The sequence below is a fragment of the Pedobacter paludis genome, assembly GCF_003173575.1.
In the GTDB taxonomy this organism is placed as follows: Bacteria; Bacteroidota; Bacteroidia; order Sphingobacteriales; family Sphingobacteriaceae; genus Pedobacter; species Pedobacter paludis.
Map to the genome: position 1 here is coordinate 288,357 of NZ_QGNY01000006.1, position 57,671 is coordinate 346,027.

Here is a 57,671-nt window from a genome sequence, read left to right on the forward strand (position 1 = left end):
ATTCCCAGATTATATTACGATATTATCGCAAGGCGAAATTGTAGCCAAAAGTTTAGTCGACTATTTGATCCGGCATCCAGAAATGGAGACACAGCTGGGTAAGGGTGGGAAAAAGGCATTTTATACCAGTGGAGATGCACATGCTTTTGATGAACATGCTTCCAACTTTTTTGGGGCTGAGCTGAAAAGTGATCAGATGTAATCCTATGTTTGCATAACATATGCCTTAAAATGCAATCAACATGCCCTAGACTACGGCTTAGCTACGGATAGGAACCGAGTATAACCTAAAGAACATGATATGCAGAAATCTTTGATTTTATATGACAAAGAAAATCAATCAGACAAGATTCAAGTTTTAAAAGATTGGGGTTTAGATTATCATTTTGAATTTAAGGGCTATGGAATAAAACCTTTAGCAGGCGGGCCGATTTTAACGGATTATGATCTCTACATTATTCTTATCGGAGAAAGTACCCGATATCTGGATTATGAGTTTTATGCGGATGTTGAGCATATTATCGCCACTTCCAAGCCTATACTTTGCCTAAATTTAAATGGTTTTGTAGCGCTTGAAGAAGATATCTGCCCTAGACTATTGTATGATGCCGGAGCCATCCATATGCCTTTTACTAGGGATGACTTGCTTTTTTCATTACAATCTATCCAGCCAGATTCAAGATTGGTTAATCCTCACGGTTCCTATCATTTTAAGAGATTTCAGTCGCCTTACGACAAAAATAATGACTAACAAAGATTAATTATGGTTTTATTGCGGAAGCTTTTCAACTCTTATCAAAACGGTAGGGGAAGACAGTGCATCGAGAAAGGAAACCACTGCATCTTTTTCGGCTTTGCTTAGCATCAATCCTTTTAGTAGCTTATCATTTTTAGGTAGGAGCGGATCATTTTCCTGCTCGGGCTTAACCCGCTGAACGGGCATGCCTACATTATACATATTCATTACACCGTCCATATCTGGAAATAATCCATTATGAAACCACGGAGCGGTTTTCATAACATTTCTTAAGCTGGGTGTTTTAAATTTTCCTACATCCTCTGGTTTCTTGGTTACATTGTATAAACCCAGGTCTTCATATTTACGGCCAAAATACGTTAGGCCATCATTGTGGAATTCATTATCGGTAAACAAGGGACCGTTGTGGCAATTTATGCAACGGGCTTTTGTACGAAACAAGTGAAGGCCCATAATCTGTTGATCGGTTAAGGCCTTTTTATCTTTTGCCAAAAAGCGATCGAATGGTGTCCTTCTGCTTACGATGCTTCGCTGAAAAGTAGCTAAGCTCTCGAAAATTCTTTTGTTGTTAATTTCTTTTGAGCCAAATGCATCAACAAAATATGGTTGATATCCTTTTATTTTGCTTAGTTTTTTAGGCAATGCTTTCATATCCTGGTGCATTTCATTATGCGCTGCAACAGGACTGCTGGCTTGTTCTTCCAAACTATTTGCCCGGCCATCCCAAAATAGGCGTTTATAAAACCAAACATTTTCTAAAGATGGTGCATTGCGGATGTTATTTAAATGATCGTGCCCAACAGAAACCTGTCTGCCATCGGTCCAGTGTAAATCTGGCGCATGGCAACTGGAGCACGAAATTTGATTGGAACCCGAAAGGCGTGGATCAAAAAACAAGATTTTACCAAGCTCTACAACTTTTTTTACAGAGTCGTTTTTAATGTCAACCGGTGAGGGCGGAAGCTCTCCAAGTTCCTGAAAGACAGCGCCCTTATCAACCGTTGGTTTTGGCCATTGTTCGGTAGGTTTTGAATAAACTTTGCGCAGGCTGTCTATGCTCAAATCATCATCCTGATTAAAATCGGCCGATTGAAATGAAAATAAAACCAATCCAATTAAGGTTAGGGCAAGCAGGGCAAAAACTTTATTCATGCATCAAAAATACAGATTTAAGCTGATATTGGAAGAAAAACGATCTTTGCCCGGGGTATTTGTTAATAATCTTCCAAAGTCTTTTAAGTCATCTCTTCTCAAATAGGTAGCTCCTAATTTTATACCAGCCTGAATTTGCTTGAACATCGGAATACTATAATTAGCAGTAACATTGCCTCCATATTTCGATGTTGTATTATAAGCGTAATCGTAGTAAATCACATTTCTTGTAAATGTTCCTTCGTTGGCTAAGAGTACGCTAAAATCAGAATCAAGATATTGATTGTAAAGGCCAGTAACACTAACACCCCAATTATGGTGATTATTGTTCTGATGGTTTATACCGTAACTTAATGAATAGTTGAGTTGATTGAACCGAACATCATTACCTGCGATACCATCTTGTCTACGCTCTTCATATTGTTTTAAGCTCAAACTTATGTTATGGGTGAATTGATTCTTGCTTATACTATAATGCACCTGTGCACCCAATGATTTGTTTTTAAATAGATAGCTATTTGCCAGATAGCGGTTAATGTAATTGTCACCTGTGTTCGATTTATAACTAATATTTACGCTTAATGAGTTTGAAGATATTTTCTTTAACCAAAAAAACTGGTAGTTTTCGCTTACTAAATTGAAATTGATATATTCTGTAATTGCCAGCGAAGTACGGTAATCAAACTTTTGTTTTTCTTTTGATGTTTGATAATTGAAGTTAAAACTTCCAAATACTGGATTTTCAAATGTTAAATATGCATCTAAACCGTCTCTAGTTTGGTTGCTTTGAACCGTTCTATCTGAATTATATTGTTCAGGTTCTCCATACCCATTAATTAAGTAGTTGTTATATTCTGGAATTACATATCCTTGAGAAAGACTACTGTTTTTATAGGCGACATTTGCTTTTTCCAATCCATATCCATAACGATAAGCAGCACCGATCATTAACTCCTTAGTAATATTATAGCCAATTGTTCCAATCAAATTCAATTGAAAATCATTTACCTGACCTCGAGGATCATTTGTTGAATAGTGATTGCCAATTCTATAATCACCTCCCAAACCGATTGGCAAATTGTTTTTTATAATATTCTTACTTGCTAAAGCTTTAAGATTATATAATGTTCTCTGATAACTTAAATTTTTTGGCGAACCAAAATAATATGGATTGGCTAAATTATTTCGTGTTTGATGAGAAAATGATGTACTATCTTCAATAATCCTATTGTACGAAAATTGTCCCCAAATACTAATTGAACTTAGTTGTGAAATTCCTTCTGTGCTTAAAACTGTATTATTGAGAGTACTTGCGTCCTGAGCTTTCATTAAATTTCCTTTTTCAAAATTTTGGCCTATTTTTAAACCATTGTAGTTTGTAGGCATTAGTTTCTTGATATAAAAAGGACTTAATTTAGCAAATTCATATGCACTAAAATTTGCCGAATCTGTTGAAAATAACTTGCTTGTCATGCTTTGGTTTAGCATGTCTTTTTGCTGGGCAAATGCCGACAGCGAGCTACTAATTAAAAATATATATAAGATAATATTCTTCATTTTATTGGTGTTTTGGCTTAATATAAATTATTTAAAGCCTCTAGGAATTGCAAGGGGTAAAAAGTCAAAATCTTCTGCAGAGTTATTCGTGTCCTTTAAAACTTTACGCCCATTTATAGTTGTTTCAGTTTTTCTGATTACAGATTGAGAAGAATACGCTCCATTTGGAGCATATGTGTACAAAGCATCTAAAGATGCTCCCAGTTTTTTAGGAACTCGTGCACTTGCAGTATTTGGTTGAGTTTCGACACCATCAATAATAAAACTAATTGGAATTTGATAGTACTTTTCAGAACTTGCTGATGGAGGTGCAGTAGTGGGAAATGCATATTGAGGCAATTTTTTCACATCGACAGTTCCTTTATTTTTAAATATTACATATCCCATTCGTCCTGGGTTATCTAAAATCAAATCTGTTCCATTATAAGCTAGTACCTCGACATTTGGCACACTAGGGTTATCTATATCAGAAGCTAACGGTTTTGGTAAAAAAGGAGCGTAATAGGCTTCAAAATCTGCTCCACTTAGGTCTACTGTTAATGATGGATCTCTAACGGTAATTGTTTTGCCATCAGTACCAGTAAATGGTGATTTGTGATTTATTGCTGTTTGAGCTAATACGATACTTTCGCCTGCTTTAACAGGATATTGTTTGCCTGTTCCCGGAATCATTAGTAGCGCCCTTGTGTAAACGTAACCATTATTTGCATCAATATCTGACGGCATACCTTGAGACTTGCTCCAATCGTATTGACTGTTACTTTGTCTATAAACATTAGTTGCCGTGAAATTTTGAAGACCGATCGCTTCTGCTATGTACAAACTATCTGCATATAAAATAGAATCAGTGTTGTTGTATATTTCGATGAACTGATCTCTAAAAGATGCGCCTGTTGTTGTATTTGATCCTGCATAATAAATTTGCTTAATTACCCAAGGGCCAGTTGTACCAGATATAAGTTTAAGCGCAGTAATTTGATTATCCTGAATGGTAATAGTCTTTGCTTTCTCTGAAGCATTAAAAACAACCTCTTTCGTAACTGTTTCACCTGTTAAAGCAGTGTAATCTGTAGCCGAAATTTTAATACTTGCAGATATATCATAAACTCCAGGAGAAATTGAATCAAGGCTGAATGTTCCATCACTTTTCGTTAAGTATTTTTGACTTAAATTAGTTTTGGTATTTGTAATTGTAATTTCTATTCGAGCTTTAGGCAAAACTTTACCTAAATTATCTGACGCATACGAAGTAACTATTTGATATCTTACAGGGTGAATTTCAGGAATATCTCCTTGAAATTTTTTACATGCTGTTAAAGCACTCGTAACGAATAATAAGGTATATAATAATTTTCTCATATCTTAAAGTTTTATAGATAATTCTGCACCGAATGTTGGGCTACTATTTGGAAATGTGTATGATCCTGTTGATGTAATATAATATGGACTATGGTTAAACACATTGTAAACATTAAAGGCAAACTTAAAACGTTTTTTGATTTCTTTGGCAATGCTCAAATGATAGTTTGAAATAATCCGTGGCAAATCTTTTTCAGATAGTTCTTCAGGTGTTTTATAAAGGTGACCATAAGAAGTATTGGCTTTATCGAAATTCGTAATTGGAATATATTGATTAAGTCTATTGTAATAACCAATTGGAATTTGCGAACTAGCTGGAGTGATATTCTTATTTAAAATATCGAATTCTGCTATAAACGAAACAACTAAACTTAATTTTGGAATATGCGTAACACTAGTGATTCTTCCATTACTGAAATATGCTTTGGTATTCTCGGGTTCGTAAACTCCAATAAATGCATAATTTGGATCTGTAGGAATGGTATTTGGAACTTTACTAGTTAAAGTATTTGATGTGGATTTGTAAGCAGTTCTAAAAAGACCACCACTTGCATTAAATGATGTTTTAATCTCTTTTATTTCTGGAGTATTTAATATCACTTCAAATCCCTGATTATCGGAAAAAAGATCATTCGCAAAGTTATAGTAGTTTATAGCGTATGGTCGAATTCCTGTTTGTGTAACTGTAGGTTTTGCTCCGGGATTAATTGTTGCAGAATAAGTTGGTAATTCTATACTTTGTAAGTTTTGAGTAGTCGAAATCCCATTTCTTGATTTTTTGTTAAACGCAGTTACCGAGAGATTAAATTTATCAATTTTAATTTGGGCTGATAATTCAATGCTTTCACTTTTGGAAGGTTTTAAGCCCACACTGCTCGGCTCATATCTTTCCACATAAACTAAATAAGTACTTTCATTTACTTTGCCATTGTAGGCATTAAGTAAAGGGATTTCGTAAAATGTTGGTCCTGGATAGCGTTGTGCCAGTCCTGGCGATTTATAAGATAAACCATATGCAACCCCAAATCTTAAGTTTTTACTAACCTCATAATTTATGTTTGTTCTTGGAGAGAAAGACGCGTAGCCATTTTGTATATCTGATCGCATACCTGCTCTAACACTCAGTGGTTTGCCTAATACGGTTGCTGTAAAAAGATCTTCAATATAAAGGCCTAAATCTTTTTGGGCTAGAGCTAAGCGAAAATCATAGTAACGCTCCGAACTTTTTGCGCCTAAAGAAGTACCAACTACCCTAACTGTGCCTCGTGGCTCATTCGGATCAATTGTTTGCCCTAGACCTTTGTTTGCACTATAGCTAAAGCTGGTACCAAAAGATAAGTTATGTACTAAACTTCCTGTAGCAAATCCCCCAGTAAAATCCAAATTGGCTGAAGCAGTAATCGGACGGCCATCTATTAATGATTTTGCAGTATAAACGCCAGAATCATAATATCCTTCAGTTATTCCGGTAGTTGTTGCTGTACTATATAATACATATGCATCATTTACTAATTCTTCTTTATAGCTAACCTGATGTCCTTCAGAATATCTTAAATTTAAACCGACATTTTTTAAGAAACCACTATTAAAACGATAGTTACTTCTGTTTGCAACACTAAAATTCCAGCTGTCAAATTTTGTTCTTGTACTTTTTTCATCATCAGGATCATATTTGATACCATCTAGGTTTCTGCCATAATCTACACTGAATGTGTTTTTTAACCGATTGTCTTTTCCAAAAGAGTTAGTCCACATAGCATTGGTATTAATTCTTCGGTAAGCCTTTAATTTGTCGCGATTATCCTGAAAGGAATTGACATAGTTAATACCAACATTTACTGAGCCGAATTTAGGACTGATTTCAAAACCTTTAGAGAAACCATACGAAGTTGCGTTATCGCGTAACTGCATTCTCACATAGGCTGGAGATTTACCCGCTTGGCGTTCAATAATAATTGCACCATCAGTTAAATCGCCATATTTTGCAGGTGCTACACCAGCTATAACTTCAATACTTTCTATATTGTCGGCAGGGATTTGCCTTAGATCTGTGCCACCAAATGTATAGTCGCCTGTATAATTGCCTCTGTTATCTCCTGTTCCTCTAATTCCATAAGTTGACCCGCTTGTAATAAATGAAGTCCCCATGCCACCAATTCTCCCAGGATTAAAACTTTGCATATTGGCATTATTACTCAATGTATTCCCATCCATAATAATTGCAATACCAAAAGCATTGTTTAACTCAAAGCTTCCTTTTCCATCAGTTGTTGGAGCATAGGCAGCTCTCAGGTTTATGTTTTGAACATTTTGTAAAGATGGTGGTTGGATTTTTCTATTTGGAATCTGATTTAATAAATCATTTACACTCAACGCAGGTGTTTGCTCAATTAAATCACGATTAATAACCAACGAAGAGTTAGTTTGCCCAGTGTAATTCCGTTTGGCATTAATCTCGATATTCTCTAAACTTAGATCGAGCACTTTCAAAGCAATGTTTCCTAAATTGGTTTCACCTGCTTTAACTGTAACTGGGATTCTTAATCTCTGGAAACCGATATACGTAAATTCTAAGGTTAAAATGTTGTTAACCTCAGAGCCATTAACTCTGAATACGCCCTCTTTGTTTGTAATGGCGTACTGATTGGTTTCAACAATCTTAATGTTAACAAGCTCAAGTGGCTTGTTTTGTGGGTCGATCACTTTTCCGGTGACCACGTTTTGTGTTTGCGCCATCCCGGCCATACAAACAAAAACTAATAATAAGGAAATGTAAAGTTTTTTCAATTTAGCTTATTCTGATTAAAGGCGCAAATATGAGAATTTAACATTTCTTAACAAAACTATTTAGACTAAATCTAGATAAATTTAACATTTGTAAATCTAACTTTACATGGTGTATATCTAAGCTCAAATTAACCTCATTGTGACAAAAGAAAACACTTTTGTTTAGGTTGTAACTGTTTAAAAGGATAACTTTGCGGCTTCATAACCCACACAATGAGTGATCAGATAAAACACGAATGCGGAATCGCTTTTATTCGCCTGTTAAAACCACTTTCTTACTACCAGCAAAAGTACGGTACAGCACTTTACGGCCTTAACAAATTATACCTTTTAATGGAAAAACAGCACAACCGGGGCCAAGATGGCGCTGGTATTGCAACTATTAAATTGGATATGAAACCCGGCAGTAGGTACATTAGTCGATACCGAAGCATGGCTTCGAATGCGGTAGCAGATATCTTTGAATACGTCCAGAACAAGTTCGTAGATATTCAAGAAAATACACCTGAACTGATGCAGGATACAGAGTGGCTCAAAAACAACGTAAGCTTTATTGGCGAGGTGTTAATGGGCCATTTGCGTTATGGTACGCATGGTAAAAATAGCATCGAAAACTGCCATCCTTTTTTAAGACAAAACAACTGGATGACGCGTAACCTCGTTATTGCGGGTAACTTTAACATGACTAATGTTGATGAGTTATTAGAGCAATTGTACGAGTTGGGTCAACATCCAAAAGAGAAAGCCGATACGGTTACCGTTCTTGAAAAAATCGGACACTTTTTAGATGATGAAAATCAAGAGCTTTTTGATGCTTATAAAAAAGATGGACACGATAATGTTTCCATCACCCATAAAATATCTGACAACTTAAACATCGCCAATATTCTACGCCGTTCGGCAAAAACTTGGGATGGTGGTTATTCGATCTGTGGCATGGTTGGAAATGGGGATTCGTTTATTATGCGAGATCCAGCAGGAATTCGTCCGGCATATTATTATTATGATGATGAAATTGTTGTAGCCGCTTCAGAAAGACCGGCACTTCAAACCGCATTTAATATTCAGTTTAAGGATGTTAAGGAAATTGATCCGGGACATGCCTTAATTATCAAGAAAAATGGTGAGGTAAGCATGGAGCAGTTCCGTGAACCTACCGAAAGGTTATCATGCTCGTTTGAACGCATTTATTTCTCTAAAGGAAGTGATGTAGAGATATATCAGGAACGTAAACAATTGGGCCGCTTACTTTGTGATCAGGTTTTAAAGGCCGTTGGTCATGATTTAAAAAACACGGTATTTTCGTTTATTCCGAACACCGCAGAAGTTGCCTTCTTTGGTATGGTTGATGGTGTAAACCAATACGTTCGAAACCATCAGAAAGATGTTCTATTAAATAAAAAGGAACAACTGAGCGATGTTGAACTTGATGAGCTTTTATCGATGACGCCTAGGGTAGAAAAACTTGCCGTTAAGGATGTTAAGCTTCGTACGTTCATCACTCAAGATGCCGATCGAGGCGAAATGGTGGCGCATGTTTATGATACGACTTACGGAATTATCAAAAATCACCAGGATACTTTGGTTGCTTTGGATGATTCAATTGTTCGTGGTACTACGTTAAAGCAAAGTATCATTAAAATTGTAGATCGTTTGCACCCAAAGAAAATTATTATTGTTTCTTCTGCGCCTCAAATCCGTTATCCAGATTGTTACGGAATCGATATGAGCAGAATGGGCCAGTTTGTGGCTTTCGATGCTGCGATTCAATTGTTAACAGAACGTGGCATGTGGCAGGTAATAGAAGATGTTTATACAAAATGTAAAGCTTCGTTATTGCTTCCGAAGGAAGACATTATAAATCACGTTAAGGAGATTTATAAGCCATTTAGTCCGGAAGAAATTTCGGCTAAAATTGCACAGATTATCACGCCAAAGGGAACTGTAGCTGAGGTGGAAGTTATTTATCAAAGTTTAGAGAACCTGCACAGCGCTTGTCCGAAAAACAAAGGCGATTGGTATTTCTCTGGAAACTATCCAACTCCAGGTGGCAATAAGGTTGTAAATAAGGCTTTCGTTAACTGGAAAGAAGGAAATAATCAAAGGGCTTATTAAACAATAAATCTCTTAAATATATCTTATTATTATCTAGTCGTAGCATCTCGCTACGACTTTTTTTTTGCTTCATTATTTACTAGGAAAAAGAAGGTTTTGTAGATTTAATAACCACCCCCGGCCCCTCCTTGAAAATAAGGAGGGGAGTGCCCCTCATAGTTTTTAATTTTTCTTTGCTTTATCCAGTCGTAGCATCTCGCTACGACTTTTTTTTTGCTTCATTATTTACTAGGAAAAAGAAGGTTTTGTAGATTTAATAACCACCCCCGGCCCCTCCTTGAAAATAAGGAGGGGAGTGCCCCTCATAGTTTTTAATTTTTCTTTGCTTTATCCAGTCGTAGCGTCTCGTTACGACTTTTTTTCATTAATTGTTTCCCACAGATAAAGAAGATTTCCGCGGATTAAACAGTATAATTTAACCCTCATCTAGTCTTAGCGACTCGTTACAGCTTGTTTTTCTGCCTCAATATTTCCGCAGATAAAGAAGATTTCCGCGGATTTTTTTATCATTGGGCTCTTTATATAAGGAGAATTATTGATAACCATCCCCAACCCCTCCTTGAAAATAAGGAGGGGAGTGCCCCTCATAGTTTTTAATTTTTCTTTGCTTTATCTAGTCGTAGCGTCTCGCTACGGCTTTTTTTTCATTAATTATTTCCCGCTGATAAAGAAGATTTCCGCGGATTAAACAGTATAATTTAACCTTTATATTTCAAAACCTCAGGTTGTGAATCGCCTCAATTTGAATTGAGCTGTTGAGGAGATTAAGCGTAAAATTTGAGATAAGTTTTAGCAATTAGCCAAAATGCAAAGAAAATAATGATTACGCCTGCGATTTTGTTGAGTTTTCGTAGTGCATCTTCTTTAATCTTGTACCGAAGTTTACTAGAATAATAACTTTTTGCGCCATCGATACTAAGCTGGGTGGCCATTGCAATAAAGAAGCAAACGAGTTTTTCGTTCAGCATATTATTGAGTTTAACGGAGATGATTCCGCTTACAATAATCCAGAACATTAAGGTTGATGGGGTAAGGATGCACATTAAAAAACCTTTGATTAGATAACCCCTTTTACTTACTTTTTGAAGCGTGTTGCTTTTGTAGTGGATGGAGATTTTAGAAACCAGATAATAAATCCCTACCGCTAGTAAAAAGACCCCTCCAATAATACCAACGTACTTATCGAAGCTGGCTTTGTAATCAAAAAACTGACTACCGAACAGGACTAAGGCAATTAGGATTACATCGCTAATAATTACACCAATAGCTAAAGAAAAACCAGCTTTAAAGCCTTTTTCTATACTGGTTTTTATCATTGCAAAAAATACCGGACCTGTTAAAAACGACGAAATAATTCCTGCCCCAATACCTAATAATATGGCTTCAAACATTCATTGTATTGTTTATAATATGCGAATATGCAATTTTAAAGCTAAACATCTAACATTTTTTTTTGTTGCATTAGTTGCATAAAAGTTACCCTTTTTTAATTTTTTTTTAATTATGTTTAGCCCCACTAAAACTAAATTTAAAAATGAGTTCAGAACAAGCACAGACCAAGTGGGGGCAATTTATTCCCTTAGTTACCGTATTCTTTTTTTGGGGCTTTGTAGCCGCCAGTAATGATATTTTAATTCCTGTATTTAGAAAGGCATTTGATTTATCTCAAGCAGAGAGCCAGTTGGTTTCCTTAGCCTTTTACATTGCTTATACCGTTGGTGCATTAATTTATAATGGAATATCTGTTGTAATTAAACAAGATATCGTTAACAAACTTGGGTATAAAAACTCTTTGGCGCTTGGTTTAGTAATTTCTGCCTTAGGTACATTGCTTTTTTACCCGGCAGCTAATTTGCACTCGTTTCCATTAATGCTTTCAGGCTTATTTATTGTAGCCTTAGGTTTTTCTTTACAACAAACGGTAGCAAATCCCTTAGCTATTGCTTTAGGGCCAATTAGAACCGGTTCGCAACGTTTAACTTTAGCCGGTGGGATTAACAATTTTGGTACAACAATAGGGCCATTGGTTGTAAGTTTTGCCATTTTCGGTTCTGCAGCCAATGCAACAACAGATATCAGTATTGAAAGTGTAAAAATTCCTTATTTAATTTTAGGTGTTGCATTTATTGCCGTAGCTGTTTTCTTAAAATTATCTTCTCTTCCAGATAGACCAGCCTTGGTTGAAGCAAAAATTGATGACATTAGCCAAAAAGGTTCTGCATTGAAATACCCACAATTGGTATTGGGGATGATTGCTATTTTTGTTTACGTTGGTGTTGAGGTTTCTACCGCAAGTAATTTACCTGCTTACATGGAAAAAGATCTGGGTTTTGCCATTAAAGATATTGCGCCTTACATTTCCTTGTATTGGGCAAGTATGATGATTGGTCGTTGGACGGGTGCGGTTGAGGCTTTTACCGATAATGTTAGTACACAAAAAATATTAAGATTCATTGCGCCATATTTGGCTTTTGGAATTTTCTTAGCTGTAAACGCAATTGCCAAACATGATCTTGCTCCATTTTATGTTTATGGACTAATTATATTGGTTTTAATCGTAGCAGATATGGCCAGTAAAGGTAACCCTGCAAGAATGCTTTTGATTTTTTCTGCAATAGGTATTACCGCGTTGTTAATCGGAATGTTTACTACAGGTATGGTGAGTGTTTATGCCATTACAAGTGTGGGTTTATTCTGTAGTACATTATGGCCTTGTATATTTACCCTAGCAGTAAGCGGATTGGGTAAACACACCAGTCAAGGTAGTAGTTTCCTAATTATGATGATTATGGGTGGTGGTATCATCAGCTGGTTGCAGGGCGCTGTTTCTGAATTTACAGGAATACAATATAGTTATGTAGTGGGCATTATCTGTTTTGCTTATTTGGCATTTTATGCTTGGAAAGTAAGCGGAATATTAAAATCGCAAGGAATTAACTTCGACCAAAAAATTGCTGGCGGACATTAATTTTTATAAACTAATTTTACGGCCACAGATTGATTCATCTTTCTGTGGCTTTTTTGATTTTTTACATGACAGATAAACCAAGTTTCGACACAATTTTTATGAATCTTGCCACCGATTTAGCTGCTCGTTCACACTGTGTCCGTGCGCATGTAGGTGCCGTTTTAACCAAGGATACCAGAATTATTTCTATCGGATATAATGGCCCGCCTGCAGGAACACATAATTGTGATGAAGAATGGCCAGAGCATGGTTGTGCGAGAGATAGTAAAGGAAGTTGCTCATTGGCACTTCATGCAGAAGAAAATGCAATTTTATACGCATCAAAAAATGGTTCAAAGATAGAAGGCTGTACCCTTTACACTACTTTATCGCCTTGTATAGCCTGTGCAAGACTAATTTTATCATCTGGAATTAAACTGGTTTATTATTCAAAATCTTATGCAGCTTATAAAGGTTTGCCTAGCGATGAAGGCGTGGATTTTTTAAGAAAGTTTGGTGTAGAGGTTAAATTGATTGAATCGTAGTTGAATTGGTTAACTGTTAAATTGGTTAATTGTTTGAATAGATTAAGTGTTGATTGTTGAATGACATAATGAAAATTTAACGCTGAAAATTTAGTGCTTAAAGGATAACAAATAGGCAATAAAACAATTTAACAATTCCTTTTTTTCTCTATCTTTGCGGATGCAAGAAAAAATCATTATCGTCGATTTTGGTTCGCAATTTACACAACTCATTGCCCGTAGAGTACGCGAATTAAATATTTACTGTGAAATATATCCATTCAACAATCTTCCTGAGATTACTTCAGATGTAAAAGGAATTATCTTTTCTGGTAGTCCATATTCTGTTCGCCAGGATGATGCTCCTCAGATTGATTTAACTCAATATCATTTAAAATACCCATTATTAGCCGTTTGCTACGGTGCACAGTATATTGCACAGCAATCTGGCGGTCAGGTTCAAGCCTCTTCAACACGCGAATACGGTCGTGCTAACTTAAATTTTGTAAATCAAGAGAACAAACTTTTTAAAGGAATCAATATCGATTCTCAGGTTTGGATGAGTCATGGTGATACCATTACCGATATGCCCGAAAATGCAGAATTAATTGCAAGTACAGAAAGTGTAAAAGTTGCAGCTTATCACATAAAGGATTCTGATACTTATGCGATTCAGTTTCACCCAGAGGTTACGCACAGTATCGATGGAAAAGTTCTATTAGAAAATTTCCTGGTTGATATTTGTGGATGTAGCCAAGACTGGACTTCAGCATCGTTTATCGAAACTACAATTGCCGAATTAAAAGCAAAATTAGGTGATGATAAAGTTGTTTTGGGATTATCTGGCGGTGTTGACAGTAGTGTGGCTGCGGTTCTTTTGCATAAAGCAATCGGTACAAATCTTCATTGTATTTTTGTTGATAATGGCCTATTGCGCAAAGATGAATACAACCAAGTGCTTGAGCAATACAAACACATGGGTTTAAATATTAAAGGTATTGATGCTAAAGATCGCTTTTTAAGTCAGCTGGCTGGATTAAAAGATCCAGAATTAAAACGAAAAGCCATCGGCCGTGTTTTTATAGAGGTTTTTGATGATGCCGCACATGAGGTTACTGGTGTAAACTGGTTGGGTCAGGGCACAATTTATCCTGATGTAATTGAGTCTATTTCGGTTAACGGACCATCGGCTACCATTAAATCGCATCATAATGTTGGCGGTTTGCCAGATTTTATGAAGCTAAAAGTGGTTGAACCGTTAAATACTTTGTTTAAAGATGAAGTGAGAAGAGTGGGTAAAGCCTTAGGCATTGACGATGTGATTTTAGGTCGCCATCCTTTCCCAGGGCCAGGTTTAGCGATCAGAATTTTAGGTGATGTAACGGCGGAGAAAGTTGAAATTTTGCAACATGCAGATTCTATTTACATCAATGAATTAAAAAATGCAGGTTTATACGATAAGGTTTGGCAGGCAGGGGCAATCTTTTTGCCAGTTCAATCTGTTGGGGTAATGGGCGATGAACGTACTTATGAAAACGTAATCTGCTTACGTGCTGTCGAATCAGTTGACGGTATGACAGCTGACTGGTGCCACTTACCTTATGATGTTTTGGCGAAAATTTCAAACGAGATTATCAATAAGGTAAAAGGGATTAATAGAGTTGTGTATGATATTAGTTCAAAACCACCCGCAACAATAGAATGGGAATAATTAATGGCCGATTTGCCTTAAGGTTCTCAATTTAAAAAATAAACAAAATATGCTAGTGAGGTAAATAAACTTTACTAGCATATTTTTGTTAAAACATCTGGTTATGCGTTTTAAAAATAGATTTTGGTTATTCTTTTTATTGGGTCTGGTTTTGGCTGCTTGTTCGCCAAAAGTTAGAACTGTTAAAAAAGAAGCGGAAAAGCCAGTTGAAAAAGAAAAACCAGTAGAAAAAAAACAGCTTAAAAAGTTTACCCAAGCAAATATATCCCTACTTGTTCCATTTAAGCTGAACGAAATCAACTTAAAAACTGCTACAAAAACTGATATTGAAAAGTATGCCATGCCAATTGATTTCTATCAGGGCTTTAAACTGGGCTTGGATTCTGTTGCCGCATCGGGATTAAATTTTAAGCTTAACGTTTTCGATACGCAAGATGATAATGCTCATATAGGCGCATTGTACAACAATGATCGGTTTAGAAAAAGCAATTTAATTGTTGGTCCGGTTTTTCCTGAAGGTGTTAAATACATCTCCAACTATTCTAAGCTCAATAATGCCATTGTCGTTTCGCCTTTGGCAGCTTCTCATCCTTCGGATTTCGACAATCCAAACCTGATTTCTGTTGTCAATAACATCGAACTGCATGGCAAAAAAATTGCCACTTATATCGCAAAGACTTACAGCCCAACAAATACCATCATTGTTTTAATCAATCCGAAGAAAACTGAAGACGAGCAATTTGCTGCGCCAATTAGAAATTACTTTCTGGCCCAAAAAAATATAAAATTCGTCGTTCAGGAATATGCCTCGGCTTATACATTTGAAACGAAGATGATAAAAGGCAAGCAATATGTTGTTGTGGTTGCTTCATCAGATCGGGCTTTTGTTTTGCCGACTATAGAGAAACTTTACAAGCTTAAGAACCTTCCAACGGGAGGATATTCTATTAATTTGTTCGGTCACCCAAACTGGGTTAAACAAAATTATCCAACAGATAAGCTGCAGGGTTTAAATACGGTAGTGAGCTCATCGTACAAAGTTGATTATAAAAATTCGGCAGTGATATCGTTTATCAAAAAATATCGGGCTAAATATGGTTTCGAACCAGGAGAATTTGCTTTTAAGGGCTTTGATGTAGGTTACTATTTTGGTAAGCTTCTTTCTACCTATGGAGAGGATTATTTAGAATACATTACAAAAGAAAAATATAAAGGCCTACAGAATAATTTTTCTTTCATTCATGATGAAAAATTGGGCTATATTAACACCAGCCTAATGTTGTTGCGTTACAAAAACTACGCACTTAACATGATCGAATAATGAATTGATTTATTTCTTTTAATCTGAAATATGAGAGTAGAGCATCAGCTAAAAGCTTTTGAACAAATTTTAAATCGTTACGATGGCAGTTTGCCCCTGCATCGTTTTCTGCCTGCATATTTCAAACAGAATAAACAAATGGGCTCATCTGATAGGAGATGGGCAACAAGGCACATTTACAGCTTTTTTAGGCTGGGTAAAGCTTTATTTAACCACACAGTTGAAGAACGATTAAGTATTGCTGATTTTCTTTGCCAGGAAAATTTAAGTCCGGTAGTAGAAAAAAATCTGCCCGATTTTATTGAGCATGTTACCTTACCGCTAGAAGATAAACTAAAACTAATTGAAATAAAATATCCCGATTTCGATTTAGAAGCAGTATTTCCTTTCCATTCTCATTTGTCAGAAGTAATCAATAAGACTGATTTTTACACCTCATTTTTTAAACAACCGGATCTATTTATCCGCGTTGGGGAAGAAGCTATAGAGGAAATTGTTTCTACCTTAAAGAATCAAAACATTGCTGTAAAGCAAATTAATGCAACTGCATTGGCTTTGCCAAATGGCACAAAGTTAGAAACCATTTTAAAAGAAGGATCTTATCAGGTTCAGGATTTATCCTCACAACACACCGGAACGTACTTTTTGCCCAATAAGTGGGATAAATGGTGGGATTGTTGCGCTGCATCAGGTGGAAAAACATTACTATTGCATAGTTTAGAGCCTGTTATCGAGTTATTGGTTTCTGATCTTCGCGAAAGTGTATTGGTTAACCTTGATGAACGTTTTCGTTTGGCAGGGATAAAGAAATACCACAAAAAGGAGTTGGATCTTTTGCAAAACAATGATCAGATTCTCCATCATTATGCTTTTGATGGGATTATTTTAGATGCGCCCTGTACAGGCTCAGGTACGTGGGGGAGAACCCCCGAGCTGTTAAGTTTTTTTGAGGAACGTAAAATCAGTTATTTTTCAAATATTCAAAAAGGCATTGTTCAGAATGTGGTTAAATATTTAAAGCCCGGAAAGCCCCTAATTTATATTACCTGTTCTGCCTTTGCGCAAGAGAATGAAGATGTTGTGCAGCATATACTTGATACATTACCTTTAACATTAGAAAAGATGGAGTTGATTAAAGGTTATGAAAATAATGCAGACACCATGTTTGTAGCGAGGTTAATCAAAAAGCAAGATTAAATTTTTGGCATTAAGGTATTTGTAGGCTAAAAAGCCTAAGTATGTTCGAACCAAGATTTTAGGTTCTTCTTAATGTATTTTACTGCCTCAATTAAAACTGCAACAGCTCCAATAATCAGTGTATATTCTTCAAAGCCATTCATGATATAAGCTTTATGTTTAGATAAATATACTCAATTTTTGTTACAATATAAGAAAGAGTAAAGCTAAAGACTAAAGCGAAAGGGTAAAAGCCAAGGGCTAATGTAAAGTTTCGTGGGGCATTAAAGTCCGGTATTGTTTCTAAAGAGCTTAATTGCAATTGCCAGTAAGATTACGCCAAAGGCCTTACGCAATATATTTAATCCTGATTTACCAAAGAGTTTTTCCAGCCTGTTGGTGTTTTTCAAAACGAAATAAACAAAAAGCATATTCAATAAGATGCCCACAAGGATGTTCTGCGTGTCGTACTCTGTTTTTAATGATAAAAGAGTCGTCATGGTGCCGGCGCCTGCAATTAATGGAAAGGCAAGAGGAACTATTGATACGGTTTCTGGCGCTTCTTCTTTAAAAATGGTTAGACCCAAAACCATTTCCATTGCAATAAAAAAGATTACAAATGAACCTGCAATGGCAAAAGATTCTACATCAAGCCCAATTACCTTTAGTAGAGATTCTCCTAAAAAAAGAAATAAAATCATTAAGCCTGTAGCCACCAAAGATGCCTTTTCAGACTCGATGTGGCCTGCCTTTCTGCGTAACTCGATTACAACGGGAATGGCACCTAAAATATCAATTATGGCGAAAAGTACCATGGTGGTCGACAGAATCTGACTTAAATTGAATTTCATAGAGACGAGATTATATACAAATGTAGAGCAATTAAATTCATAGCGAAATTATTGCTTATAAAAAAAGCCTCGATTTTTGGTCGAGGCTTTATGATATTTTGTAAATATTAATCTAGTATATCTGGTTTTGGCGGATCTTGTGGGATTACTGTTTTTCCGGTGGTGCGTAAAACAGAATGTTTTGCACTGTACCCGAAGTAAATGATAAAACCAAGTGCTAACCACCCGAATAGTCTTAACCAGTTGGTCCAACCTAATCCAAGAATCATTAAACCGCATGCTAAAACTCCAAGAATTGGAATTAAAGGTACCCATGGAGTTCTGAATTGACGAGGAAGATCTGGATCTGTCTTTCTTAAAATGATCACCGCAATACATACCAGCATAAAGGCAAATAATGTACCAATACTGGTCATATCTCCAACAACATCTCCTGGAATAAAGGCTGCGAACAAACCTACAATAACTAAAATTACTAAGTTGGCTTTGTAAGGAGTTTTAAATTTTGGATGTAAATCGCTGAACATTTTTGGCAATAAACCATCTTTACTCATTGAATAAAACACACGACTTTGGCCTAAAAGCATTACTAAAATAACTGAAGAAAAACCAGCTAGAATTGCAACAGTAACCAGTTTAGCCAACCATCCATAACCCGTCATATATTCGCTAATTGCAGCTACAACAGAAGCTTCGCCACCTTTAGTTCTGAAAAACTCAACTGGAGCGATACCTGTTAAAACGTGGGCAAAAAGGATATACAAAATTGTACAAACGGCCAATGAACCTAAGATACCGATTGGCATTGCTGTTTTAGGATTTTTGGTTTCCTGAGCTGCAGTACTCACCGCATCAAAACCAATAAAAGCAAAGAAAACCGTTCCTGCAGCACCGATAACACCCCAGAAACCACCAAAACTATGGCTAATTCCAGCGTGATCCACATAAGTTGTAGCTGGTGGAATGTATGGATGATGATTAGCCTCGTGAATAAAGCCCCATCCTAATACTATAATCAATACTACGATAGCTACCTTTGTTATTACGATAACGCCATTTACAAAAGCTGACTCTGAAGTACCTTTAATTAAAAGCAAACTTAGTATGCCTACTATAAATAAGGCAGGAAGATTCATAATTCCATTAACGGTTCCATCCGGATGTGACTGAAACGGTGAGTGGCACCATTCATACGGTATGGGCGACATATGTAAAACTTCAACAAGAAGTTTGTTCAAGTATTCGCTCCATGCAATACCAACAGTTGCGGCGCCAACAGCGTATTCCAAAACTAAATCCCATCCAATTACCCAAGCCATTAACTCACCCATGGTTGCATAGGTATAGGTATAGGCACTACCTGAAATTGGAATAGAAGATGATAACTCAGCATAACATAATCCTGCAAGGGCACAGCCAATAGCAGCAATTATAAAACCGATTGTAACAGATGGACCAGCATTTTGAGCGGCCGCTGCGGCAGTACGCACAAATAGCCCGGCACCAATGATAGCTCCAACACCTAATGCGACTAATGCTCCCGCACTAAGTGTACGCTTTAAGCCTTTGGCAGAATCTCCTGCTTCTTCAAGCAACAGATGCATTGGCTTTTTAGTAAATAAACCCATATTATAGTTTTTGTTTAGATTAATTCAGTTCCAAACCTAAATAAAAATTACGGAAAAGTAAAAGGGATTTTGGTTAAAAAATCCCTTTTGCCGTTATTATATCTATGTTTTTACAACTAATTTGTTAAAGTATCTGTTGTATTCTTTAAAGTGTCGATAATTTTGTTGCCCAAACTGTCTATTTTTTGTTCAATTCTAATTTCTTTACGAACTTCTTGCTGATGTTCTCCTACAACTGCCTTAACTGCGATATACGGAGCGATAACTAGTGAAACAATCGACATTAATTTAATCAAAATGTTCATTGAAGGGCCGGAAGTATCTTTAAAAGGATCTCCAACAGTATCTCCAGTTACTGAAGCTTTATGCGGTTCTGATTTTTTATAATGCATTTCACCATTGATCATAACGCCCTTTTCAAAAGATTTTTTGGCGTTATCCCATGCGCCACCAGCATTGGATTGAAAAATTCCCATTAACACTCCAGAAACCGTAACGCCTGCTAATAATCCTCCTAAAATTTCTGCAGAGCTAACGGCAGGGAAAACACCTTTAAAACCGAAACCAACAATAATGGGAACCAATAGGGCAATCGCTCCTGGTAACATCATCTCGCGAATAGACGCTTTGGTAGAAATTGCTACGCATTTTTCATATTCTGGTTTTGCCTTATATTCCATAATTCCAGGAATATCGCGAAACTGGCGGCGAACCTCTTGAACCATATCCATGGCCGCTTTACCAACTGCGGCAATACATAATGCCGAAAATATAAAAGGAATCATTGCTCCGACAAATAAACCTGCCAATACCGGTGCCTTATAAATATCAATTGCACTAATACCTGCCACACCAACAAAGGCCGCGAACAAAGCCAATGATGTTAAGGCTGCAGATGCAATCGCAAATCCTTTTCCAGTTGCTGCGGTTGTGTTACCTACAGCATCCAAATTATCAGTACGTTCACGAACTTCTGGAGGTAATTGGCTCATTTCTGCAATACCACCTGCGTTATCTGCAATTGGACCAAATGCATCAATAGCCAATTGCATAGCCGTTGTGGCCATCATTCCGGCTGCCGCAATTGCGACACCATATAAACCTGCAAATGAATAGGAACAAATAATTCCGCCAGCTAAGACCAAAATGGGTGCAACCGTAGATTTCATACCAACAGATAAACCGCCAATAATATTGGTTGCATGCCCGGTACCGGACTGCTGGATGATTGAATTTACTGGGCCTTTACCCATCGCTGTATAATACTCAGTTATGATGCTCATTAATGTACCTACAACCAAACCAACAAGAATGGCATAAAAAACATCCATACTTGTAAAATTGACACCTCTTAAATGTAAAGTAGCAGGCAACATTGTTTTTACGATAAAATAAGAAGCTATTGCGGTTAAAATGATCGAACTCCAATTTCCTAAATTCAGTGCAGTTTGAACGTTAGAGTCTTCACCCTTAATACGAACAAACCAGGTGCCTACGATAGAAAAGATAATTCCCAAACCACAGATTACCATCGGTAATAAAACTGGAGAGAAACCGCCTAATCCATCAGTATATATTCCGTTTAATTTTTCAACGACGATTTCTTGTCCTAAAACCATTGTTGCTAAAATGGTAGCCACATAAGAACCAAATAAATCGGCACCCATACCGGCTACATCACCAACATTATCGCCCACGTTATCTGCAATGGTTGCAGGGTTGCGAACGTCATCTTCAGGAATACCTGCTTCTACTTTTCCTACCAAATCTGCACCAACATCTGCAGCTTTGGTGTAAATGCCTCCCCCCACACGAGCAAATAGTGCTATGGATTCTGCGCCTAAAGAGAAACCTGTCAATACCTCGATAGCCGTACGCATTTCCACACTATTTGGTGTAATTACATGGAATATCTGTAAAAAAACAATAAATAATCCACCTAAACCTAGCACTGCCAAACCAGCAACACCAAGTCCCATAACGGTACCGCCGGTAAAACTTACTTTTAATGCTTGTTTTAAACTGGTTCTGGCTGCCTGAGTGGTCCGCACGTTTGCCTTTGTTGCGGCTTTCATGCCAATAAATCCAGCGAATGCAGAGAAAAAGGCTCCAATAATAAAGGCAATTGCGATAATCCAGCTGGAATGCATCGGTACACCATTAATTTCGGTAATGGTACCCGAATAGGCTAAAAGGGCAGCAGTAAAGATTACGAAAATACTCAATACTCTCCATTCGGCTTTTAAAAAGGCCATGGCGCCATCGGCAATATAGCCGGCAAGTTCCTGCATGTTCTTGTCGCCAGCATCCTGCTTGTTTACCCAGGCGCTTTTAAACATCATCACAATAATCCCGATAAGGCCCAATGCCGGAATACAGTAAAGTAAATTGTTTTGTAAAAAATCCATAGTTAATATTTGGTTATTGGTTCATGAATTCATCTGTTCATTGAATTAGAACATAGATGTTAGGTGATTTGAATTTATAATTTGGTTATTAGTTTAGCAATATAATAATTTTATTTCCTTGTGGTAAAATAAAAAATGAGAGATTGAGGGAATGGTGGCATGTCGATCCGCATTCGGTTAGACTTAGGCGTTACCAATACCCTTATGTTTAGGCTAAATTCTAGCGCATATTTCTTGTTCAATTAAAATAATACATTCTAACAGAGCTCGATTTATTTTTTTTAGATAAATTAGCCACAAACTAACTAAGCCAAACTAAAACTATAAAATGGAAAAACTACAGGAAAATGAATCTCCCAAGCGGAAATTAGGTCTTTTTGATGCTGCGATGCTGGTAATGGGCTCCATGATCGGAAGTGGTATTTTTATTGTGAGCGCCGATATCATGCGGAATTTAGGTTCTGGCTATTGGTTAATTGTTGTTTGGATCATAACAGGGGTGATGACAGTTGCTGCGGCCATTTCTTATGGCGAACTTTCTTCTATGTTTCCTAAAGCGGGAGGCCAGTATACCTACCTGAAAGAGATTTTTGGTAAAATGATGGGATTTCTTTATGGATGGGGACTTTTTACTGTAATTCAAACAGGTACTATTGCTGCTGTTGCGGTTGCATTTGGCAAATTTACGGCCTACTTAATACCCACTCTAAATGATGCTGCGCCTATTTTTCAAAGTGGCGGGTATAAAATTACCTGGATTCAGATTTTGGCTATTGGTGTGATTCTGCTTTTAACATATATCAATACAAAAGGTGTTGAGAGCGGTAAAATACTGCAGAACATCTTTACAGGGTCGAAAATTATAGCTTTAATTGGCTTAATTATTTTAGGTTTTCTTTTGGTGAAAAATAACTTCTGGACTGGAAACATGAGCTTTGGATGGAAAGCTTTTAATAACCTTAAAACAGATGCAAGCGGGAATTTCTTGAAATCTGGTTGGGAATCTATATCTGGAATGACCATAATGGGCGGAATTGCGGCGGCAATGGTCGGATCGGTATTCTCCAGTGTAGCCTGGGAAAACGTAACCTTTGTTTCCGGTGAAATCGAAAATCCAAAGAAGAATGTAGTGCGTTCTATGGTTTTGGGTACTTCGGCCGTTATGATTCTTTATTTATTAGTCAACTTTATTTACCTCAATACCTTAAACAGAGATAGCATTGCATTTGCCGTAAATGATCGGGTCGCGGTTGGCGCATCCGAACAGATTTTCGGGAGTGGAATTGGTACCATTGTAATGGCTGTGCTTGTCATGATTTCTACTTTTGGTTGTGTAAATGGAATCGTATTGGCTGGTGCGCGGGTTTTTCAAACCATGGCAAAAGATGGGATGTTTTTTAAGGCAGCGCTCGAAAACAATCAGAATGGAGTTCCGGAAAAATCATTATGGATGCAGGGCATCTGGGCATCTGTTTTATGTTTAAGCGGCCAGTATGGTAATCTATTAGATATGATTTCCTTCGTTATCGTTTTGTTTTACATGATAACTGTTTTTGGAGTGATATATTTAAGATTAAAAAAACCTAATTTGGAAAGACCATACAAAACATGGTTGTATCCAATTACACCAATTATCTATTTATTGATTGGCGCAGCATTCTGTATTTTACTGCTCATTTATAAACAGCAATACACATGGCCTGGACTAATAATCGTTTTGCTTGGGGTTCCGGTTTATTTTTTCATTAATAGAAAAAATGCATAGATCAGGATTTACAAGATAGAATTGCTCAATTGGAGATCGATTTTTGAAAAGCAAAAGCATCGCTTATCGGTTTCGATAGCCCCGCACTTGCTGCAATCTTTTTGTTAATGGTTGTGCAAATTCAAACCTCACAGGTTTTTAAAACCTGCGAGGTTTTTTCTGCAACAAAAAGTATTTCCGTATCGTTCGGGTTTAATTTACTTAAATAGGTGCAAGAAACTTTATTTCTAAACCCGGTATTGCGGATACCGGCTATGTGTGTAAGGCCTGTAGGCGTATGAGCAAATGACGGGACGAACAATAAAATGAAAAACAGCAAGTGCTTTCCATGTAATTATTTAGCTTTTGTAATCTTGATGCTTCTATACTTATATGTTAATACTATTATGTGTATTTTTGCACCAAATGGGAACACAGGTAGATTTAGGCATTAAGGGATATAAAAATTACGGCACGCATTTGCGTGAAAAGTACAATGGTCAACGGGTTTTTAAAACCATAGTTGATGGGGGTTTTACTTGCCCTAACCGAGATGGAAGCAAAGGTTATGGTGGCTGTACGTATTGTAATGTAGATTCTTTTACGCCAGAAATTTCTCGAAAAATGCCCACCATCCGCGAACAGCTGGAAAAAGGAATGGAACGCGGTAAGAATTTTTATAAAGCCGATAAGTTTATTGTCTATTTTCAGCCAAATACCAATACTTATGCTCCGGTACATTATTTAAAAATGATGTATGATGAAGCACTTTCTATCAACACAGAAGATGTTGTGGGTTTTTCTGTCGGTACTCGCCCAGACTGTATCGATGCGGAGAAGGTGGCTTTGTTGGAAAGTTATACCGATCGTTTTGATGTGGATTTAGAAATGGGAATGGAATCCATTTATGATGAAACGCTTAATCAGATTAATAGAGGCTGTAGCCATGGAGAGTTTGTAGAAGCCGTAAAGCTTTTGGAAAACAGCAAGCTAGATTTATGCGTACACACTATTTTTGGCTTTCCCTGGGAAACTAAAGAAATGATGTTGGGTTATATTCATGAAATTAATCGCTTTCCTCAAATCAAATTTGTTAAATTCCATCACCTGCATATTGTTGAGGGCTCTATAATGGGCGTTAAATATAAAAAAGAACCTTTTAAACTGTTTACGCTTGAAGAGTATACGGATTTGCTTTGTGAATTGATACCCTTATTGCGCCCCGACATTGTTATTCAGCGCTTATTTGGAATTTCTGACTGGGATTTATTAATTGCACCGAATTGGGGGCTTAATAAATCATCAATTCAGACTTATATTGATAAAGAAATTGAAAAAAGAGGCGTTGTTCAAGGTTCTCAGTATTTTTCATAGAAAACTAGTTTTTATTCAAATTTTTTTGAAAACCCATGAAATTTCATGGGTTTTTTGTTTTTAAAGATGTTTTTTATGGTAATTTTTTAGAAATTATTGATAAAATATTATAATTCTATTGTAAAATGACATTTTCGTTTTGTCAAAAACAAGCGTAATTCTGGCTCGTTTTTTTTGTTAATTGTATTTTTTTATTATTTTTTTGCTTGGTTTTACAAAAATTCAATCATTTTGTTAGAATATTTCTAATATATAGTGTAAAAATTACAATATGTTGTATTTTTATAAAAATTAAATGGACTGAAATCAATTATTTAATCAATACAAACAAATAAAACTAAAAACTATGAGTAAATTTTCCTTAAAACAGGTTGCGCCGTTCTTGGTGCTAACTATTGTGGCGATTGCTGCGATATTTGTTCCCGCTTTACCGAATTATGATGTAGGTAAGTATAATGCTGCGGATGTAGCTTGGGTAATTGTTGCAACCGCGTTGGTATTTTTAATGACTCCAGGCTTGGCATTCTTTTATGGTGGTATGGTGCACAGAAAAAATGTGTTATCTACAATGATTAAAAGTGTTGTTGCAGCAGGTGTTGTATCTGTATTATGGGTAGTAGTTGGTTTTAGTTTAGCTTTTGGTAAAGATATCGGTGGCTTTATTGGTGATCCTTCTACATTCTTTTTCTTTAAAGGTGTAAATTCTGGAGAACCTTGGAGCCTGGCGCCAACCATTCCATTAACCTTGTTCGCATTGTTTCAATTAATGTTCGCGATCATCACTCCGGGATTGGTAGTTGGTGCTGTTGCAGAACGTATCCGTTTTACATCGTACATTTTATTTACGGTTCTTTTTGGTTTACTTGTTTATGCGCCATTGGCTCACATGACTTGGAGTCCAGATGGTTTATTAATGAAAATGGGTGTGTTTGACTTTGCCGGCGGTACAGTGGTACACATTTCTGCCGGTATGGCTGCTTTAGCAGGTGCATTGGTGTTAAAACGTAGAAAAGCACACTTAGATCATAAAGAAATTCCACCAGCAAATATTCCTTATGTATTAATTGGTACAGGTTTATTATGGTTTGGCTGGTTTGGTTTTAACGCAGGTTCTGCTCTTGGCGCTGGTTCTTTAGCCGTTTCTGCTTTCGCTACTACAAACGTTGCGGCTGGTGCAGCAGGTTTATCATGGATGTTCTTCGATGTACTTCGCGGTAAAAAACCTTCAGTATTGGGTTTCTGTATTGGAGCAGTTGTAGGTTTAGTTGCCATTACTCCTGGTGCAGGTTACGTAGCCATTCCACAAAGTATTTTTATTGGTGCTTTTGCAGCTATCATTTCCAACTTAGTGGTTTACGGAAAATCTAAAACTACCATTGATGATACTTTAGATGTGTTTCCTTGCCATGGTGTTGGTGGTATTGTTGGGATGATTTTAACTGGTGTTTTTGCTACCAAAACTGTAAACTCTGCAGGTGTAGATGGTTTATTGTATGGTAATCCAGATTTCTTCTTCACTCAATTAAAAGGTGTGGCCATTGTTGTTGTGTTCAGTTTCGTCGTATCTTTTATCATTTTCAAATTCATCAACTTAATTCAACCAATCCGCGTTTCAGATGAAGAAGAGGAATTGGGTCTTGATGCATCGCAACATGATGAAAAATATTCTCAAGGTACTTTGTTGGTAGAAGAGAAAGCTGTTTACATCGAAAAGAATAGTCCAGTTCAAGAATCTATCTAAGAAATTTATATATCTAAACCCCCAATCCGCTCAAACATGAAGAAACTTTTAACCGCTATATTTGCTATAGCTAGCACTACGTGTGCCCTGGCGCAAGAGACGCCAACATCACCACTTGAAATTTCAGGGTCGGTTGATACTTATTTTAAATATGACTTTGCTAAACAACCAAACAATATTTTAACCTCATTTGCTTCTGATCATAATTCAGTTTCATTAGGAATGATTGATTTGGCACTGAAGAAAAAAACCGGTAAGGCTTCTTTTGTTGGTGAGCTTTCTTTTGGTCCGAGAGGTCAAACGCAATCTATTCCAGATGCTGCAAACGGAAATTCGTCTTTCCATATCCAGAATTTGTATATCAATTATGATTTCTCGGACAAATTTGCAATGACTGCAGGTTATATGGGCACATTTATCGGATATGAAGTTATTTCTCCGGTTGGAAACTTTAACTATTCTACATCTTATTTATTTACAAGCGGACCATTCCAGAATGCAGGGATAAAAGCGACCTACAAATTCTCTGATAAAGTGAGTTTAATGGCTGGTTTATTTAACGACTGGAATGTTTACAGTGCAACCCGTGGTGTATCAAGCGTTGGCGGTCAGTTAATGGTTGCACCGGTAGAAGGCTGGACGGCTTATCTAAACGTATTATCTGGTGCTGGCGGTGGTGGTTACGGTACTATCGAAGATTTAACAACTTCATACCAAATCACCGAGAAATTTAAGTTAGGCTTAAATGCTGCAAATTATGATATCGATAACGATGGTGGCGGTTATTCTGGAGTAGCATTGTATCCTCAATATGCTGTTGGAAGTGCAGTTATCTTAGGCTTAAGAGGTGAGTATTTTAAAACAAAAGATGTTGGTGCAGTAGAAGGTACAAAATATACAGCTGTAACATTAACGGCCAATATCAAATCTGGTGGTTTAACTTTTATTCCAGAGGTAAGACTTGACCATAATGGCGATAAACCGTTCTTGAAAAATAATGGATTATCTGCTCCAAATGCAAGTCAGTTCTCTTTAGCTGCGGTTTACGCTTTCTAAAAAATAATTGATTTCGTTAAGGCCGTCAGCTTTCTAAAACTGACGGCTTTTTTGTTGAAACAAAAATTGATTTCTTGCTATTAATTTATACATTTAAGCTTTATGGGAAACCTTTTATTGATGAAAAAATATTTAATCTTAGTTATTCTTTTGGCCAGTTTTGCCAAACTTTCTGCACAACAAAAACAGCTTCCTTTAGATGATCGCGGAAAATATATTTATTATGAAGTTGTTGAGGCTAAGGCCGTAAGTAAAGATAGTTTATTGGAAAGGGCAGGATATTTTGTAAATAAATTTTATAATAAATCAATGAAAGCAGAATCTTCAACAGATTCTTCTATCCTGGCCAGTGGAACCCTGGTAATTGATAAAACGCTTTTGGTTGCTGGACATCCAAGCGGAGAAGTTAAATATAATTTTACGGTAGAAATGAGATCCGGAAAGTATAGATTCTGGCTCACCGACTTTGAGTATATCCCTTATCAACGTGATCGTTATGGCAATTTTGTGGCTACCACAAACATTGGAACACCTTTGGAAAAAACGCCAGGCAAATTAAACTCGGGCCAATGGAAAGATATTCTTGGAGGTGTATTTGTAAAGGCGACAAAATTTGGAGAAGATTTTAAGAAGGTTTTAGCAACCTCTCGTTCGGAAAAAAAAAAGAAACAGGAAACCATTTCAACTAAAAAATGGTAGGATTATAATTTTTTATAGGTACTACACCTCAGATCACCTTAGTCATTTATAATATCCCGATTTTTCCTTGGCTGTTCTTAGGTTTCCAAGGAGGTGAAGAGTTCATGTAAATAAATATAGAATAACCACCTAAGACACCTCAGATCACCTTAGTCATTTATAATATCCCGATTTTTTCTTAGCTGTTCTTAGGTTTCCAAGGAGGTGAAGAGTTCATGTAAATAAATTTAGAATAACCACCTAAGACACCTCAGATCACCTTAGTCACTTATAATATCCCGATTTTTCCTTGGCAGTTCTTAGGTTTCTAAGGAGGTGAAGAATTCATGTAATAAATTTAGAATAACCACCTAAGACACCTCAGATCACCTTAGTTACTTATAATATCCCGATTTTTCCTTGGCAGTTCTTAGGTTTCTAAGGAGGTGAAGAGTTCATGTAATAAATTTAGAATAACCAACTAAGACACCTCAGATCACCTTAGTCATTTTATATATCCCGATTTTTTCTTAGCTGTTCTTAGGTTTCTAAGGAGGTGAAGAGTTTATGTAAATAAATTTAGAATAACCACCTAAGACACCTCAGATCACCTTAGTCATTTATATCCGATTTTTTCTTAGCAGTTATTAGATTTCTAAGGAGGTGAGGAATTTATGTAAATAAATTTAAATAACCACCTGAGACACCTCAGATCACCTTAGTCACTTATAATATCCCGATTTTTTCTTAGCTGTTCTTAAGTTTCTATGGTGGTGAAGAATTATAAGATAAATCTACCTTTTAAGGAAGTTTGCCGAAAAGCGCTTCAACTTTTTTGTATCTGAAATCAAAAATTTCATTTATTTTTTTGCTTACCATTATGCTATTGGCAATCAATCCAATTGGCCCATAACCAATGCTGTAGTGTAAAATATCGTGCATCAAAACACCTCCATCTATGGTTTCGAAATGATGGTTGTGGTGCCAAAAAGCAAACGGACCGAATCTTTGCTCATCTATAAAATACTCTTTGTCCTTAACGTGCGTAATTTCGGTTACCCAATTTAATTTTATCCCAAATAGGGGAGAGACTTTGTAGGTAATGATCATGCCTGGGTACATCTTAATGCCTTCCATATTCGGAGAAGTTACATCAAATGTCATGTCTTTGGGCGTAATTTCTGATAGGTTAAGCGGTGATGAAAAAAAATCCCAAGCGGTATCTAAATCAACCGGTATTTTCTGCGTAAACTCTATTCTGTAGGTTTTCAATATTTCTGTTTAGTGATTAACAGCAAATTGGCTATTTTGTTGAAGATGTATTTAATTTTTCCTGAATTATTTTAACCAGTTCCTTAAATTCTTTTTCTTCGTAACCCATAGATTGATAAATAATTTTTCCATTTTCATCAATCAAAATATTTCGCGGAATAGACTGTTTAGCAAACTTGCTGAAAATAGAGCGGTCAGCATCTGGTAGGATTGGAAAGGTAAAACCCTTTTTGGCCTTGTAAGGAATTAATTTGTCCCAACCTTCTTCACGCCCAAATACAAAGAATGCGAATTTTTTATTGTCTTTAAATTTTTCCCAAATCTCTTTTTGTGCCAATGGAAGTTCAATATTACATGGCGGACACCAGGTTGCAAAGAGATTTATTAAGATTAGTTTGCCCTTATAATCAGATATGCTTACCGTTTTTCCTTTCTCAATTTCGAAACCGAAAGCCGGAACGGCATCACCAACTTTAACATAAGAATCTTTATCAGCTTGAGCAAATGCTGCAGCAGCGCAAGCCAAAATAAATAGTGATAGGAATATCTTTTTCATAACAGGGATTTTATGAATTAAAGATACTCCTAAATAATTTCATTTAAAACTAATGCACCATTTTATCTGCGCAGGTAGAACTCGCAAAAGCTTCTGGTTTAGCTTTGAAAATAAAACCCATACTTAAAATGTAGCCCATTGCATCGTTAAGGGCTTTATTAGATTTAAATGATGGACTTGTGTTAATATCTGCATGTACTTCTAATGCCACGTCGTAGATGTCCAGCAAATCGCAGATGGAATAAGCAGTCTCGATGGATTTTTGAACTTCCATCAGCATTCTTTCCTTAATGCTAACCTGTTGGGCGCTTTTTTCTTGATGGATGTACATAAAACCTCCGTGGTGTTCTCTTAATAAAACGATTACGGTCGCAAAGTCAGTTATGGCGCCTTTAACTTGCGAGTCGGTTCCGATGCAGACTTTTAGTTTGTAGCCGTTTTCTGTTTCTCTAATAATTGCTTGTTCTACTTCTTCTAAGATTGATGATTGGATGATCTCACCACTAAATTTTTTCCAGGTCATACACGATGTTGTTTTTTGAGGTTAACAAATGGTAATCAGGTTTTTATAAAAATAAGCGCTAAAAATTAAATCCGTGTTAAGTGCAAGTTGTTTATTTGCTAACAAAAACTTAGTTATCAACAAGTTAATCAATCTTTACGGAATAGATTTCATCTTTATTGAAACAATTATTTAGGGCAGTCGTTCTATTAGGAGTATTCAGCTAAATTGATCACGTTATGAGAATCGAATTAATTCAGGAATTGGAGTTATTACAACAAAGCAGAGCAAACAAATTTGCAGATGAACTGGCAGACAGGTTTTTAACTTCTGTTGATGCCGTAAATGAAAAGCTTGCTTCATCTTTATCAAAAAGGGGAAACATGTTGCTTATGCTGGAAAAGAGACTAAATTTTAAAACTCTTAAAAAATTAAGGAACAAATATTTCAAATACTAATTATTTCGCCTGAAATAGCTAAGTGCAGAAATGCTTATCTTTGTAGCAAATGATAGAGAATGCGCTCAAGAGATTAAATATTTCTGCACTTAACGAAATGCAATATGCATCAATAAAATCGGCTAAAACCGGTAACGATGTGCTGCTTATTGCCCCTACGGGTTCTGGAAAAACCCTTGCCTTTTTATTGCCCTTAATAAATAATTTAAAGGCTGAAGTTAAAGGCGTTCAATCTCTCATCTTAGTTCCATCAAGAGAACTGGCGCTACAAATTGAGCAGGTTTTTAAACAGATGGGTACGCCCTTTAAAGTAAACTGCTGTTATGGTGGCCATGCGGTTCGAATAGAGAAAAATAACCTGGCACATCCGCCAGCAGTTTTGATTGGTACCCCTGGCAGAATTGCCTATCACTTGGAACATCGTAATTTTGATGAATCTTTTATAGAAACGTTAATATTGGATGAATTTGATAAGTCTCTAGAGTTTGGATTCGAAGCAGATATGTCTTATATCATTGGTTCGTTGTTGTCTTTAAAGCAAAGAATTTTAACTTCGGCCACTAAAATGGAAGAGATTCCAGCTTTTGTAAAGCTTAATAAACCAGCTGAGGTAGATTTCTCGAAAAATATTCAGGCTAAACCAGACTTAAAGTTAAAGAAAGTTATTGCACCAGCTGCCGATAAACTTGAAGTTTTATTTAAACTATTAAGTAAAATTGGAGGCAAAAACACTTTAGTTTTTTGTAACCATAGAGAAACCGTAGATAGGATTAGCGATTTACTTTTTGAACACGGTTTAGGACATGATGTTTTTCATGGCGGTATGGAACAGATCGATCGGGAGAAATCCTTGTTGAAGTTTAGAAACGGAAGCCATAAAATTTTGATCACGACAGATTTAGCTGCCCGTGGTTTGGATATTCCGGAAGTTGAACACATTGTGCACTATCAACTGCCTTACACAGAAGACGCTTACATTCATAGAAACGGTAGAACTGCACGCATGCACGCTAAAGGTACTGCTTATGCCGTTTTAACTGAAGAAGAACATTATAAATATTTGCCTGAACATATAGAGGAAGAGTTTTTGTCTGATCAATATAAATTGCCAGAACAAAGTGATTGGCAAACTTTATATCTTGCACATGGCAAGAAAGACAAAATTAATAAAATTGATATTGTTGGCTTATTTTTGCAAAAAGGCGGTTTACAAAAGGAAGATTTAGGATTAATTGAAGTTAAGGATACAACCAGCTATATAGCCGTAAAAAGAAATAAAGTAGAAAAATTACTTAAAATTTTGCAGGGCGAGAAAATAAAAGGCAAGAAATTGAAGTTAGAAATAGCGAGTTAGGTTGGTTAATCGGTTAATTGGTCATTGGTTAACTGGTTAATTGGTAAATTGGTCATTGGTTCGCTGGTCATTGGTTCGCTGGTTCATTGGTTAATTGGTCATTGGTTAATCGGTTAATTGGTCATTGGTTCATTGGTTCATTGGTCATTTGTTGATTGAAAAATGGGCAATAATTTGGGCAATTGATTAATGAATTACAGATTCAATCTTTTTCCAAATTTTAATAGTTGATAATTAAATATGAGCAATAACGATATATTAAAAAAGCTTAGGGTAGCTTTATCATTAAAAACAGAAGATATTATAACCATTTGCGATTTGGTTGGGTTTAAAGTAACCAAGGCGGAATTAGGTGATATTTTCAGAAATGATGATCACGAAAATTTTAAACCTTGCGGAGATCAAATTCTTCGTAATTTTCTAAATGGCTTAGTCATTTATAAAAGAGGTCCGAGGGATGAGAAAAAGTAATAAAAAATTTACTTTATTACTTTTAGTACTGACCATTTTTTCCTTAAATACCTTTTCTCAAATTCAGTACAAGGTTAGCGGTATGGTAACCGATAGTCTGAGAAAACCTATAGAGGGCGTGAGTGTTCGGTTGATTACCCATAAGGATACCCTTCGATCCAATAGCGATTCTAGAGGAAGTTTCTCGTTCCCAAAAGTTAACAGCAATAAATTTTATGTAGCTGTTACTGCTTTAGGCTATAAGCCATTTGCTTCTGTTTACGAAGTAGAATCGAAAAATAAAAATGCCACGCTCGAGCCCATAATTCTCAAAAACGAAACCATTCTTTTGGATGATGTTGATGTGAATGTAAAGGTAGATCCGATCAAGATTAAAAAAGATACCATCGAATACAATGCGGGTGCATATACCATTAGAGAGAATGATAAGGTAGAAGATTTACTTAAGCAACTGCAAGGAATTGAAGTGGATGAAAAGGGTGCCGTTAAAGCTATGGGCAAAAAAATGACCAAGCTAAGGGTTAATGGCGAGGACTTTTTCACCAGCAATGTAGAAGATTACATTCGGCAGTTGCCGGCAGACATTATTGCCAAACTCCAAGTAATTGAAGATTATGGTGATGAAGCAAATTTTACAGGGATAAAAATTGGCGAACCACAGAAAATGCTTAATCTGGTAACCAAACCCGGAATGGATAACGGTGTATTTGGAAATGCAGATGCAACATCAGCAACTAGTAATGCACATACACTCAATGCAAATGGAAATACCTGGGCAAAAACCAAACAAATTGGATTTGGTGGAAACTATGGAATAACCGATAATGCTTTTACAAAATCGGATAATAACGGCTTTAACGGAAGTATTCGTGAGAAATTGAATAAAGCGCTCAGTATTAGCGGAAATTATGGCTTATCAAATAATGCTAACCGTTCTGTTAACAGCAACTATATCGAAACCTTTAATCCACAGGGAACCATTTACGATTTGAGGGAAAGCTCAAACAATGCTCAATCATTTAATAATCGAATTAACTTCGGCTTAAACGGTGCTACCAAAAAGAATTTTGTAAACGCGTCACTTTCCGGATCTTTATCCAGTAACAGAAACAGTTCTATTTCTACATCCAATAAGACTGGATTTATCCAACAAGACTTGTTTTCCAATTCCAGCATTAAAAGCAACAATCCTAATTTAAATGGCAATATAAACTGGTCTAGGAAGTTGGCAAATAATAGAAGGTCATTATCCGTAGGTTTAAATTTTAGTACCAATGGAACCAATTCTAATAGTACCATTGATGATATTATTAGATATTACAATTCAAGCACAAGCATTTTGGTGAAAGACTCTTTGTTAAATAGGCTTGTTGCAAACAACACTTCAAATGCCAACATTGGGGGGAATATTCAATTCGCAAATTCGTTAAAGAAATTAAATGACAGTAGCGGATATAGCTTTATCAGTTTAAGTTATTCTTTTTCTGTAAGCAGAAGTAAAAATTTGCAGACTACAAGAGTTGATGATCAGATGGGGAATAATTTTATTGTCGATTCTTTAGGACAAAACTATGTCTCTAACTTTATCAATCAAACCCTTAGTTTAGGATTTAATGCCAACAAGAAAAAGATTAGCTATAGTTTTGGCGTTAACTTTTCACCTTCCATTATTATAGGAGAATATCGAATTACCGGAGAAAGCTTAAGAAATTATCAGCTGAATTTTTCACCTTCAGCCAATCTCAGTTACCAGATAAAAGACAATAGGAATCTAAATTTTAGCTATAACGGATATACAAGTTCGCCAGATTTTAACAAACTACAACCGGTAAGAAATAGCAACGATGTGCAGAATATTATTATTGGCAATCCGAATTTAAAGGCAAGCTCTAATCATTCTGCAAATTTAAGCTTTAATCAATTTGGCTTAAAATCTGGTTTAAGCATAATGTTGGGGCTGAGCGGGAATTTCTCTTTTAACAGTGCCGTGAGTAATACGGTTTTTTTACGAGATACCTTAAACAGCTTAAAACAACAAACTACGTATGAAAACGTAAACGGGATTTATAGTATCGGAACCAATTATTCTATAGATAAAAGATTGCTGACCAATAAGCTATCCATTTCTTTTAATGGTAATTTGGCCTATAGCCATAATGTTTTTTATACGGACAATGTGTTAAATAAAAGTAGTGGGATAAATGTTTCAAACGCCTTTAGAATAGAGTTAAATCAGAAAAAGTATGCATTTGATTTCAATACATCACATAGCTTTAGCTCTAACACCTATTCTGTGTTAAACCAGAATATCAAGAACATTCAGATTTTATCTTTAGATGGAGGCGGATCCTGGATTCCTACCGAACGTTTTAGGTTAAATGCATCAGTTTCTAAAAGTTTAAATTTTGGCTATAATTTAAATTCTGGTAACCCATTGTTGATTAATACAGGGTTTACCACCTCTTTTTTAAAAAACAACAGATTAAATTTATCCATTCAGGCAAATGATCTGCTTAATAAAGGATCGCTTTTTAGGTCTTCGATTACAAACAACTCCATTAATGAAAATAGAACCAGATTTATTAGCAGATATGTACAGGCCACTTTGAACTATACTTTAAATCAATTTGGCAAGAAAACCAATAGATTTGCGCCTTCAAATTATAATCAATTTAATAGAGGGATTCATTAAGCACAAAATCTTTTAAATTAGTAGCTTTTTAGTGTACCTGGTTTATATTTAACACCCTATGAAATTCAAAATAATCTTTTCGTTGATTCTGATTGCAACAACGAATCTCTATGCACAAGTTGTTCCTGATTCTTTAAAGCATACACCGCAGGTACCAGTAAAGGAAAATTTTGCCGATGACTGGGCGGCGCTTTCTAAGTATAAAAAAGAAAATGAAGAGTTAGGTTTGCCAAAGAAAGGAGAGAAGCGGGTTGTGTTTTTGGGAAGTTCTATTTTTGAATTCTGGAAGCAAAAAGATCCTGGTTTTTTTGCTGGTCGGCCTTATATAGACCGCGGGATTTCTGGACAGATCTCCCCTCAATTGCTGATTAGATTTAGACAGGATGTTATTGATCTTAAGCCTAAAGCTGTAATTATTTTAGCTGGGAGCAACGATATTGCAGGCAACACCGGTCATGTTACCAATAAAAGTATTTTAGACTGTATTGCCTCAATGGCCGAGCTGGCCAAAAAGCATCACATTAAAGTTATTCTGTGCAAATATGTTCCCGTTTACGAATATGCCTGGAATAAGAATATCAAAGATGCCTCAGAAAAGATAATTTCTTTGAACAAAGCCATTGTAGCCTATGCAGAAAAGGAACATTTTACGGTTGTTGATTATTTTACTCCTCTGGTAGACGAGCGAAATGGCCAAAAGGCAGAATTAACGGTTGATGGTGTTCATCCAAACTTAGCTGGTTATAAGCTAATGGAAGTGGTAACAGAAGTTGCCATTAAACAGGCTTTCAAAAACAGATACTAATCTAGCGATATTGTCTTTAACAAAAAAAACTCCCGATTTTCATCGGGAGTTTTTTTTGTTAATCGAGTTTTTTATATCTAATTCGTTTTGGTGTAACATCACCTAAACGTTTTTTGCGATTTTCTTCATAGTCAGAATAATTTCCTTCGAAGAAATAAACTTCAGAGTTGCCTTCAAAAGCTAAAATATGCGTACAAATCCGATCTAAGAACCATCTATCATGGCTAATCACTACCGCACAGCCACCAAAGTTTTCAAGTGCTTCTTCCAGTGCACGTAAGGTATTTACATCGATATCGTTCGTTGGCTCATCGAGTAAAAGCACGTTGGCGCCTTTTTTTAAAGTAATTGCCAAGTGAACACGATTGCGTTCTCCACCAGAAAGAATGCCCACTTTTTTCTGTTGATCGCCACCATTAAAGTTGAACTTAGAAACGTAGGCACGTCCGTTTACTGCTTTTGTACCCAATTGGATATTATCTAAACCATCTGTAATGTTCTCGTAAACGGTTTTGTCAGAATCTAAATCGTTATGCATCTGATCTACATAACCCAATTCTACCGTTTCGCCCACTCGGAAAGTTCCGGCATCAGCTTCTTCCTGTCCGGTAATTAACCTGAACAAAGTTGTTTTACCTGCACCATTGGGGCCAATAATTCCAACAATCCCGGCCGGAGGCAACGAAAAATTCAAATTATCAAATAACACCTTGTCACCATATGATTTGGTCACATTTGTGGCTTCGATAACCACATTACCCAAACGTGGTCCTGCCGGAATGAAAAGTTCTAATTTATCTTCTCTTTCCTTTCCGTCTTCAGAAGCAAGCTTATCATAATTGGCTAAACGGGCCTTAGATTTTGCATGGCGGGCTTTCGGAGCCATTCTTACCCATTCAAGCTCACGTTCCAAAGTTTTTTGGCGCTTGCTTTCTGTTTTTTCTTCTTGTGATAAGCGTTTGGCTTTTTGATCTAACCAACTGCTGTAATTTCCTTTCCACGGAATCCCTTCGCCACGGTCTAATTCTAAAATCCATCCGGCTACGTTATCCAGGAAATATCTATCGTGGGTAACTGCGATAACTGTACCCTCGTAATTTTTCAAGAATTGCTCTAGCCAGTCGATACTTTCGGCATCCAAGTGGTTGGTTGGCTCATCCAATAAGAGTACATCAGGATGTTGCAATAACAAGCGGCACATGGCTACACGACGGCGCTCACCGCCCGAAAGTACGGCTATTTTAGTTTCGGGATCAGGGCAACGCAAAGCATCCATCGCTCTTTCTAATTTAGAATCGATTTCCCAAGCACCTAAAGCATCAATTTTGTCTTGTAGTTCGCCCTGTCTTGCCATTAATTTGTCCATGGCATCAGGGTCAGAGTAGTTTTCCTCTAAACCAAAAGCTTCATTTACTTCTTCATACTCCTTTAAAATCGCGGTTACTTCGGCAACGCCTTCTTCTACCACTTCACGAACCGTTTTTTCAGGATCAAGAATGGGTTCCTGAGCAAGATACCCAACTGAATAACCCGGAGAGAAAACAACTTCTCCTTGATATGATTTATCTAAACCAGCAATAATTTTTAACAAGGATGACTTACCAGAACCATTTAAACCGATAACGCCGATTTTTGCACCGTAGAAAAAAGAAAGGTAAATATTTTTTAAAACCTGTTTTTGTGGAGGGTAAATTTTATTTACGCCCGCCATTGAAAAAATTATTTTTTCGTCTGACATATAAAATGTTGCTTTAATGTATTATAAAGGTAATTGTTTAAAAAGGGTACAAAACCTGGCAGAAAAATTCTAACCACTGCATCTAATTAGATGTTGGATTGTTCCGATTGTTGATTGAAACAAAGATAAGAACAACGAGGCGAATACAAAGTGATTTATGAAGTATGCAGAAATTTACTCTGTAGGAGAAGAAATTGAAGTAATGCAATCAGAAATTTGATGTCACAATACAAATCCCAATTTTAAATGATTACATCTGCATTGCTTAAGCTACGTTATCAATAAGCTTTAAGGAGGAATAGATTTCTTTTTTTCTAATTCTACTAAGTGTCTCCACTCTTATGGATAAATAACTGGAAATATAGCGTAATGGAATTTGGGCCAGGTTGATTTCATTGTCCTGCAATAATTGCTTATACCGATCAGACGCTTTTGTAATTCTTGCCAGGATAGATCTTTTTGATGCCTCAAAATACTGAAGCTCCATAACTTTACGGCCAATTATATTTACTTCAGGATAATGATCACAAATTCTTTCTATAAATGCATGCGGAATACAGACCAAGACACAGTTTTCGAGTGCATGAAGATATTCCTGCTCATAAATTTCTTTTCCTTCGGGATGGCGAATTGTACCAATGATTTGATTTTTGAAAGCGAACCAAGTTGTGATGTCCTTTCCTCTATCTCTAATAAATCCACGGGCTGTTCCACTCACAATATAATATAAGAACTTATTATTATCGATTGGAGAAAGTATAAATTTATTCTTTTTTATTTTTGAGATGGTACAATGTTTTCGATATTCAGAGGCAAGGCTTTCTGAGATTGTATGGTATTGGCCCAAATAAGATAGGAATAAAGAAATTGCAAGTTGATCTTCATCATTAATACTCATACTATACATCTTTTTAATAAATTATGAGTTGGGTGCGTTAAATTCTGATTGATTACAGCCAAAAATCAACTATTAGATTTTTACAAAACTGCCCGATTTGTGCGCTCAACTGACAAAATATAACCACCCCTAGGAGGTTTGTATTAAAAATGAAAAAAAAGTTGTGCAGATTTTTGCCGGTAACTTTGTATTTTACCCCTGCACTCTCTATTTATTCATAAATATCCATGCAGAAAACAGTAGAACCTTCCACATTTGATTTGGAGTATTTTTTTGACCTGTCACCAGATTTGCTTTGTATAGCGGGCTACGATGGTTATTTTAAAAAAATCAATCCTGCAGTTTCAGCAACCTTAGGTTATAGCAACGAAGAATTAATGTCGGCACCAATAAATTCATTTGTACATCCTGCTGATAAAGAACGTACGGCACAAAGGAGAGATGGGCTTAGAAAAGGAGAAGCACTTTTGCGTTTTGAAAATAGGTATCTGGCAAAAGACGGTACTGCTGTATGGCTTTCATGGACATCAATTCCGATAGAACGCGATCGGTTGGTATTTGCTATTGCGAAAGATATAACCTACCGAAAACAATTCGAGGAATATGAACGGATTTCGGCTATTTTAATGCGTCTCAATTCTGATCAAATTCAAAACCTAAAGATAGGAACTGAAGTAAACCAACCGATAAAAATTGAAGATATTAGTAAGCAAACTACTCCGCTAACCAATCAGCCTTCAGAATCTGACCAAGCCTGGCTTAATATTTTTGAAACCACTGTAAGAAAAAACATCAGCCGGCACGATTTAAATCTAAATTTTATAAGTAGTGAGCTGGCCATTAGCGAGCGCCAGTTGTTTAGGCAAGTGAATAGAATAATGCATGTAACACCTAATAACTTAATTAGAATCATTAGGTTGCAAATGGCCTGGGAAGCGATTGCCACAGGGAAGTATAAAACAATTACAGAGATTTCTAACATTGCAGGCTACAATTCTAGAGCATACTTTAAAAAACTTTTTGAACAGGTTTATGGTATTGATGTTGGAGAACTTATCTAACACATGTATTGATTTGCATTATTTAAAAGTTGTGATACAGGAGAAAATTGAAGGAGGTGATTCTCAATTTTATAATCAAATGATTTTCACTTAGATTATAAGTTTTATATCTTGCCTAGAGATTTGATAGATGTTTCAAGAATATCATAACTTTGTTTAAAAAAAAGGATTATTATCGCACAAAATTTGATTTTGGATATTAGATTTGCCCTATAACTGCTCATGGATAAACTTTCTTTAACGCTTACTTCTTCAAAGTGCGAGCTCCTAGATAATATACTTAGGGAATTCGGAACGGAGAAGTATATAAAGACAGATATGGTGAGCAAAATCTTTCGGGGCAATAATATTTTAGCCTCCGAGTATTTAGGATTACTTGTTCAATTGGATTTAATCTTTTTAATTGGTGAAGTAAAAGGATATCCGCTTCCGGCAATGATTGGCAAACAGCCAGGCGTAGAGCGTTTTATGAACGAGGGAGGTTTTATGCGCCGCTTCGAGTTAAAGAAATTGCAGGAAGAAGCAGGGAAAAATCTTCAGGAACTCCAAATAGAAAACATTCGTTTAAGACACACCGTAGAAGTTCAAAAGAAACAAATCGAGCTTTTAGAGTATACCGTTAAGCAATTAGAAAATAAGTTGGGTTAAAAAACTATAATATTATCTTTTCGAAAATTCAGAGCAAATTAGTGAATAAAAAAAAGGGCAAGATCATTACAATCTTACCCCATCTAAATTAACGCTCTCGAAACAAAAGTATATATCGATTATGAAGGTTTGATGAATTTTACCAACTCCATTAAAAAATGTAGATGAATTAAATCTTCTTATCAAACTAAAGGCAGTAACAACCTTGCATTTCTCAAAACAAAAACAACTTTCAATCGGTTCAATTCGTATACCTATTATATAGGTTATGTACATATAAAAATATTGTATTGATTTTAGTTTGATAAATATGTTAAATGATGTCACGTTCTTTTTGTTTTTCTGTCAAAACTTGTAAATTGCCTTAACAAAAAGCTACAAATTGTCAGTTATTCGAATTGAATAAATCCTTACAATAAACCGACAAAATGAGAATTTAAAAGGGTTGTTATTAATAAATTCCCTTTTAAAACCTATAAAACAGTTATTACGTAGATAGATATATCAAAGTATATCATAATCTTAAAGTTATTCTTTTGGTATTTTTTGGGTTGGTGGATATGAATACTGCCTTTTATCCACCTATATGGCGCAATTGTTGATAAAATAAACAAAACGGTACAGTCGCTTTTTATAATTTATTTTATAGTTTAGGGACGTAGCTGTTAAGAAAGGTATTATGGAAGCAAAATTTTCACCACAGGTTAAAGATGTAATCTCTTTTAGTAGGGAGGAAGCTCTCCGTTTAGGGCATGATTACATTGGAACCGAACATTTATTATTGGGCCTCATCCGCGAAGGCGATGGCATGGCTATAAAAATTTTACGATCGTTAGGAGTTGATACAAGTAAATTGCGCCGCTCAATTGAAGATGCTGTTCGCGGTACTTCGAGTGTTACAGTTAACCTGGGTAATATTCCGTTAACTAAGCAGGCAGAAAAAGTTTTAAAGATTACTTACTTAGAAGCTAAAATATTTAAAAGCGATTTAATTGGTACAGAGCATTTATTGTTATCTGTTTTGAGAGATGATGATAATATCGCCTCGCAAATCTTATTGCAATACGGCGTTACTTACGATGTTTTTAAGCAGGAGGTAGAAGTGAATAAAAATGGTTTCAGAGACGATATTTCCAATAGCGCATCAACTGGTGGCGATGATGATTATCGTGAAGAAGAAAGCTTTAGCACCCCTAAAAAGGTTTCAGACATAAAATCTAAAACTCCGGTTTTAGATAACTTCGGTCGCGATTTAACTAAGGCAGCAGAAGAAGGTCGTTTAGATCCAATCGTTGGTCGTGAGAAAGAAATTGAGCGTGTTTCTCAAATTTTATCACGTAGAAAAAAGAACAACCCAATTTTAATTGGAGAGCCAGGTGTTGGTAAATCAGCCATCGCAGAAGGCTTGGCATTACGCATCGTTCAACGTAAAGTTTCGCGTGTACTTTTTGGTAAACGTGTAGTTACTTTGGATTTGGCCTCATTAGTAGCGGGTACAAAATATCGTGGTCAGTTTGAAGAGCGTATGAAAGCCGTAATGAACGAGCTTGAAAAATCTACAGACGTAATTTTATTTATTGATGAGATTCATACAATCGTTGGAGCTGGTGGTGCATCAGGTTCATTAGATGCATCTAATATGTTTAAACCTGCATTGGCCAGGGGAGAAATACAATGTATCGGTGCAACAACTTTAGATGAATACCGTCAGTACATTGAAAAAGATGGTGCATTAGATCGTCGTTTCCAAAAAGTAATGGTTGAACCCGCTACACCAGATGAAACGGTTGAAATTTTGACCCGTATTAAAGATAAATATGAAGAGCACCACGGTGTAACTTATACTGAGGAAGCAATTCTAGCTTGTGTTACTTTAACATCTCGCTATATCTCTGATCGTTTCTTGCCTGATAAAGCCATTGATGCTTTAGATGAAGCTGGATCTAGGGTTCACTTAACGAATATCCATGTTCCTCAAAACATTATTGATATCGAAGCAAAAATCGAAGACATTAAGTTAGAGAAAAACAAAGTTGTTCGCAGTCAGAAATATGAAGAAGCAGCCAAGCTTCGTGATACGGAGAAAAATTTAATTGAAGAATTGGATAAGGCCAAAGCAGAGTGGGAAGCTGAAACCAAAACTAAACGTTACGAAGTTTCAGAAGATAATGTTGCCGAAGTGGTTTCTATGATGACTGGTATTCCGGTACAACGTGTTGGACAAACCGATAGCGCTAAGCTGTTGAATATGTACGATAAAGTTGCCGAGAAAATTATTGGTCAGGATGATGCAATTAAGAAATTAACAAAAGCCATTCAACGTACAAGAGCCGGATTAAAAGATCCTAAAAAACCAATTGGTTCGTTTATTTTCTTAGGTCCTACTGGTGTTGGAAAAACAGAATTGGCAAAAGAATTGGCTCGTTTTATGTTTGATAGTGATGATTCGCTAATTCAAATAGACATGAGTGAGTACATGGAGAAATTTGCGGTATCGCGTTTAGTGGGAGCGCCTCCAGGATATGTTGGTTACGAAGAAGGTGGACAGTTAACCGAAAAGGTTAGAAGAAAACCATACGCTGTAATCTTATTAGATGAGATTGAAAAAGCTCACCCAGATGTATTCAACATCTTGCTACAAGTTTTAGATGAAGGTCAGTTAACGGATAGTTTAGGCCGTAAAGTTGATTTTAGAAATACAATCATCATTATGACTTCGAACATTGGTGCACGCCAATTGAAAGATTTTGGTCAAGGCGTTGGTTTCTCTACAACAGCAAAAACTACACAAGCAGATTCTCACAGTCGTGGCGTAATTGAAAGTGCTTTGAAACGTGCTTTTGCACCAGAATTTTTAAACCGAGTTGATGATGTGGTTGTATTTAACAGCTTAGGTAAAGAAGAAATCTTCAAAATTATCGATATAGAATTAAAAGCATTATTTGGTCGCGTTCATACTTTGGGTTATGAAATTGCTTTAACCGAAAACGCTAAAGATTATATTGCAGATAAAGGTTTTGATAGCAACTTTGGCGCCCGTCCATTAAAAAGAGCGATTCAGAAATATCTGGAAGATCCGATTGCAGAAGAAATTCTTAAAGGTGAGTTAACCGAAGGCGATGTTTTAGAAATCGATTACGATAAAACCACAGAGCTTATTTCCATCGTTCATAAAAAGGGCGAAAAGAAAAAGGAAGAACCAAAGCAAGAAGAAGATTCTTCAAGTAAATAAAAAAACTCCCGGTTAAAACCGGGAGTTTTTTTGTTTTAATCAATTTGTGCTGAATCCTGTATTTGTAAATCTACATGTATTCAACTATTTGATTATTAGCATATAAGGGTTAAAAATTTTTATTCCGAAAAACTTTTTTTTCGTGATTTACTGTGTATTTTCGTCATTATTTCCCTATTTAATGAAGAAACCATATTTATTTACACTGTGTCTCTCACTTGCTTTAGTTTCTTGTAAAAAAAGTATTGTTGAGGTTGAAACACAATCTAAAATTGATGGTCCATCTGTAGTGACTAATCTTAATAACGATTTGCTTTTAAAATTGGTAAACGATAAACGTGCGGTTGGGTGTAATTGTGGAACAACCGTTATGCCACCAGTAGCGGCATTAACATGGAATAATCTTTTAGCAGCCGCCGCTTTAGCGCACAGCAAGGATATGAACGCTAATAACTTTTTTGATCATAATTCTTTAAATGGCAAAACACCTGGAGACAGACTTACAGCTGCTGGTTATAAGTGGATGGCGTATGGCGAAAATATTGCTGCGGGGCAACCCACAGAACAGGCAGTTTTTGACGCCTGGATAAATAGCGAAGGCCACTGCAAAAATATTATGAATGCAAATTTTAAGGAAATGGGTGCTGCCAAAGATGGCAAATACTGGACGCAGGATTTTGGTAAGCAATAATCTTAAAACAAACTTGTTTGAGCGTTTGGAACTTTGAATAAAGAATGATTTAAACCAATATCCTTAACATTCAGTCCGTTTAATCTTGCGTGTAATCTAAAATTATCCCTTATCATTTGAGCGATATTTCCATCTCCTCGCATTCTATCACCAAATCTACTGTCGTTTACATTGCCACCGTGACAGCTTTGGATCATGTGCCAAACTTTATCAAAACGATCGGGGAAATTTTTTCTTAGCCAGTCTTCAAAAATCTGTGCAATTGCTCCATTTAAACGCACTACTGTATAACCCGCTTTAATGGCTCCTGCATTTGCTACGGCCTTTAAAATTTTTGGAATTTCGTGGTCACTTAATCCCGGAACCAGTGGGGCAACCATTACGCCCATCGGTATTCCAGCTTTGCTCAGTTCCTCAACAATTTTTAAACGCTGTTTGGCGGTTGTAGTTCTGGGTTCCATAACCTGTCGCAAGCTTTCATTTAAACTGTTTATAGAAACATAAACCATACATAGATTTAATTTTGCCATTTCCGATAGAATATCAATATCCCTTAGAATAAGCGAATTTTTGGTAATCATGCCAATGGGCTGTTTATATTTCAAAGCTATTTCTAAAAGCTGTCTGGTTAATTTGAATTTTCTTTCTGCAGGCTGATAACAATCCGTGTTTCCGGAAAGTGATATTGTAGTTGCATCCCATCCTTTCTTTTCCAAAAATTTTTTGAAAAGTTCTGGGGCATCCCTTTTTACTATTATTTTTCTTTCAAATTCTATTCCTGCACTGTAGCCCCAATATTGGTGGGAATTACGGGCATAACAATAAGTGCAACCATGTTCGCAACCTTGATATGGATTTAACGAATAAGCCATTCCAACATCAGGGCTATCCACTTTGTTTACAATGGTTTTCGAATGCTCAAAAAGGAAAGTCGTTTTATGGTCTGTTTCTTCCCAATCGTCTATTCCTTCATCATGTTCCTTCACGTAAACATCTTTTAAAAATTTGTTATGCGGGTTAACTTGTGCACCACGACCTTTAAAATATTGTTTTTCATCTTCGCCATTCATATATTAAAATTACTAATATTTTTAGTAATTTGTTGTGTTGTTGAAAAATTATTTTGTGTTGATCCTTGTAAAATCATGTCAATATTTTTGTTATGTTTATAAAGCCTATACCCAGTATATGAATAACATTTTATCTTGTATTATTATTGACGATTCTGATTTAGATAGGAAAGCAGTTGAAAATGAAGTTTTTAACTATCCTGATTTAAAAATTATTGGCAGTTTTGATAATTGTTTAGAGGCATTGAATTTCTTCAGCCTAAATAAGCCAGATATTTTATTTGTGGATATTGACATGCCTGATATTACGGGCTTGGAATTTATCAGAACTATAAATAATACCTCAACCGCTAATATAATTATCTCTTCACATCCCGAATATGCTTTAGAAGGTTTTCAATTAAAGGTCTTTGATTTTATTTTAAAACCCCTTGAAACGCAAAGATTTAATGATACCATTAAAAGATTAAAAGATTTTAATCAACTTAAAAATAAAGCAGAAGCTTATGATGTACTTTTTGATCATGAAGAAGTTGTTTTTAAAGATGGTTTAACAACCGTAAAATTAAATGCAGGCGATATCTTTTATTTAGAGGCATTTGGAGATTATACCAAAATAGTAACCGAAAAAAAAGTTCATCTAACATTAACTACTTTATCAAAATTTTTAGATTCTTTACCTACCGATAAATTTGTTCGCATTCATAGAAGTTATGCTGTGGCAAAAGACAAAATAACTGCTAAGAATGCTGTTTTTGTAGGCGTAGGGGATATGAATTTACCAATTGGTAAAACATATAAATCAACCCTGTCCAGAATCAGGATATAAGAATCAATTTTATGAAAAGGCTCGAAAAAAAAATCTTCAAAGGTTGTTTCATATTATTTGTGCTTGGTTTGAGCAGCTTTTGTTTTGCTCAATCCAACCATGCTGTTGATGAGAAGTTAAAAGAATGGAATACCCATTGCGATAAGTTAAAGGGAATTCCCTCGGGTATTGAAAATTATCCAGAACTTATCAAGGCAGCCAAAATTGGACTAAGGATTACGCCTTCAACTAATTATTATTATAAATCTGTTTTTAATTTTCATTTGGCCGGGGGATATGAATCGACTTATAAAATTGACAGCGCAATACATTATTATGAAGTATCGAAAAAATATGCCGAAAAAGCCAATAATAATTCCAGAATTGTTTTTGCGCTAAGGCGACTGGCAGGTCTTTACGATAACAAGCAGATGTCTGCTCAAGGAAATGAAGCCCGGAATCAGTTGATTGAAATCGCAAAAATAGATCGGGATGAAGAGATTCAGGTTGGAGTAAGTATCGTACTTGGCGAATATTATTTTAATGCTGGTATGTGGGAAAAGGCTTTACAAAGCTATTTAGTATACATTAAATATTTAAAATTGGATTATGCCAAAACAAAAAATTCTGCTTCCCGCTCTAACATTGGTGTAGGTTATCTGGCCATCGGCGAGATTTATCAAAATTTAAAGCGCCCTGCCGAAAGCCTTTCTTATTTTAAGGAGTCAACAGGCTATTTAGATAATTATCAGGAAGGACTAGAAACCGCCTACAAGGATTTGGTAACTTCCTATATCGCGTTAAAGAAGTTAGATTCGGGTTTGTATTACTACGATAAACTAAATAAATCGGTTTATAAAAGTAAGGACATTACCATATTAATTGATGGACAGGTGGAGTTGGGTAGGTATTATCTGGCCATAAATAAATTGAAAGAAGCGGGTGAATTCTTGTATGAGGCAGAAAGAAATGTTAATGTAAGCCAAGAAAAAGAAGACCTTTATAATGTTAAAATGGCTTTGGGCGATTTAATGCTGAAACAGGGTAAAAATGGCGAAGCGATTAACAACTATAAAATGGCACTTCCGCTGGCTTTGTATTTCAAAAATAAGGCTTCGATTGCTTTGTTATATTACAGCTTATCTAAAGCAGAACGGAATTTGAATCTGACAAATGACGCTTATAATCATGTGCTTGAGTATGCAAAATATACTGATTCCATAAAAACAGAATCCATTTCCAAAAATATAATCGAAATGGAAGCACGCTTCCAAAATGGAATTAAGCAACAGCGTATAAGCGTTTTAAATAATGAAAATGAAATTAAAAATATTCAGTTGGCGCAAGAGAAGCGTACAAGATGGTTGTTAATTGGCGTTTCTATACTGTCTTTTTTTGCATTAGGCTTAATTTATTTAAATGTTAGAAATAAGCAAAAGGCAAATTTGTTGCTGAATGAAAAAAATAGTGAACTTGATGTTATTAATGCAAAGTTGAATGAATCTAACCAAACTAAGACAAAGCTTTTCAGTATAATTTCACATGATTTAAGAAGTCCGGTGAGCCAGCTGTTTACCTTTTTAAAATTGCAAGAACAAAACGCGGCATTAATTTCCGAAGAAGAAAAAAATCTGCATCAGCAAAAGTTAATACACTCTTCTACAAATCTTTTAGAGACTATGGAAGACTTGCTGTTGTGGTCTAAAAGCCAGATGGAAAATTTTGCGTTGGATATTTATGATGTTGAAATTGCCCAGCTTTTTGAACATGCATCAAATTTGATGAGCAGTCAAGCTGATGTTAAGCAAATTAAAATCAAGACTGGAGCAATGGCATTTGAATATTTAGAAAGTGATGAAAATTTGCTCAGTATAATATTGCGCAACCTATTGCAAAATGCGATTAATCACAGCCATATTCTGTCTGAAGTTGTTCTTATTGCAGGTTTAAACGATAAAAATCAAAAGTATATTTCTGTTATCAATTCTGGAGATGAAATTCCGGCGATTGTAATTGAAGATTTAATCAATAATGTAAACGTGAAAAGTAAATCTTCGGGTTATGGTTTGCTTATCGTAAAGGAACTTGCACAAAAATTAAATGCCAACTTACAGATTGTAAGCAATTCGGAAATTACAACAGTATCTGTTTTATTTAGTTAACTCAAATACCTTCACCGATTATTTATAGCCGTTGGTAGATTAGAAGTGGAACCAATCCGTCATTAAGCTTAGGTTTAGATCATAAATTTTATTGTTATGATTTCGAACCTAAAATCTATCTGGTTTTTAAAAACAGGATTAATTGTTTTTTTAGTTGCCAGCCTGCTTTCCTGTAATTCAGATTCATCTAACAAAAAAAAGGAAGAAGTAAATTCTCAAAATTCAGATGAATATTTTTCTGTTAAGATTAACGGGAAGCTGTGGCAGGCATTTCCATCTAAAGAATTTAAGGAATACAATTTAAGTTATAAGGAACTTGATAAGCAGTTTTCGATTTTCGCCGAAGCTGAAGATGGATCCAGAATGGATTTATCCTTTCATTCGAAACAGGGAATAAAGGTTGGGAATTATTCTTCTACGAAAAACGACAATGGAACCCAAAGCGGAATATTTTATTACCCAGAGGCAAAAACTTCTGATAAAGAATTGGCGAGTACAACTTTTGACGTGCCCGTTCAAGAAAATACGGTGCACATTACCAGAGTAGATAAAAGTAATAAAGATGCCTATGTAATTGAGGGTACGTTTAATCCCACTATGTATGCGCTATATGAAACGAATCTGGAAAGATCTACAAAATTTAGCGATGGAAAATTTAGAGTAATCTACCGTCCGTCATCAATGGATCCAGCTTTTTAAACTGTATCGATATGAAAAAGAAACAGATTACCTTAATGATTTTCGTTTTCGTTTTTATTCCATTTGGTGTTTGGTGTTTTTTTTTAAGAGAAGAGCCAATTTCAAAAGCTGGCTTTATACAACAAGGAATAACAACTATAAATGGAAAGGCCGAGATAAAATTATATGATAGCCAGGCAATTGATGGGGATACTATTGATTTTTATTTTGATGGAAAATTGATTTTCAGAAAGTTGGGCTTATCCGATACCGCCAGAGTTTATTACACTGGAAAGCTATCAAAAGGAGAACACTGGATAGGCATAAAGGCTGTAACCGAAGGATTTAATCCGCCAGCCACCCCTCATATTGGGATTTGTGATGGAAGGAAGACTGTTGATTTTGATATTGAATCTTTTAGAGATTCGACATCAGGCTCTTGGGTAGTAAATGTAAAATGACCTTTAAAAAATAGATAATTAATGCCTCAATAATTAGCGCTCTCTTTTTATTGTCTGGAATTCGTTTTACTCAAAGGAACATAATCCATAGGTACCATATCTGCTACTTTTTCATAAGCCCAATAACCTTCAAAAAGTAAAGAACGGGAATCGTAAATGCCTCCGTTCTCATAAAAACGAACTGGAGCCTGTAATAGGTTAACAATAGAAATTTCGTTTTCTGGAACATCCAATGGTCTAAAAACCCAAAATCCCGATTTTGAATAGGCCAAAGATTCTTTCTCTTTGGTGTATTGAATGCAAAGCGCATCGGTATAATTTAGCCATTTTAGGTTTTGGTTATAATCATGTACCAAAGTATCGGTTAAAATGTCTGCCCGACTAAATTTATCAATTGTTTTGGGCATGTCTCTTTGTTTGGTCCAAAAGTTTAAAAGAGCAGTATCTATTTTACCCGCAGTTTTTCTAACACCTGTTTTCTCTGGCAAGGTTTTGATTTTTCTTAAATTTTCGTTGATTACATATTCAGGATATCGGTTTGGATTGGGGATTTTAACCATTTTGGTAATGATGTAACCTTCTTCCTGGGCTTTGTTTTGATACAACGATTTAAAAAAATGCTGCGACGAACCATAATAGGCAATTTCTCTGGCTGCAATATATTTTTTCTTTTTAGCTGCGGTTGCTTTTAATTCTTCAAAAAATGGGTGACCGGAATAATAAATAATGTGGGTTCGAGAGTTGTACTCGAAATGATCTAACATATATTTTAATCGATAACCAAGCGCCCTATTCTCAACCACCAAAAATTCGGTTGTGGTAACGGTTAGCGTACTGTTTGTGATATCAAAATCTACATTTAAAACCTGCGGATTTAATATTTTGCATTGAAGTGCATTTGGCGTTTTTCCAATAAAGAATTCTTTAAACTGATTGATGTATTTTTGACGGTTTGGATCTGCACGAATTACAACTTCATCCAATTGAGCAACATTTTCTTTTAGCACCAAATCTACCTGAACAGATTGATCGGAAATGATGACGCTTTTTGAATAGGGCAGATAGCCCACTATTTGAACCAATAAATCGTAACTGCCGGGTTTTAAGTTTCCGATTCTGAATTTCCCATCGTTATCTGCAACAGTTGCAATTTTATAACCACTTAAATAAATGCTCGCGCCAGGCAAACCATCCTTTTTATCGCGAACGGTCCCTGTTATGGCAAACGTATTTTGAGCAAATGAATTAGCAGCCACAATGAGAAAGAGAAGGGATGCTAAAAGGCTTTTAATCATGGAGACGAATGTAGCCAAAAGCCTTAATATTTAGGAAAATGAAAAAAGAATTTTAACAATTTTAACATTCTGGAATTCAATAATAACCAAGCTTTTACCTTGGGGGAGGCACATAATCCATTGGAACACTATCCGCAACTTTTTCCCAAGCCCAATAACCTTCGTAAAGCATCGATTTCGTATTGTATACGGAGCCATTCTTGTAAAAATAAACGGGCCTTATCGATAAGTTTATTAAGGAGACTTGGTAATTTGGCATATCTAATGGTCTGGCAATCGATTGACCAATCCTGTTTGCAAAGGCATCATGTTCCCTTTCCTTGGTATAAATTACGTAAAGCACATCACTAAAATTTATGCTCTTTATGTTCTGATTAAACTGATGAACCAAAGTATCTGGAGAGATCTGTGCTCTGCTCAGTATAGAAATTCCCTGGGGTAAATTTTTCTTAGCGATCCAATAACTAAGTGAATCCTGACCATGCAAGTTTATACGTAAAGTTCCTTTTATACCTGTTTGTGCCTGGGTTAACCGTTTGATATTTGCTCTAATTGTACTGTCAGGCGGCCTTTCAGGGTTTGGTTTTCTAATCAGTTTATTAATAACAAAACCTTCTTCAAAGGAATTATTATTAAAAAGCGAGGTAAAAAAGTGTTGAGCTGAGCCATTGTAGGCTTCTAATCTTTTTTCTGCCCATTTTTTCTTTTTACCTGATGAGCCTGGTAAGTCTTCGTATGTTGGGTAGCCTTCGTAATAGATAATTCTCGAATTGTAATCATAAAGGAAATCATTAATTAAGTATTTGATTTTATATCCTAATGCTTTATTCTCTATGATTAAAAATTCATCTGTTTTAACATTGAGTAATCCCGCTTCCTTATTGTAATCTATCCTTAATACCTGCGGATTAAGGATTTTGCAAGATTCTGCATTCGGTGTTGTACCTATAAAATAACTTTTAAAAAGATTGATGTAGTTTTCTCTATTCGGATCTGGTTTTATGGTAACCTCAGCCAATTGCGTTACACTTTCTTCAAGAACGAAATCTAACTTTACACTTTTATCTGTGATAACAATATTTTTGTTTACGGCTTTAAATCCTATAAGCTGAACCAGAATATCATAATTACCTTGCTTTAAATTTAGAATATAACTGCCATCGTTATTTGTAGCGGTCGCAATTTTATAGCCACTTACATATATTCCTGTTCCGGGCAAAACTTCACCTTTCTTATCCCGAACGTAGCCACTTAAATTAAAGCTTTGTTGAGCAAAAGATTCAGCACATAATGTGAATAATATGAATAGGCTAAAAAAGATTCTCATTAATCAAATATAAACTAATTTATTAGTTAATCTAAATTTGAAATAATTATAACTATCCCAACAGTTCTTTTGCGTTTTCGATGGCAGAAGCACCTGGATTTTTTCCACTTAACATCTCTGCAATCGCAGCAATTCTTTCTTCCTGTTTAAGTTTACGGATGCCTGTAGTTGTTTTGCCACCATCTTCATTTTTATAAACGAAATAATGAGACATTCCTTTGGCCGCAATTTGCGGAAGGTGAGTGATGGAAATTACCTGCATATTGTTGCCGAGCTGCGCTATTACCTCACCAACTTTTAATGCGGTTTCTCCAGAAATCCCAGTGTCAATTTCATCGAATATTATGGTGGGTAGGGAAGTATGTTTTGCTAATAGTGCCTTGATTGCCAACATTAACCTTGATAATTCTCCTCCAGATGCTACTTTATTTACAGGGGCAGGGGCTTGACCTGCATTTGCTGTAAAAAGTAAGTTAATTTCATCCAAACCATCTTTACTAAGTTCTTCTTGTTTTTTCTGTGTTAGAACCAATTGAGCATTAGGCATACCAACTTTTTTTAACGTATTGCCAGTTTGTTCTTCTACACTTTTTATAGCCTTTATTCGATTTAAGCTGAGTTGATTGGCCTTTTTATGTAATTCAATTTTAAGTTGCTCTATTTCTTTCGTGAGTTGTTCGATATTTTCGTCTGAAGAAAGAAGTTGATTTAGATTGTTTTCCAGTTGTTTTTGCAATTCAAGCAGCTCCGTATTATCTGCAACCCGATGTTTTTGTTGTAAAGAATATAATAAATCCAATCGCTGATTTATTATGTCCAAACGTTCTGCACTATGCAAGGTATCGGCTTCCAACCCCGCGGTTTCATCAGCAATATCTTTAATTTCGATTATCGACGAACGCAATCTTTCATAAAGAATGTTAATCTCTGAATCAAATTTTTCAATGCTCTGTAATTGAACCTGTGCTTCTTTTAATAGCTGCAGGGCCGATGGTTCAGCTTCAGTTAATAAACCTGTTGTGGTTAATAATGCTCGTTTAATGCTTTCCGCGTGTGTTAACCGTTCTAATTCCTGTTCTAACTCTTCTTGCTCATGCTCTTTTAAGTTCGCCTGTTCAAGTTCATTAAAAAGAAATTGTTCATAATCCTGTTTACTTCTTGCCTCTTTTGCATCAGTAACTAGCTTCTTTAGTCGATTACTTTCTTGTCTTAATTTTTTAAACCCATTACGATAATCAAAAAGCAGTGCGTTGTGATTGGCCAGTGAATCCACAATCAACAACTGAAAATCTGCGTCATTAATTTCCTGGGTAGCATGTTGAGAATGGATATCAATTAATTTCTCTCCAATTTGCTTTAATATGGAAAGATTTACGGGTGTATCATTTATAAAAGACCGCGATTTACCATCAATAGAGATTTCTCTCCGAAGTGTGCTTTCATTAAAAAAATCAACATCATGTTCCTCAAAAAGCTCTTTTAAGTTTTCATCTCCCAACACAAAAGCGCCTTCGATAACACATTTTTTATCTTGATTAAAGAAATACTTGCTTTCGGCCCTTTGACCTAAAATTAAAGATAATGCACCCAAAATGATGGATTTACCGGCGCCAGTTTCACCAGTAATGATGTTTAAGCCTTTATCAAATTCGATATCTAGACTATCTATTAAAGCGTAATTGCGTATTGAAAGTTTTTGTAGCATAGAGACTACGAAAATAAACATTTAACCCCGTAGGTTGGAATCTCAAATCCAGTTTTTTCAAACAAAAAACGGTGGAGATGCTTCTCCACCGTTTCGAGTATAATTGGTTTGGTTTATTTTTATTGTTCTGGTCGCTCAGGTTTTTCTGATCTTTCTTTTTTCTCTTTTTTTTCCAGCTTCTCTTTTAACTCTTTAACCTCCTTATCGAATCTTTCTTTGATTTTTTTGTATTCTTCAGATTCTCTTACCTTTTTCGATGTTCTATCTTGCATAAAGATAACAGGGCCATCAGAGTCATATGAAAAGCTGCGTAATTTAACTAGAGAGTCTATGTTGCTTCGCGATAGTGCGGACATCTTTCTTGCGTCCAATCCCTTTACTCTCATTTTTAAACCATCTAATTGTGCTCTAAATTCTGGAGAATTCATTTTTATAGCCATTTCTTCACCCATTTTCTTCCACTTTGCCTGCGCTTCTGGTGAACTGAATTCCTTCACCATATCTTCGCTCATCTTTTTCCATTTGGCTTGCTCTTCAGGCGAATTCATTCTTTTTGCCATGTCTTCACCCATTTTTTTCCATTTTGCCTGTGCCTCTGGCGAGTTAAATTCTTTTGCAAAGTCATCTCCAAATTTTTTCCATTTGGCCTGGGCTTCAGGCGAGCTGTATTCTTTGGCAATATCGTCGCCAAATTTTTTCCATTTAAGTTGAGCCTCCGGTGAGCTAAATTCACGATATATTTTAGTCTGGAATAATGAATCTCTAAACTTAAAGGCAGTATCAGAGTTCAGTCTGTAAATGCGATTGCCTTGAAAAACCTGATTTCTGTAAAAATCTTTTCTTAGGCTATCAGGCATATCCTTAACCGAATTGTATTCGGTTTTGTTGCCGTTGGCGTCAATAGTTACAATTTTAATTTTATGTTTTTTTGTAGTGTCTAAATAAACAGCTGGAGTATTGTCTGAGATTATGTTAGACTGAATTCTGTTCTCTTTAACAATCTTTCTTATGGCTTTTTTCTTTTCTACAGGATTAATCCATGCAATAGAGAATAAGCAGGCAACACCTAAGGTTAAGGCTGCCATTTGTTGTTTGGCATTTAAATAGTTAGTTTTCATATTGGTTATTCTTTTAATACGCTGATATAAATTTTGGGTTTTGCCTGTTGCGGCCAAAGCATAAGCCGGGCTGTTTTTATCTTTTAGTAGTTCTAATTTGAGTAGGGCATGAGCATAGTTTAATGGTTTGCCAGTAAACTTCAAAACCAAATCATCACAGGCATGTTCCCTTTCAATATGTATGAATCTGCCTGCCATCCAAACGAATGGGTTAAAGAAAAGCAAGGTTTCTATTGCTGTTTTGATAAGATTTAGCAAGAAATCATTTCTGCGGATGTGCGATAGCTCGTGAATTAAAATGGCCTCTACCTGATCTTCATCCAATTGATTTACCAAGGCTAGGGGAAATAAAACTACTGGTTTTAAATAGCCAATAACCAAAGGAACATTTACAATTGAAGAAAGGTGAAATTTTATACTTTTGTTGATTTTTAGATTGGAAGTAACCTGAATAAAAATCTCTTTCCAGCGTTCTGGAATTGCACTTAAGCTTTCCTTTTTAAATTTGGATAACTGGCCATAGCCTTTTATAATTACAAAAAGCTGTAAAATTATTCCTATGATATAAAACGCTACAACTATTGGGAAGTATTGTTCGGCTTTGCTGCTAAAACTTTGAGGTAGATTATTGAAATACGGGTAGGCTTGTAGGTTCTGAATATCCCTAACTGATAATGTTCTGGTTGTACTTTGTTGTAGTTGATGAATAAAATTGTATCCGAAGCCTACAAACATGATTACGATAGCGCCAAAAGCCAGATTGTGTTTGTACTTGGCCGCCAATTTAGGCAAGCTAAATAAAACGATAAATAAAATACCGTAGATGATTGCACTTTGCCACAATGAGTTTAAAATGCTCCAGCCAAATGCTTTAATAAATTGTTGAACTAAAGTTTCCATAATGATAATTTTTTCTGATCGAAAATTTTAATTGTTTATTTAGGGATCCAAACCCTACACCTTTCAACCCGTTGCCTTTATTTAAGGCTATCCAAATATTTCTTTATCTCGTCAATTTCATCCGCACTGGCACTATGATTTCCCAATGCCTGCATTACTAACCTTGCTGCCGATCCGTTAAATACATTATCAATCATTTTATTCACCAATTGCTTTTCGGTTTTATCCCGATTTACAATTGCATTATAAATGTGTGTTTTCTGATTTGTATCTCTTTCTACCATTCCCTTCTCATGCATAATCTGCATTAGTTTAAGCGTAGTAGTATATCCAGAATCTTTTTTATTCAACGCTTCATGAACTTCTCTTACTGTAGCTAGGCCTTTTTGCCATAGCACCTGCAAAATTTCCATTTCGCCTTCTGTTGGTTTGATGTTGTTGCTAGTCATATTGTTACAGTTGTACGAATAATTTCGTATTCAAATGTACGAAGATATTCGTATAATCAAAATATTTTAACATTTTTTTAACTAGAAGACAAAAAATAAAATTAAATGTTGCACGAGATATGAATAGGATGGGAATGAATAACTCATTTTTGTCCTAATATTTATGCTGTTCGAGATGTTAACGGAGCGCATCTCGTACTGAGGATAATGATGGATTTGTAATCCATCTACAGTAATCAAGGTTTGCAAAACCTTCTTTATGCTTAATAAGCCAATTGCTGTTACAATTAACCAATTGATACAATTAATCAATTAACCTTTAAGCAATTTATTTCTTCAATCCTTCGTATTTTCCAATATTTGCAGGATCTATTTCCGCAAGCATATTGTAGGCTTTCATACGTTCCTGGCCATTTAATTTAGAAAGAACATTT

General features: G+C 35.8%; 46 protein-coding genes (2 of these 46 cut by a window edge). 26 read left to right on the top strand and 20 right to left on the bottom strand.

All coding sequences use genetic code 11. The features are described 5' to 3' along the window. Nucleotides 1-202: the 3' end of a glutamate racemase gene (gene murI, locus DF947_RS17345; RefSeq protein WP_109931308.1), read on the top strand. 614 nt of this gene lie to the left of the window's left edge; only the last 202 of its 816 coding nucleotides appear in the window; the start codon falls outside the window, past its left edge; its stop codon occupies nt 200-202. A 99-nt stretch (nt 203-301) separates the two neighbouring features. Next, nucleotides 302-751, top strand: a complete 450-nt coding sequence (locus DF947_RS17350) for a hypothetical protein (RefSeq protein WP_109931309.1) — start codon at nt 302-304, stop codon at nt 749-751. Nucleotides 752-769: 18 nt separating this feature from the next. Here DF947_RS17350 and DF947_RS17355 read toward each other — a convergent pair whose 3' ends face one another. Genes DF947_RS17355 through DF947_RS17370 form a run of 4 tightly spaced genes read right to left on the bottom strand, consistent with a single transcriptional unit; the run spans nt 770 to nt 7,612 of the window. Further along, the gene (locus DF947_RS17355) at nt 770-1,909 is read right to left on the bottom strand and encodes a cytochrome-c peroxidase (protein WP_109931310.1); all 1,140 of its coding nucleotides are present in this window, start codon (nt 1,907-1,909) and stop codon (nt 770-772) included. 3 nt (nt 1,910-1,912) lie between these two features. Continuing rightward, complete coding sequence (locus tag DF947_RS17360) at nt 1,913-3,466, bottom strand: DUF6850 family outer membrane beta-barrel protein (RefSeq protein ID WP_109931311.1); 1,554 nt, start codon at nt 3,464-3,466, stop codon at nt 1,913-1,915. A gap of 27 nt (nt 3,467-3,493) precedes the next feature. Further along, entirely contained in the window at nt 3,494-4,825 is a 1,332-nt protein-coding gene (locus tag DF947_RS17365; RefSeq protein ID WP_109931312.1) for a DUF4876 domain-containing protein, read from the bottom strand. Nucleotides 4,826-4,828: 3 nt separating this feature from the next. Next, nucleotides 4,829-7,612, bottom strand: coding sequence for a TonB-dependent receptor domain-containing protein (locus DF947_RS17370; protein WP_146202936.1), 2,784 nt, complete (start codon nt 7,610-7,612; stop codon nt 4,829-4,831). 213 nt (nt 7,613-7,825) lie between these two features. Here DF947_RS17370 and DF947_RS17375 point away from each other — a divergent pair, with 213 nt between their 5' ends. Continuing rightward, nucleotides 7,826-9,727 carry an amidophosphoribosyltransferase gene (locus tag DF947_RS17375; RefSeq protein ID WP_109931314.1) on the top strand — a complete coding sequence of 634 codons (1,902 nt, stop codon included), beginning with the start codon at nt 7,826-7,828 and terminating at the stop codon, nt 9,725-9,727. A 764-nt stretch (nt 9,728-10,491) separates the two neighbouring features. On the opposite strand, the gene DF947_RS17380 is transcribed toward DF947_RS17375, so the two are convergent. Continuing rightward, nucleotides 10,492-11,118: a LysE family translocator gene (locus DF947_RS17380; protein WP_109931315.1), complete on the bottom strand. Its 627-nt coding sequence runs from the start codon at nt 11,116-11,118 to the stop codon at nt 10,492-10,494. 143 nt (nt 11,119-11,261) lie between these two features. Here DF947_RS17380 and DF947_RS17385 point away from each other — a divergent pair, with 143 nt between their 5' ends. The 5 genes from DF947_RS17385 (at nt 11,262) to DF947_RS17405 (ending at nt 17,427) form a co-directional block, all read left to right on the top strand. Next, nucleotides 11,262-12,695: an MFS transporter gene (locus tag DF947_RS17385; RefSeq protein WP_109931316.1), complete on the top strand. Its 1,434-nt coding sequence runs from the start codon at nt 11,262-11,264 to the stop codon at nt 12,693-12,695. Nucleotides 12,696-12,760: 65 nt separating this feature from the next. Beyond that, nucleotides 12,761-13,219: a deoxycytidylate deaminase gene (locus tag DF947_RS17390; protein ID WP_109931317.1), complete on the top strand. Its 459-nt coding sequence runs from the start codon at nt 12,761-12,763 to the stop codon at nt 13,217-13,219. A 160-nt stretch (nt 13,220-13,379) separates the two neighbouring features. Next, nucleotides 13,380-14,909 carry a glutamine-hydrolyzing GMP synthase gene (gene guaA, locus DF947_RS17395; RefSeq protein ID WP_109931318.1) on the top strand — a complete coding sequence of 510 codons (1,530 nt, stop codon included), beginning with the start codon at nt 13,380-13,382 and terminating at the stop codon, nt 14,907-14,909. Between the two features lie 103 nt (nt 14,910-15,012). Beyond that, the gene (locus DF947_RS17400) at nt 15,013-16,230 is read left to right on the top strand and encodes an ABC transporter substrate-binding protein (protein WP_109931319.1); all 1,218 of its coding nucleotides are present in this window, start codon (nt 15,013-15,015) and stop codon (nt 16,228-16,230) included. A 30-nt stretch (nt 16,231-16,260) separates the two neighbouring features. Continuing rightward, on the top strand, nt 16,261-17,427 hold the full coding sequence (locus DF947_RS17405; RefSeq protein ID WP_109931320.1) for an RsmB/NOP family class I SAM-dependent RNA methyltransferase: 1,167 nt from the start codon (nt 16,261-16,263) through the stop codon (nt 17,425-17,427). A 263-nt stretch (nt 17,428-17,690) separates the two neighbouring features. Here DF947_RS17405 and DF947_RS17410 read toward each other — a convergent pair whose 3' ends face one another. The 3 genes from DF947_RS17410 to DF947_RS17420 all read right to left on the bottom strand — a co-directional run bounded on the left by DF947_RS17410 (nt 17,691) and on the right by DF947_RS17420 (nt 22,293). Then, on the bottom strand, nt 17,691-18,257 hold the full coding sequence (locus DF947_RS17410; RefSeq protein ID WP_109931321.1) for a MarC family protein: 567 nt from the start codon (nt 18,255-18,257) through the stop codon (nt 17,691-17,693). Nucleotides 18,258-18,364: 107 nt separating this feature from the next. Next, a complete protein-coding gene (locus DF947_RS17415) occupies nt 18,365-19,885 on the bottom strand; it encodes an amino acid permease (RefSeq protein ID WP_109931322.1) in 1,521 nt (506 codons plus the stop codon). 116 nt (nt 19,886-20,001) lie between these two features. Continuing rightward, a complete protein-coding gene (locus tag DF947_RS17420) occupies nt 20,002-22,293 on the bottom strand; it encodes a sodium-translocating pyrophosphatase (RefSeq protein WP_109931323.1) in 2,292 nt (763 codons plus the stop codon). 328 nt (nt 22,294-22,621) lie between these two features. Here DF947_RS17420 and DF947_RS17425 point away from each other — a divergent pair, with 328 nt between their 5' ends. From DF947_RS17425 to DF947_RS17445, 5 genes are all read left to right on the top strand, one after another. Then, nucleotides 22,622-24,058, top strand: a complete 1,437-nt coding sequence (locus DF947_RS17425) for an APC family permease (RefSeq protein WP_109931324.1) — start codon at nt 22,622-22,624, stop codon at nt 24,056-24,058. 405 nt (nt 24,059-24,463) lie between these two features. Beyond that, the gene (locus DF947_RS17430) at nt 24,464-25,411 is read left to right on the top strand and encodes a TIGR01212 family radical SAM protein (RefSeq protein ID WP_109931325.1); all 948 of its coding nucleotides are present in this window, start codon (nt 24,464-24,466) and stop codon (nt 25,409-25,411) included. Nucleotides 25,412-25,757: 346 nt separating this feature from the next. Further along, nucleotides 25,758-27,152 (top strand): ammonium transporter, encoded by a 1,395-nt coding sequence (locus tag DF947_RS17435; RefSeq protein ID WP_109931326.1) that lies wholly within the window; start codon nt 25,758-25,760, stop codon nt 27,150-27,152. Nucleotides 27,153-27,188: 36 nt separating this feature from the next. Beyond that, entirely contained in the window at nt 27,189-28,208 is a 1,020-nt protein-coding gene (locus tag DF947_RS17440; protein WP_109931327.1) for a porin, read from the top strand. A gap of 120 nt (nt 28,209-28,328) precedes the next feature. Continuing rightward, entirely contained in the window at nt 28,329-28,907 is a 579-nt protein-coding gene (locus DF947_RS17445) for a DUF4468 domain-containing protein (RefSeq protein WP_109931369.1), read from the top strand. Between the two features lie 780 nt (nt 28,908-29,687). Here DF947_RS17445 and DF947_RS17450 read toward each other — a convergent pair. From DF947_RS17450 to DF947_RS17460, 3 genes are read right to left on the bottom strand one after another with little or no spacing between them, the layout of a single operon-like run. Further along, nucleotides 29,688-30,158 (bottom strand): SRPBCC family protein, encoded by a 471-nt coding sequence (locus DF947_RS17450; RefSeq protein WP_109931328.1) that lies wholly within the window; start codon nt 30,156-30,158, stop codon nt 29,688-29,690. A 31-nt stretch (nt 30,159-30,189) separates the two neighbouring features. Then, nucleotides 30,190-30,714, bottom strand: a complete 525-nt coding sequence (locus DF947_RS17455; RefSeq protein ID WP_109931329.1) for a TlpA family protein disulfide reductase — start codon at nt 30,712-30,714, stop codon at nt 30,190-30,192. A 49-nt stretch (nt 30,715-30,763) separates the two neighbouring features. Further along, nucleotides 30,764-31,237, bottom strand: a complete 474-nt coding sequence (locus tag DF947_RS17460; RefSeq protein ID WP_109931330.1) for a ribonuclease H-like YkuK family protein — start codon at nt 31,235-31,237, stop codon at nt 30,764-30,766. Nucleotides 31,238-31,455: 218 nt separating this feature from the next. Between DF947_RS17460 and DF947_RS17465 the strand changes: the two genes are divergently transcribed. The 5 genes from DF947_RS17465 to DF947_RS17485 all read left to right on the top strand — a co-directional run bounded on the left by DF947_RS17465 (nt 31,456) and on the right by DF947_RS17485 (nt 36,996). Beyond that, a complete protein-coding gene (locus DF947_RS17465) occupies nt 31,456-31,674 on the top strand; it encodes a hypothetical protein (RefSeq protein WP_109931331.1) in 219 nt (72 codons plus the stop codon). Nucleotides 31,675-31,723: 49 nt separating this feature from the next. After that, on the top strand, nt 31,724-33,028 hold the full coding sequence (locus DF947_RS17470) for a DEAD/DEAH box helicase (RefSeq protein ID WP_109931332.1): 1,305 nt from the start codon (nt 31,724-31,726) through the stop codon (nt 33,026-33,028). A 240-nt stretch (nt 33,029-33,268) separates the two neighbouring features. After that, nucleotides 33,269-33,499 carry a DUF1456 family protein gene (locus DF947_RS17475; RefSeq protein ID WP_109926057.1) on the top strand — a complete coding sequence of 77 codons (231 nt, stop codon included), beginning with the start codon at nt 33,269-33,271 and terminating at the stop codon, nt 33,497-33,499. Continuing rightward, nucleotides 33,486-36,191, top strand: coding sequence for a TonB-dependent receptor (locus tag DF947_RS17480; protein ID WP_109931333.1), 2,706 nt, complete (start codon nt 33,486-33,488; stop codon nt 36,189-36,191). Before DF947_RS17475 ends, DF947_RS17480 begins: the two co-directional genes overlap by 14 nt. Nucleotides 36,192-36,249: 58 nt before the next feature. Then, a complete protein-coding gene (locus DF947_RS17485; protein ID WP_109931334.1) occupies nt 36,250-36,996 on the top strand; it encodes a GDSL-type esterase/lipase family protein in 747 nt (248 codons plus the stop codon). Between the two features lie 58 nt (nt 36,997-37,054). Here DF947_RS17485 and ettA read toward each other — a convergent pair whose 3' ends face one another. Both ettA and DF947_RS17495 read right to left on the bottom strand, forming a co-directional pair. Beyond that, on the bottom strand, nt 37,055-38,734 hold the full coding sequence (gene ettA / locus DF947_RS17490) for an energy-dependent translational throttle protein EttA (RefSeq protein WP_109931335.1): 1,680 nt from the start codon (nt 38,732-38,734) through the stop codon (nt 37,055-37,057). Nucleotides 38,735-38,999: 265 nt separating this feature from the next. Further along, nucleotides 39,000-39,632, bottom strand: coding sequence for a Crp/Fnr family transcriptional regulator (locus DF947_RS17495; protein WP_109931336.1), 633 nt, complete (start codon nt 39,630-39,632; stop codon nt 39,000-39,002). A gap of 227 nt (nt 39,633-39,859) precedes the next feature. Here DF947_RS17495 and DF947_RS17500 point away from each other — a divergent pair, with 227 nt between their 5' ends. The 4 genes from DF947_RS17500 to DF947_RS17515 all read left to right on the top strand — a co-directional run bounded on the left by DF947_RS17500 (nt 39,860) and on the right by DF947_RS17515 (nt 45,264). Continuing rightward, complete coding sequence (locus tag DF947_RS17500; RefSeq protein ID WP_109931337.1) at nt 39,860-40,693, top strand: PAS domain S-box protein; 834 nt, start codon at nt 39,860-39,862, stop codon at nt 40,691-40,693. A 222-nt stretch (nt 40,694-40,915) separates the two neighbouring features. Further along, a complete protein-coding gene (locus DF947_RS17505; protein ID WP_109931338.1) occupies nt 40,916-41,341 on the top strand; it encodes a hypothetical protein in 426 nt (141 codons plus the stop codon). Between the two features lie 679 nt (nt 41,342-42,020). Continuing rightward, on the top strand, nt 42,021-44,573 hold the full coding sequence (locus tag DF947_RS17510; protein ID WP_109931339.1) for an ATP-dependent Clp protease ATP-binding subunit: 2,553 nt from the start codon (nt 42,021-42,023) through the stop codon (nt 44,571-44,573). Nucleotides 44,574-44,754: 181 nt separating this feature from the next. Next, complete coding sequence (locus DF947_RS17515) at nt 44,755-45,264, top strand: CAP domain-containing protein (RefSeq protein WP_109931340.1); 510 nt, start codon at nt 44,755-44,757, stop codon at nt 45,262-45,264. Nucleotides 45,265-45,266: 2 nt separating this feature from the next. Here the strand turns inward: DF947_RS17515 and DF947_RS17520 are convergent, their stop codons facing one another. Continuing rightward, a complete protein-coding gene (locus DF947_RS17520; RefSeq protein WP_109931341.1) occupies nt 45,267-46,334 on the bottom strand; it encodes a PA0069 family radical SAM protein in 1,068 nt (355 codons plus the stop codon). Nucleotides 46,335-46,452: 118 nt separating this feature from the next. Here DF947_RS17520 and DF947_RS17525 point away from each other — a divergent pair, with 118 nt between their 5' ends. From DF947_RS17525 to DF947_RS17540, 4 genes are all read left to right on the top strand, one after another. Continuing rightward, the gene (locus DF947_RS17525; RefSeq protein ID WP_109931342.1) at nt 46,453-47,163 is read left to right on the top strand and encodes a LytR/AlgR family response regulator transcription factor; all 711 of its coding nucleotides are present in this window, start codon (nt 46,453-46,455) and stop codon (nt 47,161-47,163) included. Nucleotides 47,164-47,174: 11 nt separating this feature from the next. Continuing rightward, the gene (locus DF947_RS17530; protein ID WP_109931343.1) at nt 47,175-49,304 is read left to right on the top strand and encodes a tetratricopeptide repeat-containing sensor histidine kinase; all 2,130 of its coding nucleotides are present in this window, start codon (nt 47,175-47,177) and stop codon (nt 49,302-49,304) included. A gap of 96 nt (nt 49,305-49,400) precedes the next feature. Then, nucleotides 49,401-50,003, top strand: a complete 603-nt coding sequence (locus DF947_RS17535; protein WP_109931344.1) for a hypothetical protein — start codon at nt 49,401-49,403, stop codon at nt 50,001-50,003. Nucleotides 50,004-50,014: 11 nt separating this feature from the next. Continuing rightward, complete coding sequence (locus DF947_RS17540; protein ID WP_109931345.1) at nt 50,015-50,443, top strand: hypothetical protein; 429 nt, start codon at nt 50,015-50,017, stop codon at nt 50,441-50,443. Between the two features lie 47 nt (nt 50,444-50,490). On the opposite strand, the gene DF947_RS17545 is transcribed toward DF947_RS17540, so the two are convergent. The 6 genes from DF947_RS17545 to porD all read right to left on the bottom strand — a co-directional run. Continuing rightward, a complete protein-coding gene (locus tag DF947_RS17545) occupies nt 50,491-51,738 on the bottom strand; it encodes a carboxypeptidase-like regulatory domain-containing protein (protein ID WP_109931346.1) in 1,248 nt (415 codons plus the stop codon). Between the two features lie 94 nt (nt 51,739-51,832). Continuing rightward, nucleotides 51,833-53,065, bottom strand: a complete 1,233-nt coding sequence (locus DF947_RS17550; protein WP_109931347.1) for a carboxypeptidase-like regulatory domain-containing protein — start codon at nt 53,063-53,065, stop codon at nt 51,833-51,835. A gap of 52 nt (nt 53,066-53,117) precedes the next feature. Next, nucleotides 53,118-54,770, bottom strand: a complete 1,653-nt coding sequence (recN, locus tag DF947_RS17555) for a DNA repair protein RecN (RefSeq protein WP_109931348.1) — start codon at nt 54,768-54,770, stop codon at nt 53,118-53,120. Nucleotides 54,771-54,889: 119 nt separating this feature from the next. After that, nucleotides 54,890-56,788, bottom strand: a complete 1,899-nt coding sequence (locus DF947_RS17560) for a M56 family metallopeptidase (protein ID WP_109931349.1) — start codon at nt 56,786-56,788, stop codon at nt 54,890-54,892. A gap of 77 nt (nt 56,789-56,865) precedes the next feature. After that, on the bottom strand, nt 56,866-57,237 hold the full coding sequence (locus DF947_RS17565) for a BlaI/MecI/CopY family transcriptional regulator (protein WP_109931350.1): 372 nt from the start codon (nt 57,235-57,237) through the stop codon (nt 56,866-56,868). A gap of 328 nt (nt 57,238-57,565) precedes the next feature. Further along, nucleotides 57,566-57,671, bottom strand: the 3' portion of a protein-coding gene (gene porD, locus DF947_RS17570; protein ID WP_109931351.1) for a type IX secretion system protein PorD. 785 nt of this gene lie beyond the right edge of the window; 106 of the gene's 891 nt are visible here — the last part of the coding sequence; the start codon falls outside the window, past its right edge — the gene reads right to left on this strand; it ends in the stop codon at nt 57,566-57,568.

Coding starts and splice junctions, on each gene's coding strand:
- DF947_RS17350 (WP_109931309.1), top strand. CDS start 302: ATGCAGAAATCTTTGATTTTATATGACAAAGAAAATCAATCAGACAAG.
- DF947_RS17355 (WP_109931310.1), bottom strand. CDS start 1,909: ATGAATAAAGTTTTTGCCCTGCTTGCCCTAACCTTAATTGGATTGGTT.
- DF947_RS17360 (WP_109931311.1), bottom strand. CDS start 3,466: ATGAAGAATATTATCTTATATATATTTTTAATTAGTAGCTCGCTGTCG.
- DF947_RS17365 (WP_109931312.1), bottom strand. CDS start 4,825: ATGAGAAAATTATTATATACCTTATTATTCGTTACGAGTGCTTTAACA.
- DF947_RS17375 (WP_109931314.1), top strand. CDS start 7,826: ATGAGTGATCAGATAAAACACGAATGCGGAATCGCTTTTATTCGCCTG.
- DF947_RS17380 (WP_109931315.1), bottom strand. CDS start 11,118: ATGTTTGAAGCCATATTATTAGGTATTGGGGCAGGAATTATTTCGTCG.
- DF947_RS17385 (WP_109931316.1), top strand. CDS start 11,262: ATGAGTTCAGAACAAGCACAGACCAAGTGGGGGCAATTTATTCCCTTA.
- DF947_RS17390 (WP_109931317.1), top strand. CDS start 12,761: ATGACAGATAAACCAAGTTTCGACACAATTTTTATGAATCTTGCCACC.
- guaA (WP_109931318.1), top strand. CDS start 13,380: ATGCAAGAAAAAATCATTATCGTCGATTTTGGTTCGCAATTTACACAA.
- DF947_RS17400 (WP_109931319.1), top strand. CDS start 15,013: ATGCGTTTTAAAAATAGATTTTGGTTATTCTTTTTATTGGGTCTGGTT.
- DF947_RS17405 (WP_109931320.1), top strand. CDS start 16,261: ATGAGAGTAGAGCATCAGCTAAAAGCTTTTGAACAAATTTTAAATCGT.
- DF947_RS17410 (WP_109931321.1), bottom strand. CDS start 18,257: ATGAAATTCAATTTAAGTCAGATTCTGTCGACCACCATGGTACTTTTC.
- DF947_RS17415 (WP_109931322.1), bottom strand. CDS start 19,885: ATGGGTTTATTTACTAAAAAGCCAATGCATCTGTTGCTTGAAGAAGCA.
- DF947_RS17420 (WP_109931323.1), bottom strand. CDS start 22,293: ATGGATTTTTTACAAAACAATTTACTTTACTGTATTCCGGCATTGGGC.
- DF947_RS17425 (WP_109931324.1), top strand. CDS start 22,622: ATGGAAAAACTACAGGAAAATGAATCTCCCAAGCGGAAATTAGGTCTT.
- DF947_RS17430 (WP_109931325.1), top strand. CDS start 24,464: ATGGGAACACAGGTAGATTTAGGCATTAAGGGATATAAAAATTACGGC.
- DF947_RS17435 (WP_109931326.1), top strand. CDS start 25,758: ATGAGTAAATTTTCCTTAAAACAGGTTGCGCCGTTCTTGGTGCTAACT.
- DF947_RS17440 (WP_109931327.1), top strand. CDS start 27,189: ATGAAGAAACTTTTAACCGCTATATTTGCTATAGCTAGCACTACGTGT.
- DF947_RS17445 (WP_109931369.1), top strand. CDS start 28,329: ATGAAAAAATATTTAATCTTAGTTATTCTTTTGGCCAGTTTTGCCAAA.
- DF947_RS17455 (WP_109931329.1), bottom strand. CDS start 30,714: ATGAAAAAGATATTCCTATCACTATTTATTTTGGCTTGCGCTGCTGCA.
- DF947_RS17460 (WP_109931330.1), bottom strand. CDS start 31,237: ATGACCTGGAAAAAATTTAGTGGTGAGATCATCCAATCATCAATCTTA.
- DF947_RS17465 (WP_109931331.1), top strand. CDS start 31,456: ATGAGAATCGAATTAATTCAGGAATTGGAGTTATTACAACAAAGCAGA.
- DF947_RS17470 (WP_109931332.1), top strand. CDS start 31,724: ATGATAGAGAATGCGCTCAAGAGATTAAATATTTCTGCACTTAACGAA.
- DF947_RS17475 (WP_109926057.1), top strand. CDS start 33,269: ATGAGCAATAACGATATATTAAAAAAGCTTAGGGTAGCTTTATCATTA.
- DF947_RS17480 (WP_109931333.1), top strand. CDS start 33,486: ATGAGAAAAAGTAATAAAAAATTTACTTTATTACTTTTAGTACTGACC.
- DF947_RS17485 (WP_109931334.1), top strand. CDS start 36,250: ATGAAATTCAAAATAATCTTTTCGTTGATTCTGATTGCAACAACGAAT.
- ettA (WP_109931335.1), bottom strand. CDS start 38,734: ATGTCAGACGAAAAAATAATTTTTTCAATGGCGGGCGTAAATAAAATT.
- DF947_RS17495 (WP_109931336.1), bottom strand. CDS start 39,632: ATGAGTATTAATGATGAAGATCAACTTGCAATTTCTTTATTCCTATCT.
- DF947_RS17500 (WP_109931337.1), top strand. CDS start 39,860: ATGCAGAAAACAGTAGAACCTTCCACATTTGATTTGGAGTATTTTTTT.
- DF947_RS17505 (WP_109931338.1), top strand. CDS start 40,916: ATGGATAAACTTTCTTTAACGCTTACTTCTTCAAAGTGCGAGCTCCTA.
- DF947_RS17510 (WP_109931339.1), top strand. CDS start 42,021: ATGGAAGCAAAATTTTCACCACAGGTTAAAGATGTAATCTCTTTTAGT.
- DF947_RS17515 (WP_109931340.1), top strand. CDS start 44,755: ATGAAGAAACCATATTTATTTACACTGTGTCTCTCACTTGCTTTAGTT.
- DF947_RS17520 (WP_109931341.1), bottom strand. CDS start 46,334: ATGAATGGCGAAGATGAAAAACAATATTTTAAAGGTCGTGGTGCACAA.
- DF947_RS17525 (WP_109931342.1), top strand. CDS start 46,453: ATGAATAACATTTTATCTTGTATTATTATTGACGATTCTGATTTAGAT.
- DF947_RS17530 (WP_109931343.1), top strand. CDS start 47,175: ATGAAAAGGCTCGAAAAAAAAATCTTCAAAGGTTGTTTCATATTATTT.
- DF947_RS17535 (WP_109931344.1), top strand. CDS start 49,401: ATGATTTCGAACCTAAAATCTATCTGGTTTTTAAAAACAGGATTAATT.
- DF947_RS17540 (WP_109931345.1), top strand. CDS start 50,015: ATGAAAAAGAAACAGATTACCTTAATGATTTTCGTTTTCGTTTTTATT.
- DF947_RS17545 (WP_109931346.1), bottom strand. CDS start 51,738: ATGATTAAAAGCCTTTTAGCATCCCTTCTCTTTCTCATTGTGGCTGCT.
- DF947_RS17550 (WP_109931347.1), bottom strand. CDS start 53,065: ATGAGAATCTTTTTTAGCCTATTCATATTATTCACATTATGTGCTGAA.
- recN (WP_109931348.1), bottom strand. CDS start 54,770: ATGCTACAAAAACTTTCAATACGCAATTACGCTTTAATAGATAGTCTA.
- DF947_RS17560 (WP_109931349.1), bottom strand. CDS start 56,788: ATGGAAACTTTAGTTCAACAATTTATTAAAGCATTTGGCTGGAGCATT.
- DF947_RS17565 (WP_109931350.1), bottom strand. CDS start 57,237: ATGACTAGCAACAACATCAAACCAACAGAAGGCGAAATGGAAATTTTG.